General features: G+C 60.5%; 49 protein-coding genes and 2 tRNA genes (1 of these 51 only partly in view). 22 read left to right on the top strand and 29 right to left on the bottom strand.

Features of this window, described 5'->3' with window-relative positions:
* Window positions 1-451 carry the 5' portion of an SDR family oxidoreductase gene (locus JKL48_RS00250; RefSeq protein ID WP_201977214.1) on the bottom strand. The gene continues 617 nt to the left of window position 1, outside the view, so only the first 451 of its 1068 coding nucleotides appear in the window; the start codon lies at window positions 449-451; the stop codon falls past the left edge of the window.
* A 278-nt stretch (window positions 452-729) separates the two neighbouring features.
* Here JKL48_RS00250 and moaC point away from each other — a divergent pair, with 278 nt between their 5' ends.
* The 3 genes from moaC to JKL48_RS00235 all read left to right on the top strand — a co-directional run bounded on the left by moaC (window position 730) and on the right by JKL48_RS00235 (window position 3349).
* Entirely contained in the window at window positions 730-1221 is a 492-nt protein-coding gene (gene moaC, locus JKL48_RS00245) for a cyclic pyranopterin monophosphate synthase MoaC (RefSeq protein WP_201977213.1), read from the top strand.
* A gap of 8 nt (window positions 1222-1229) precedes the next feature.
* Window positions 1230-2426 carry an NTP transferase domain-containing protein gene (locus JKL48_RS00240; protein WP_201977204.1) on the top strand — a complete coding sequence of 399 codons (1197 nt, stop codon included), beginning with the start codon at window positions 1230-1232 and terminating at the stop codon, window positions 2424-2426.
* 230 nt (window positions 2427-2656) lie between these two features.
* Window positions 2657-3349: a porin family protein gene (locus tag JKL48_RS00235; protein ID WP_201977202.1), complete on the top strand. Its 693-nt coding sequence runs from the start codon at window positions 2657-2659 to the stop codon at window positions 3347-3349.
* Between the two features lie 73 nt (window positions 3350-3422).
* Here JKL48_RS00235 and JKL48_RS00230 read toward each other — a convergent pair whose 3' ends face one another.
* From JKL48_RS00230 to JKL48_RS00220, 3 genes are all read right to left on the bottom strand, one after another.
* A complete protein-coding gene (locus tag JKL48_RS00230) occupies window positions 3423-3986 on the bottom strand; it encodes a hypothetical protein (protein WP_201977200.1) in 564 nt (187 codons plus the stop codon).
* A gap of 77 nt (window positions 3987-4063) precedes the next feature.
* Window positions 4064-4486 carry a molybdenum cofactor biosynthesis protein MoaE gene (locus tag JKL48_RS00225; RefSeq protein ID WP_201977198.1) on the bottom strand — a complete coding sequence of 141 codons (423 nt, stop codon included), beginning with the start codon at window positions 4484-4486 and terminating at the stop codon, window positions 4064-4066.
* A 114-nt stretch (window positions 4487-4600) separates the two neighbouring features.
* Window positions 4601-4843, bottom strand: coding sequence for a MoaD/ThiS family protein (locus tag JKL48_RS00220; RefSeq protein WP_201977196.1), 243 nt, complete (start codon window positions 4841-4843; stop codon window positions 4601-4603).
* A 147-nt stretch (window positions 4844-4990) separates the two neighbouring features.
* Here JKL48_RS00220 and moaA point away from each other — a divergent pair, with 147 nt between their 5' ends.
* The 5 genes from moaA (at window position 4991) to JKL48_RS00195 (ending at window position 11539) form a co-directional block, all read left to right on the top strand.
* A complete protein-coding gene (gene moaA / locus JKL48_RS00215; RefSeq protein WP_201977194.1) occupies window positions 4991-6028 on the top strand; it encodes a GTP 3',8-cyclase MoaA in 1038 nt (345 codons plus the stop codon).
* A 252-nt stretch (window positions 6029-6280) separates the two neighbouring features.
* Window positions 6281-8803, top strand: coding sequence for a response regulator (locus tag JKL48_RS00210; RefSeq protein WP_201977192.1), 2523 nt, complete (start codon window positions 6281-6283; stop codon window positions 8801-8803).
* Between the two features lie 193 nt (window positions 8804-8996).
* Window positions 8997-10157, top strand: a complete 1161-nt coding sequence (locus JKL48_RS00205; protein ID WP_201977190.1) for an MFS transporter — start codon at window positions 8997-8999, stop codon at window positions 10155-10157.
* Window positions 10158-10362: 205 nt separating this feature from the next.
* Complete coding sequence (locus tag JKL48_RS00200; RefSeq protein WP_201977188.1) at window positions 10363-10743, top strand: cupin domain-containing protein; 381 nt, start codon at window positions 10363-10365, stop codon at window positions 10741-10743.
* A 4-nt stretch (window positions 10744-10747) separates the two neighbouring features.
* Window positions 10748-11539, top strand: a complete 792-nt coding sequence (locus JKL48_RS00195; RefSeq protein ID WP_201977186.1) for an SDR family oxidoreductase — start codon at window positions 10748-10750, stop codon at window positions 11537-11539.
* A 15-nt stretch (window positions 11540-11554) separates the two neighbouring features.
* On the opposite strand, the gene JKL48_RS00190 is transcribed toward JKL48_RS00195, so the two are convergent.
* Window positions 11555-12754 (bottom strand): putative sulfate/molybdate transporter, encoded by a 1200-nt coding sequence (locus tag JKL48_RS00190; protein WP_201977184.1) that lies wholly within the window; start codon window positions 12752-12754, stop codon window positions 11555-11557.
* A 129-nt stretch (window positions 12755-12883) separates the two neighbouring features.
* Window positions 12884-13339, bottom strand: a complete 456-nt coding sequence (locus tag JKL48_RS00185; protein WP_201977183.1) for an META domain-containing protein — start codon at window positions 13337-13339, stop codon at window positions 12884-12886.
* Window positions 13340-13593: 254 nt separating this feature from the next.
* Between JKL48_RS00185 and JKL48_RS00180 the strand changes: the two genes are divergently transcribed.
* Window positions 13594-14040: a DUF2141 domain-containing protein gene (locus JKL48_RS00180; RefSeq protein WP_201977182.1), complete on the top strand. Its 447-nt coding sequence runs from the start codon at window positions 13594-13596 to the stop codon at window positions 14038-14040.
* 98 nt (window positions 14041-14138) lie between these two features.
* On the opposite strand, the gene JKL48_RS00175 is transcribed toward JKL48_RS00180, so the two are convergent.
* The 4 genes from JKL48_RS00175 to JKL48_RS00160 form a co-directional block, all read right to left on the bottom strand.
* Complete coding sequence (locus tag JKL48_RS00175) at window positions 14139-14621, bottom strand: YdeI/OmpD-associated family protein (protein ID WP_201977181.1); 483 nt, start codon at window positions 14619-14621, stop codon at window positions 14139-14141.
* A 143-nt stretch (window positions 14622-14764) separates the two neighbouring features.
* A complete protein-coding gene (locus JKL48_RS00170) occupies window positions 14765-16012 on the bottom strand; it encodes a glutamate-5-semialdehyde dehydrogenase (protein WP_201977180.1) in 1248 nt (415 codons plus the stop codon).
* A 2-nt stretch (window positions 16013-16014) separates the two neighbouring features.
* On the bottom strand, window positions 16015-17106 hold the full coding sequence (gene proB, locus JKL48_RS00165; protein WP_201977179.1) for a glutamate 5-kinase: 1092 nt from the start codon (window positions 17104-17106) through the stop codon (window positions 16015-16017).
* 175 nt (window positions 17107-17281) lie between these two features.
* Window positions 17282-18274, bottom strand: a complete 993-nt coding sequence (locus JKL48_RS00160; RefSeq protein ID WP_201977178.1) for an aldo/keto reductase — start codon at window positions 18272-18274, stop codon at window positions 17282-17284.
* A gap of 335 nt (window positions 18275-18609) precedes the next feature.
* Between JKL48_RS00160 and JKL48_RS00155 the strand changes: the two genes are divergently transcribed.
* The gene (locus JKL48_RS00155; RefSeq protein WP_201977177.1) at window positions 18610-19311 is read left to right on the top strand and encodes a DsbA family oxidoreductase; all 702 of its coding nucleotides are present in this window, start codon (window positions 18610-18612) and stop codon (window positions 19309-19311) included.
* A 144-nt stretch (window positions 19312-19455) separates the two neighbouring features.
* On the opposite strand, the gene JKL48_RS00150 is transcribed toward JKL48_RS00155, so the two are convergent.
* The 3 genes from JKL48_RS00150 to mfd all read right to left on the bottom strand — a co-directional run bounded on the left by JKL48_RS00150 (window position 19456) and on the right by mfd (window position 24184).
* Window positions 19456-19905, bottom strand: coding sequence for a GNAT family N-acetyltransferase (locus JKL48_RS00150; protein WP_201977175.1), 450 nt, complete (start codon window positions 19903-19905; stop codon window positions 19456-19458).
* A gap of 5 nt (window positions 19906-19910) precedes the next feature.
* Entirely contained in the window at window positions 19911-20597 is a 687-nt protein-coding gene (locus JKL48_RS00145; protein WP_201977174.1) for a DUF6624 domain-containing protein, read from the bottom strand.
* A gap of 167 nt (window positions 20598-20764) precedes the next feature.
* On the bottom strand, window positions 20765-24184 hold the full coding sequence (gene mfd / locus JKL48_RS00140; RefSeq protein WP_201977173.1) for a transcription-repair coupling factor: 3420 nt from the start codon (window positions 24182-24184) through the stop codon (window positions 20765-20767).
* A 253-nt stretch (window positions 24185-24437) separates the two neighbouring features.
* Here mfd and JKL48_RS00135 point away from each other — a divergent pair, with 253 nt between their 5' ends.
* Complete coding sequence (locus JKL48_RS00135) at window positions 24438-25178, top strand: metal-dependent hydrolase (RefSeq protein WP_201977172.1); 741 nt, start codon at window positions 24438-24440, stop codon at window positions 25176-25178.
* Between the two features lie 526 nt (window positions 25179-25704).
* Window positions 25705-26703, top strand: coding sequence for an NYN domain-containing protein (locus JKL48_RS00130; RefSeq protein WP_317191860.1), 999 nt, complete (start codon window positions 25705-25707; stop codon window positions 26701-26703).
* A gap of 79 nt (window positions 26704-26782) precedes the next feature.
* On the opposite strand, the gene JKL48_RS00125 is transcribed toward JKL48_RS00130, so the two are convergent.
* Both JKL48_RS00125 and JKL48_RS00120 read right to left on the bottom strand, forming a co-directional pair.
* Complete coding sequence (locus JKL48_RS00125; RefSeq protein WP_201977170.1) at window positions 26783-27274, bottom strand: PaaI family thioesterase; 492 nt, start codon at window positions 27272-27274, stop codon at window positions 26783-26785.
* Window positions 27275-27318: 44 nt separating this feature from the next.
* Window positions 27319-27777: a GNAT family N-acetyltransferase gene (locus JKL48_RS00120; RefSeq protein WP_201977169.1), complete on the bottom strand. Its 459-nt coding sequence runs from the start codon at window positions 27775-27777 to the stop codon at window positions 27319-27321.
* A 110-nt stretch (window positions 27778-27887) separates the two neighbouring features.
* Between JKL48_RS00120 and JKL48_RS00115 the strand changes: the two genes are divergently transcribed.
* Window positions 27888-28379: a YajQ family cyclic di-GMP-binding protein gene (locus JKL48_RS00115; RefSeq protein WP_201977168.1), complete on the top strand. Its 492-nt coding sequence runs from the start codon at window positions 27888-27890 to the stop codon at window positions 28377-28379.
* 114 nt (window positions 28380-28493) lie between these two features.
* Window positions 28494-29264, top strand: coding sequence for a TerC family protein (locus JKL48_RS00110; RefSeq protein ID WP_317191859.1), 771 nt, complete (start codon window positions 28494-28496; stop codon window positions 29262-29264).
* A gap of 74 nt (window positions 29265-29338) precedes the next feature.
* On the opposite strand, the gene JKL48_RS00105 is transcribed toward JKL48_RS00110, so the two are convergent.
* The 3 genes from JKL48_RS00105 to JKL48_RS00095 form a co-directional block, all read right to left on the bottom strand.
* Entirely contained in the window at window positions 29339-29749 is a 411-nt protein-coding gene (locus JKL48_RS00105; protein ID WP_201977166.1) for a hypothetical protein, read from the bottom strand.
* 120 nt (window positions 29750-29869) lie between these two features.
* A complete protein-coding gene (locus tag JKL48_RS00100; protein ID WP_201977165.1) occupies window positions 29870-32713 on the bottom strand; it encodes a M36 family metallopeptidase in 2844 nt (947 codons plus the stop codon).
* Between the two features lie 263 nt (window positions 32714-32976).
* Window positions 32977-33510, bottom strand: coding sequence for an RNA methyltransferase (locus JKL48_RS00095; protein ID WP_201977164.1), 534 nt, complete (start codon window positions 33508-33510; stop codon window positions 32977-32979).
* A gap of 227 nt (window positions 33511-33737) precedes the next feature.
* On the opposite strand from JKL48_RS00095, the gene mutS reads away from it, so the two are divergent.
* From mutS to JKL48_RS00070, 5 genes are all read left to right on the top strand, one after another.
* On the top strand, window positions 33738-36431 hold the full coding sequence (gene mutS / locus JKL48_RS00090) for a DNA mismatch repair protein MutS (protein ID WP_201977572.1): 2694 nt from the start codon (window positions 33738-33740) through the stop codon (window positions 36429-36431).
* 137 nt (window positions 36432-36568) lie between these two features.
* Window positions 36569-36644, top strand: a tRNA-Gly gene (locus JKL48_RS00085).
* 87 nt (window positions 36645-36731) lie between these two features.
* Window positions 36732-36817 (top strand) — tRNA-Leu (locus JKL48_RS00080).
* A gap of 216 nt (window positions 36818-37033) precedes the next feature.
* Window positions 37034-37435 carry a hypothetical protein gene (locus JKL48_RS00075; protein ID WP_201977163.1) on the top strand — a complete coding sequence of 134 codons (402 nt, stop codon included), beginning with the start codon at window positions 37034-37036 and terminating at the stop codon, window positions 37433-37435.
* 172 nt (window positions 37436-37607) lie between these two features.
* On the top strand, window positions 37608-37874 hold the full coding sequence (locus JKL48_RS00070; RefSeq protein ID WP_201977162.1) for a hypothetical protein: 267 nt from the start codon (window positions 37608-37610) through the stop codon (window positions 37872-37874).
* Between the two features lie 229 nt (window positions 37875-38103).
* Here the strand turns inward: JKL48_RS00070 and galB are convergent, their stop codons facing one another.
* The 3 genes from galB to JKL48_RS00055 form a co-directional block, all read right to left on the bottom strand.
* Window positions 38104-40512, bottom strand: coding sequence for a beta-galactosidase GalB (gene galB, locus JKL48_RS00065; RefSeq protein ID WP_236668524.1), 2409 nt, complete (start codon window positions 40510-40512; stop codon window positions 38104-38106).
* A 359-nt stretch (window positions 40513-40871) separates the two neighbouring features.
* Window positions 40872-42617: a glycosyl hydrolase 53 family protein gene (locus JKL48_RS00060; protein ID WP_201977159.1), complete on the bottom strand. Its 1746-nt coding sequence runs from the start codon at window positions 42615-42617 to the stop codon at window positions 40872-40874.
* Between the two features lie 18 nt (window positions 42618-42635).
* The gene (locus JKL48_RS00055; protein WP_201977157.1) at window positions 42636-43745 is read right to left on the bottom strand and encodes a glycoside hydrolase family 53 protein; all 1110 of its coding nucleotides are present in this window, start codon (window positions 43743-43745) and stop codon (window positions 42636-42638) included.
* 403 nt (window positions 43746-44148) lie between these two features.
* Here JKL48_RS00055 and JKL48_RS00050 point away from each other — a divergent pair, with 403 nt between their 5' ends.
* Both JKL48_RS00050 and JKL48_RS00045 read left to right on the top strand, forming a co-directional pair.
* Window positions 44149-44331: a response regulator gene (locus JKL48_RS00050; RefSeq protein WP_201977155.1), complete on the top strand. Its 183-nt coding sequence runs from the start codon at window positions 44149-44151 to the stop codon at window positions 44329-44331.
* Between the two features lie 2 nt (window positions 44332-44333).
* Complete coding sequence (locus tag JKL48_RS00045; protein ID WP_201977153.1) at window positions 44334-44657, top strand: hypothetical protein; 324 nt, start codon at window positions 44334-44336, stop codon at window positions 44655-44657.
* Here the strand turns inward: JKL48_RS00045 and JKL48_RS00040 are convergent.
* From JKL48_RS00040 to JKL48_RS23685, 8 genes are all read right to left on the bottom strand, one after another.
* Window positions 44636-46030, bottom strand: a complete 1395-nt coding sequence (locus JKL48_RS00040) for an alpha-amylase family glycosyl hydrolase (RefSeq protein ID WP_236668523.1) — start codon at window positions 46028-46030, stop codon at window positions 44636-44638. The genes JKL48_RS00045 and JKL48_RS00040 overlap by 22 nt on opposite strands.
* Before the next feature lie 90 nt (window positions 46031-46120).
* Window positions 46121-48241: a glycoside hydrolase family 97 protein gene (locus JKL48_RS00035; protein ID WP_201977149.1), complete on the bottom strand. Its 2121-nt coding sequence runs from the start codon at window positions 48239-48241 to the stop codon at window positions 46121-46123.
* 9 nt (window positions 48242-48250) lie between these two features.
* Window positions 48251-49672, bottom strand: coding sequence for an alpha-amylase family glycosyl hydrolase (locus tag JKL48_RS00030; RefSeq protein ID WP_236668522.1), 1422 nt, complete (start codon window positions 49670-49672; stop codon window positions 48251-48253).
* 223 nt (window positions 49673-49895) lie between these two features.
* A complete protein-coding gene (locus tag JKL48_RS00025) occupies window positions 49896-52118 on the bottom strand; it encodes a T9SS type A sorting domain-containing protein (RefSeq protein ID WP_201977145.1) in 2223 nt (740 codons plus the stop codon).
* A gap of 500 nt (window positions 52119-52618) precedes the next feature.
* Window positions 52619-54166, bottom strand: coding sequence for a DUF6377 domain-containing protein (locus JKL48_RS00020; RefSeq protein ID WP_201977143.1), 1548 nt, complete (start codon window positions 54164-54166; stop codon window positions 52619-52621).
* Window positions 54167-54435: 269 nt separating this feature from the next.
* Complete coding sequence (locus JKL48_RS00015) at window positions 54436-54930, bottom strand: XrtX-associated membrane protein (RefSeq protein ID WP_201977141.1); 495 nt, start codon at window positions 54928-54930, stop codon at window positions 54436-54438.
* Window positions 54923-55501 (bottom strand): exosortase X, encoded by a 579-nt coding sequence (gene xrtX, locus JKL48_RS00010; protein WP_201977139.1) that lies wholly within the window; start codon window positions 55499-55501, stop codon window positions 54923-54925. The genes JKL48_RS00015 and xrtX overlap by 8 nt, the downstream gene beginning before the upstream one ends.
* Before the next feature lie 81 nt (window positions 55502-55582).
* Complete coding sequence (locus tag JKL48_RS23685) at window positions 55583-55780, bottom strand: PID-CTERM protein-sorting domain-containing protein (RefSeq protein ID WP_394368839.1); 198 nt, start codon at window positions 55778-55780, stop codon at window positions 55583-55585.
* 284 nt (window positions 55781-56064) lie between these two features.
* Between JKL48_RS23685 and JKL48_RS00005 the strand changes: the two genes are divergently transcribed.
* A complete protein-coding gene (locus tag JKL48_RS00005) occupies window positions 56065-57063 on the top strand; it encodes an AAA family ATPase (protein WP_201977137.1) in 999 nt (332 codons plus the stop codon).
* The last annotated feature ends 126 nt before the right edge of the window (window positions 57064-57189 follow it).

Genomic DNA, 57189 nt, shown 5'->3' with positions numbered 1-57189 from the left:
CTTCCTGGGCGTAGTAAAAGTTGTCGAGCGCCAGCCGGGGCTGCGACTCGCGCAAGGGCGTGGGCGGGGCCACACCGCCGCTCACGTAGGCTTCAAATGGCCCTAGGTAATGCTTCAGGCCGGTTACCAACGCCACGTGCTGCACCGAATGCTTCGGGCCGAGGACGGCCAACAGGTTGCGCACCATGGCGCTGTTCACGCGGATGTTCTCGGCTTCGGTGTCGTTGCGCATCCAGCTGGTAATGAACACATGCGTGGGCCGAAGGTCGGCCAAGGCGGTTTCGAGGCTGGCTACGTCGAGCAAATCGGCGGCTACGGGCTGCAGACCGGGAATGTCGGCGCCGGGGCGGCGGGCCAGGCCGTAAGTAGTCCAGTTATTAGCCAGCAGCTCCTGGGCCAGGTTGCTGCCGATGATGCCGCTGGCACCCACAACTAAAGCGGTATTGGTCATGATAAAAATCGAGGTGGATAAGGAGGCCCGAAGGGGCCGGCGCGGCGGGTTTCGCCGGGGCTGCCGGGCTGCTTTGGCCCGGTGCTGACTAGAAAACGGCTACCTGGCCCAATAGTTTACGACAAAACAATTCGCCGTCGAGTTGGCTAAATGAACTGTAGCGCGGACTTTGCAGTCCGCGGCCCCACGCCGCCCGGTTGTCGTTGAGCGTCGCGGACTGAAAAGTCCGCGCTACAATCCACCCAACGATTCGGCGCATTTACACGTCTCTACGCCCTATGCTCACCAAGAATTTTACCCACGTCAACGCCGCCAACCAGCCCACCATGGTCGATGTGGGGGCCAAGCCACCCACCCGCCGCGTGGCTCGCGCCCACTGCCGCGTGGTGCTGGGCCCGGAGCTGCTGAGCCGCGTGCAAGCCGGCGAAATGCCCTCGCACAAGGGGCCGGTCATCCACACGGCCATCCTGGCGGGCATCATGGGCGCCAAGCGGACCTCGGAACTCATCCCGCTCTGCCACCCGCTGGGGCTCGATGATTGCAGCGTGACCATTGAGCCCGACGGCCCCGATGCCCTGCGCGTGGTGTGCACGGCCGTGGTCACGGGCCGCACCGGCGTCGAGATGGAAGCCCTGACCGGCGCTACCGTGGCCGCCCTCACCATCTACGACATGTGCAAGGCGTTTTCGCACGACATCAGCATCGAAGGTGTGCAGTTGATTGAGAAAACCGGCGGCAAGCGTGATTTTCACCGCGCCAAAAATTCGTAAATTCCGGCATGGATAGTCTACCCAACTCAACCGTAAAACGCACCAAACACGCCGCCCTGGCCCGGCCTGATGTGGGCGAATTTGGCCGCCACGAATTGGCCATTCTGGGCGCGCCCTGCGGCGATATCCAGGCCCTGGTGGCGCGGCTGCTGCCCCATCTGGCCCCAGCGCTGCGCGTGGCCTACGTCGATGCCGACCACGCGGCCGGCGACGCGGCTGCCGCTGAAGATTCTTCGGATTCCTTGGCTCGCCCGTTGCCCTACGTTGCCGAAAATGCCCTTTCGGCCGAGCTGGTAGATAAAATCACCTACCGCCAGCTCAACCTGACGCGCGCCCTGGACAAGTTCTCGCAGCCCGAGCTGCTGGCCCACGAAAGCGTGGTGCTGGTGAACGGCAACCACTTCCGGGCCCGCCAGCAGGTCGTCATCGTCGACCCGCGCAAGCCCTTGGATAAGAAGCTCGACCGCCTCACCGATGTTCGCCTGATTCTGCTGGCCGAAGGCCAAACGGAGTTGCCGCCCGTGCTCACTGAGTACCTCAGTGCCGCGCCGCTGCCGCCCGTGCTGCGCTTGGCCGAAACGGAAAAAATAGCTGCCTTCATCCGGCAGTGGTATGCCCAGGCGGTGCCGGTGCTGCGCGGCCTAGTGCTGGCCGGCGGCCGCAGCGAGCGAATGCAAACCGACAAAGGCAAGTTGCACTACCACGCCCTCGACCAGCGCCAGCACACGGCCGCCCTGCTCAGCGAGTTTTGCCCCGACGTGCGCGTATCTGTGCGCCCCGACCAAGCCGCGGAATTGCCCGCCGGCCTCACCGCGCTGCCCGACACCTTTCTGGGCCTGGGCCCGCTGGGCGGCGTGCTTTCCGCCTTGCAGGCCGACCCCAACGCCGCCTGGCTGGTGCTGGCCTGCGACCTGCCCTTCCTCACCCGCGAAACGCTGGAATACTTGGTGAGCAACCGGCATCCTGCCCGCATGGCCACCACGTTTAAAAGCCCTTGGGACGCGTTTCCGGAGCCGCTGGTCACCATCTGGGAGCCGCGCAGCTACGGGCAGCTGCTGCGGTTTCTGAGCCTGGGCTATTCCTGTCCGCGCAAGGCGCTTATCAACTCCGATACCGAGCTGCTGGCCGCGCCCGTGCCCGAAGAACTGCGCAATGTGAATACTCCGCAGGAGCGGGTCCAGGCCGAGCGGGAATTGCTGCGCTAAGGCGTTTGCCGAATTGGGCCAATGAGCGGCCGGGACCACAAGAAGTCCGGCCGCGGGTGAAAAATGATGACAGGTTAACGACTTGAAAGCCTGGCTGCCTCATGGGTAGTCGGGCTTTTTTGCGTCGGGACCTTACACTTTTTGCTTGCAAAATGGCGTTGGGAGTGCCGGCTGGCACACTTTTCGAATAAGGCCGGCCAGAGAATTATTTTTCACTCTATCTAATCATTATGAAAAAGACAGCAATTCTAGCCGCCTCGCTTCTGGCCACGGCTGCTATTTCTTCGGTTCAGGCCCAGGATATTCGTCTCGGTCTGCGGGCGGGCGCCAACTACTCCAACCTGGCCGGCAACATTCAGAACCAAGCTACTTACAACAACAAAGTTGGCTTCCTTGGCGGCGTGATGCTCAACGTGCCCCTGCTTGCGGACAATTTCCTGTCGCTCCAGCCGGAAGTGCTGTATTCGCAAAAAGGCTTCGAAAACAAGCCCACCGAGTACACCGGCCTGCTGGGCAGCAAGCAAAAGCGCGAAGGTAGCGTCAACTACAACTACCTCGACGTGCCTGTGCTGCTGAAAGTGAACGCCGGGGGCCTGATTCTGGAAGCCGGCCCGCAGTACTCCTACCTGCTGAGTGCCAACAACCAAACCAAAACCACCACCACGCCCGCCCTGGGCGGCGAGCCCACCGTGGCCGAAGCCCAGAACAAAACCGACGTGAGCGCCCTCAACCGCAACGAGCTGGGCTACCTGGCCGGCGTCGGCTACCAGGCCGACAACGGCCTGAGCCTGAGCCTGCGTTACACCGGCGCCTTCAGCGACTTCGTGAAATCCGACAACAGCACCTACTTCAACGGCGACCTGAAAAACGCCCGGCACTCGGCCTTCCAGCTCTCGCTGGGGTATTTGATTGCGGGCAAGTAGCAATCAAGCGGTATCGCTGAAAAGGCCCGGCAGCACTGCCGGGCCTTTTTATTTTGCGCGTGTCAAGTGTTGTTTAAAAGCGCTGAAACTTCCAGCCTTCCGGCACGGGGTGCTTGCCCTGGGCATCGTATGACCAACTGGTTTTGACCTCCTTGCCATGCTTTAAAAACCAGTGGTGCACCACCAGGGTATCCGCCGGCTGGCCAATTACAAAGTAAACCAGACGGGTTTCCCGCACCGATTCACCGTTTAGCATGGCGGGAACCGTGTAGGATAGAACATCAAGGCTGCCATCGGGATGGTAAATTCGCTCTATGGTTTCGCGGGCCACGCCGGTATAGGTCCATTCGGCCACCAATTCTCCCGTGTTGCGCACCTGCTTCCAGTCTCCGAAAGGCTCAAAGACGGGCTTGCCGTTTTTGCCGGGCTTGATGCGCAAAGGACCTTGGTTGTAAGACTTGTTGTGCCCAATGAGGACGGGCGACCCTTTTTGAATTTTTGTCACCGTTTGCCCACTAGCTACGGCCACTTTCTCCGCGCGGGTCATTTCCTGTCGAAACTCCCGGTCTGGCGCAACCACATACAGGAAAAACCCATACATCGCGCCCAGACCTCCGATAAGTATAGCCCAATTCATTTTTTCAATACTGGAAAACAGTTAAGCAGTTATCCCAAGTATACAAAAAGGAATTGGCACAAGCCTGATATGGAAAGCTACGGGTGCGCCGCCACCCACTCCGTACCGTCCTCATACTCTTCGCGCTTCCAGATGGTCACCACCTGCTTGAGCGTGTCGATGATGAACTGGCAGGCGGCGAAGCTTTCGGCGCGATGCGGCGTGGCCACGGCCACTACCACCGCCACGTCGCCGAGCTCCAAGGTGCCTTTGCGGTGTACCACGGCCACTTCCTGCAGCATGGGCCACTTCTCGTAAGCCTGATTCACGACGTGGCCCAATTGCGTGAGGGCCATGCTGTCATAGGATTCGTAGTGCAGGCGGCGCACCGGCCGGCCACCCGACTGGTTGCGGACCGTACCGATAAAGGAATTGACGGCCCCGGCGGCATCGGTTTGCACGGCCGCGAGAGCGGCGGCAATGTCAATGGGCTGGTCGGTGATGGAAAGGGTAGGGGTCATGCAGAGAATGGGCAACCGGGCAGTAGCGCGAACTTTGTAGTTCGCGTCGCCGCGCTGTAAAAATCGTTCGGGTATCGTTCCGGTACGCGAACTACAAAATTCGCGCTACGAAAATCACCCGCCCGCCACGGGCGGAATGAGGGCGATTTCGTCCACCGTGTGCAGCGGGTGGTCGTTGCGGGCGTATTCGTTATTCACGGCGACGGCGCAGCTGCGGAGCTCGCCCAGGGCGGGGTACTGCTTGCGCAGTTCGTCCAGCAGCGCCCCCACGGTGGCGGGGGCCGGCGCGGGCAGCTCAATCACGGACGTGCCCACAATCTCGCGGGTGATGCCGAACAAGGCGATTTTTAAAGACATATCTTCGGCGTACATTTTGGGTGAAAACCAGCGCGGCGCGGCCGTTGAGGCTCAGGCTACGCCCGATGCCCTGAACACCTTCCGGGCGTTGGGGGTTTACCGCAGGCCGGCAGTCTTACGTACAGCCCAACAAAATTGGTGATAAACGTGCTTCCATCCCCACTATCTCCGGCCACGCCGGCCGTCGCGCCCCTCTACGACCAGCACGGCCGCCCGCTCGAATACCTGCGCCTGGCCGTGACGGACCGCTGCAACCTGCGCTGCTTCTACTGCATGCCCGAAGAAGGCATCAAGTACATGCCCAAGCAGGAGCTGCTGACCTACGAGGAAATGCTGCGCCTCACGGGCCTGCTGGCCCGCCTGGGCGTGCGCAAAGTACGCCTGACCGGCGGCGAACCCTTCGTGCGGCGCGACCTGGTGCCCTTTATGGAGCGCCTGGCCCAGCTGCCCGGTATTGATGACATCAGCCTGACCACCAACGGCGTCCTGACCGCGCCGCACGTGCCCGCCCTGGCCCGCCTGGGCGTCCGTGCCGTCAACCTCAGCCTCGATACGTTGAACCGGGAGCGGTTCTTCCAAATCACGCGGCGCGACGAGCTGCCGCGCGTGATGGAAACGTTTCATGCGCTGCTGGAGGCCGGCATTCAGGTGAAAATCAACGCCGTGGTGATGGACGGCCAGAACATCGACGACCTGATTCCACTGGCCGACCTCAGCCGCAACCTGCCCGTCGACGTGCGCTTCATCGAGGAAATGCCTTTCAACGGCGGCAGCCACGCGGCCGGCCCCGCCTCGCTGCCCTGGAACCATATCCGCATCCGCCAGCACTTGGAGGCGCATTTTGGCGCGTTTACGCCCGTGGCCACGGCGGCCGGGGCCACGGCGTCGGAGTACACCCTTGCCGGGCACAAGGGCACGGTGGGCATCATTGCGGCCTACTCGCGCACCTTCTGCGGCACCTGCAACCGCCTGCGCCTCACGGCCGAAGGCGGCATCAAAACCTGCCTCTACGACCAGGGCGTGCTCGATACCCGCGCCCTGCTGCGCGGCGGCGCTTCGGATGCCGACATCACGGCCGCCCTCGCCCACGCCTTTCGCTACCGGGCGGCCAACGGCTTCGAGGCGGAGCGGCAGCGGCCCTTGCACCAGCTCAGCTTCGAGAGCATGGCCACCATTGGGGGGTAGCGCCGGATTGATGGCCCGGGTTTAGGCTTTACCTTACCGGCGGGCAGCTATTCTGGCCCTCTGTTAAGCAAAGGTTGATGCGTCGTTGCAAGCTTGAGCTTAAGGGGCTTCCTGCTTCAGCCAGCAATAATAAGTTCTAATCTTTATCGAATAAGTCATGCTATAAATGCTTTAATGGCAAGATACTTAATGTATTAAGACAAGTTGCTAGTGTATATTTGTTACTTATACCTAAGCGTGAGGATGCATTATATGGCTGATTTATACGGTTTTATTTCTTCGGTAGAATCTTCGGACGTGCCGTCAACGTCTTCTGACGATTCTCGTGGCCCGGAAGAAGAATTGGCGGAGCTGCGGCGGGCGCTGGCCGAAACCCGGGCGGCCCTGCACCAAGCCGAACACCGCCTGACCGAGCAGCAGGAATTTTATCAAGCTGTGCTCGACCATTTGAAGGTAGATGTGGCTGTGTTTGACGCGGAGCACCGCTTTAAGGCCGTGAACGCGAAAGCATTCAGCAACCCCGAGCTGCGGCAGTGGGTTATCGGCAAAACCAACGCGGAGTACTGTGCCCACCGACAGCTGCCGGCCGAACTAGCTGCCAACCGCGAGCGACGGCTGGCAAACGCCATCGAGACGCGCACCGAAACCACCTGGGAAGAAACCCTGAACCACGCCGACGGGCCGCGGCACCTGCGCCGGTATTACGTGCCGGTATTTGCGGCCGATGGCACGCTGTGCATGGTGGTGGGCACCGGCACCGATGTGACCGAGCGCCAGTTGGCTGAGCAGAAGCTGGTGGAGCAGCGTGAATTTTACGACTTCACCCTCAATCATATTCCCTGCGATATTGCCGTGTTCGATGCGCAGCATCGGTACCTGTTTGTGAATGCCAGCGGCATCACCAATCCGGATGCCCGCGAGTGGGTGATTGGGAAAACAAACTTCGACTACTGCACCCAGTACGGCCACCCGCTGTCGCTGGCCCAGGAGCGCGAAGCACGCCTGAACCAAGCCGTGCGCGAGCGGCGGTTGGTGACGTTTGAAGAAAGCTTCCTGCGGCCCGAGGGTACGCGCCACCAGTTCCGCTGCCTGCAACCGGTGTTCAACGCCGACGGCTCGCTGCACATCATTGTGGCTTACAGCCTCGACATCACCGAGCGGGTGGTGACCGAGCAGGCCCTACGCCACGCCAAGTTGGCGGCCGAGTCGGCGATGCGGGCCCGCGAGATTTTCCTGGCCAACATGAGCCACGAAATCCGGACGCCGATGAACGCCATTCTGGGCATGAGCCAGCTGCTGGCCAAGACAGCCCTGGCGCCCGACCAGGACAGCTACCGGCAGGCCATCACCACGTCGGCCGAACATTTGCTGGTCATCATCAACGACATTCTGGATTTATCGAAGCTGGAAGCCGGCAAGATGTCGCTGGAGCACCTGGGGTTTGTGCCGGTGCATCTGCTGGCCGAAATCGAGCAGACCCTGCACTACAAAGCCGTGGAAAAAGGCCTGAGCCTGGTGACGCGGGTGGCCCCGGACGTGCCCCGCGTGCTCATCGGCGACCCCTACCGCATCCGGCAGGTGCTGCTGAACCTGGCCGGCAACGCCATCAAGTTCACCGAAACCGGCAGTGTGGCCATTACCTGCGATTTTGTGGCCGACGAGGCCGGGAGCGGCGAAATCGTGTTCCGGGTGGTCGATACCGGGGTGGGCATTGAGCCAGAATTCGTGAAGAACATCTTCAACGAGTTCAGCCAGGAAGATTCGTCGGTGACGCGCAAGTTTGGCGGTACGGGCCTGGGCCTGAGCATCAGCCGCAACCTGCTGAAGCTGATGGGCAGCGACGTGCAGCTGGAAAGCGAGAAAAACAAGGGCACCACCATGCAATTTGCCCTGCGCCTGCCGGTGGGCACCGCCCTCGACCTGGCGCCCAAGGAAGTGCTGCCGCCCGATAGCCCCGTGCGCGACAACCTTCGCAACAAGCAGGTGCTGCTGGTCGAAGACAACCGCTTCAACCGCCAGATTGCCAAAACCTTTCTCAGCCAGGCCCAGGTGCAGGTGACCGAAGCCGAGCACGGCGCCGAAGCCGTGGAACTGGCCCAGCACCAGCGCTTCGACCTGATTTTGATGGACATTCAGATGCCGGTGATGGACGGGTATGCGGCCACGGCCCTGCTGCGCCAGCAATTGGGCCTGACCACGCCCATTGTGGCCCTCACGGCCAACGCCATCAACGGAGAGCGGGAAAAATGCCTGGCCGCTGGCATGAACGGCTACCTCACCAAGCCCTTCAAGGAAGACCAGCTTCTGAAAACCGTGGGCGAGTGGGCGCTGGCGGAGTACCCAGCCGAGGCAGAACAAGCGGCCCCGGTTGCCGCCGAAGCACTGGCCGGGGCCGAATTCCTACTGGCACCCGCCGCGCCCCTAGCCGACGCCGTAGACCGGCTCTATGCAGTGGATGAGCTTCTGAAAGTGGGCCAGGGCGACGCCGATTTTGTGGCCTTTATGCTGGCCACCTTTGTGGAAAGCTGCGACGAGGCCATCCAGGGCCTGAACCTGGGCATGCAAACCGGCGACATCGCCTTGCTCAAAACCGCCGCGCACACCCTGCGGCCCAACCTCACGCACCTGCGGGCCCACCAGCTCCTGCCCCCCGTAGAGGCCTTGGATGAATGGCAGGGCGCATTCCAGCCCAAAACCCTGCAACCGCTGGTCGATTCCATCGTGCTGCTGCTGCGCGAAGTCGTGACCCAGATTAGGCTCGATACGGCGGTCTAGGCCATTCGTAGGTAGTCTTATTAGATAGATGATAAGTAATTGATTTTAACTATTTAATAGTTATAGTTTTTTCTATTCGCCGCTCGGAAACGTTTGCTGGAAATGAACAAGTTAATTGCGTTCAAAGGCAACTTCTGGCGGCGGGCGGGCGTTGCTAGAGCTTACTTTTGGCTCAGCCCAGCGCAGTTACCGCATGATTTCATTGGCTTCTTCTCCCGACTATATTTCCCGCAAAACCCACCGTGTCGCGGTGGGGGCGTTGTTCTTTTTGTTAGGCCTGTGCTTTGCCTCCTGGGCCTCGCGGATTCCGAGCGTGCAACAGCGCATGGGCATTTCGGAGGCCGGGCTGGGCGGCGTACTGCTCACCATTCCGCTGGGGCAACTGCTCTCGCTGCCGCTGGCCGGCTGGCTGGTGGCCAAGGAGGGCAGCCGCAAAGTGGTGCTGTGGAGCGTGGTGCTCTACGCCACGGCGTTGCTGGGCCTGGGCTGGGCCAGCAACCTCTACCAGCTGCTGCCCTGCCTGGTGCTGTTTGGCGTGGGCGGCAACCTGACCAATATTTCGGTGAATACCCAGGCCGTAGGTGTGGAGCGGCTGTATAAACACAAGCCCATTATGGCTTCGTTTCACGGGCTGTGGAGTTTGGCGGGCTTTGTGGCGGCGGCTGTGGGCTCGTTCATGATTGGACATGCCATTGCGCCGGGCGTGCATTTCGTGTTCATTGCGGCCTTCATTCTGGCCGGGCTGGCGGTGAGCGCCGGCTACACCGTGCGCGAAGACAGCGGCGTCGACCCCGACCAGCCCATTTTTGTGAAACCCGATAAGGAGCTGCTAGGCTTGGGTGCCATTGCCTTCTGCGCGCTCATTTGCGAAGGCGCCATGTTCGACTGGAGCGGCGTGTATTTCAAGAAAGTTATTCAGGCCGATAAGGACTGGGTGGGGGCGGGCTACACGGCCTTTATGAGCACCATGGCGCTGGGCCGCTTCGGGGCCGATTGGCTGGCCGAACGTCTGGGGCCCAGGCGCGTGATTCAGCTTTGTGGGCTGCTCACGGCCACGGGGCTGAGCATTGCGGTGCTGCTGCCCACGCTGCCCACAGCGCTGCTGGGCTTTTTGTTGGTGGGCTTCGGCACGTCGGCGGTGGTACCGCTGGTGTACAGCGCGGCCGGCAAATCCACGCACATGTCGGCGGGCATGGCGCTGGCGTCGGTGTCCACCATCGGCTTCTTCGGATTCCTGCTGGGGCCGCCCATCATCGGCATGGTGGCCGGCGCTACCAGCCTGCGCGTGTCGTTTGCCCTCATTGCATTTATGGGGCTGTGCGTGTCGGCGGTGGCGAGCCGGGTGCGGGTGTAGGGCGTTAGGGAAAGAGGGAAGAAGGAAAGTTGGAAGCAATTAAAACGTCATGCTGAGCTTGTCGAAGCATCTCTACCGCAGCAGTAATTCCAACATTTAGGTTAGTTACGCGGTAGAGAGGCTTCGACTGCGGCTGCGCCTCCGCTCAGCATGACGTTCTTTTTGCTTCAATTCCGTCTTCCTTTCTTTTCCATTCCCAAACCATATGCCCGACAACCCTCAAACCGCCACCAAATACACCTGGGACGCCATGCCCAAAGAGCAGGTGACTGACCAACTCTCGCGCCGCCTCATCACCGGCGACAAAATGATGCTGGCCCACGTCTACCTTAAAAAAGGCTGCATCGTGCCCCTGCACCAGCACGAAAACGAGCAGATTACCTACATCTTGGAAGGGGCCCTGCGCTTCTGGATTGGCTCCGAAGATGCCGAGCCCATTGTGGTAGGCGTGGGCGAGGTGCTGCACATTCCGGGCAACGTACCGCACAAGGCCGAAGCCATTGAGGACACGCTCGACGTGGACATTTTCAGCCCGCCGCGTCAGGACTGGCTCGATAAATCCGACGACTATCTGCGTCAGAAATAACGCTATGGACCTCGGACTGAAAGGAAAAATAGCACTGATAGCTGCCGCCAGCAAGGGCCTGGGCCGCGCCGTGGCCGAAGAGCTGGCCGCTGAAGGCGCGTCACTCATCATCTGCTCCCGTGGCGATGAAGCCCTGCAAGAAGCCCGCGCCGCCCTCGAAACCGCCCACGGCGTGCCCGTGCTCGCGTTGGCGGCCGACGTGGCCAACCCCGCCGACGTGGCCCGCGTGGTGCAAGCCGCAATGGCGCGCTTCGGGCGCATCGATATCTTGGTAACCAACGCCGGCGGCCCGCCCGCCGGCACCTTCGACACGCTGAGCGCCGAGCAGTGGCAAGCCGCCACGCAGCTGCTCCTGACCAGCGTGGTGGAATTGACGCGCGCCGTGCTACCGGGCATGAAAGCGCGCGGCTGGGGCCGTATTTTGAATATCACGTCCATCTCGGTCAAACAGCCGGTAGAAAACCTGATGCTCTCCAACAGCCTGCGCGCTGCCGTAACGGGCATGGCCCGCACGCTGGCCACGGAAGTGGCCGCCCAGGGCATCACTGTGAATAACATTCTGCCCGGCTACACCCGCACCGAACGGGTGGTGGGCCTGGCCGATGCCACGGCCGCCAAAGAAGGCATCTCGGCCGCCGACGCCACCGCCCGCTGGGAAAGCCAGATTCCGATGCGCCGGCTGGGCGAACCCCGGGAGTTTGCGGCGCTGGCGGCGTTTCTGTGCTCGGAGCGGGCCAGCTACATCACCGGCACGTCCATTCCGGTCGATGGGGGCTGGATTCGGGGACTGTTTTAAAACACGTCTCCCAGCTTAGATGTGCGTTTGCTTGCCCAGCCCCACCCAGCCGCGCTGCATGGCGTAGTAAATGGCCGTGCCCACGATTAAGCCCACCAGGTAGCCGTAGGGCAGCCCCGCGCAAAGCAGCCCCACCAGCAGCGCCACCAGCAAATCGGCGCGGCTGCCGCTTACGTCGCGCAGCAGTGTGGCCAGGGACAAGGCTTCAAACAGCAGCAACACACCCAGCACCGGCAGCGGGAAAATCTGTACCACATCGGCAAAGCCCTGACTGAAAAACAGGCCCATGACTAGGAACAGGCCACCGTAGATGACCACCGAGCCGCCCGTGCGTGCCCCAAACGCATGGTGCCCCACCATGCCGCCCGAGCCGTGGCACACCGGAAAGCCCCCGAAAAAGGGATTTGCCAGGTTCATCAGCGCATACGTGAAGCTGATTTTGCGGATGGTGAGCGGCTCCCGCTCGGGAAATAAATCCTGCGCTACCTGCTTGGTAGCCAGAATGGAGTTGCCCAGCGACAGCGGAATCTGGGGCAGCGCCAGCAGCACGGCCCCGGTGAGAATGTCGGCCGACTGCGGCAGGTGCCAAGAGGGCAAGCGCAGGCCCGCGGCCTTTTGGGCGGTAGCCAAATCGAGCTTGAACACCAGCGCATAAGCCACGCCCAGGGCAATGACGATGAGCGCCGCCGGCCAGCGCCGGTTGCCAAACAGCACGACCGTCACGGTGAAGGCCGCTGCGGCCAGCGCATAGCCCGCCGCCCCGTCGGCCCCCACGTACTTGGTGAGGGCCAGGGTGGCCAGCTGCAGGGCCAGCCCAAACTGAATGCCGCGCACCACGGCCTTGGGTACCAGCCGCGCCAGCGCATCAATCAGCCCGGTTACCGACAGAAAAAACATGCTGACGCCAATGGCCAGCCCACCCCCAAAAATGACGCGCCCGGGAATCTTCTGGGCAATAACCAGCGCCGCGAAGGCCTTGAGCGGCTGCACGGGCATGGGCATGCGGTACCACAGCCCGGTGAATACCTGCATCAGTCCAAACAGAATCAGTACGGAAGCACTATCGATGCCCGAGGCCGCCATGACGCCAATCAGGAGCGGCAAGTCAGTGCCCAGGTCGCCAAAGGCGCCGGCGAGTTCGTTGCGGTCGAACCGAATGGGCGGGCGAACCGGGGCCGGGTGGGGTTTGGTTTGGAAAAGTGTAGAAGGCTGCATCAAGAACAAAGGAAACGCGTTTGGCAGAGCCACTGCTTCGCCAAATCCTGGCCAATGCCGAATTGTTTGGCGGGTGCTGGTGCGGCGATGTGCCGGTTCCGGCCCGTTCTGGGTGCGGCTTGCGCGGGGCTACTGCGCTGCCGCCCGCCGGAAAACTAGGCGCGGGGCGGCCGTGGTGGCATCGTACAGTCGCAGCTCGTCGCCTTCGAGGGCGTAGCGTTGGGTAAGAGCCAGGTTGGCGAGGTACTGGTTTTCGAGGGGCTGCACGGGGCAGGTGGCACGGGTCGGAATCTGCGGTGAGATGCTTAGCTGCTGGTTGTTGCTGCTGCCGAGACTGAAGCGGCCACTGAAATTATTGCACGGCCCCAGGCCCACGGTGCACTGGCCAAGGTCCACAAATTCGAGGTAGGACCTGCGGGTTTCGGAGTAGCTGGAGGCCTCCACCGGAAAGTTGTCGATGCGGGCCAGCATCCAGCGGGTTTCGAGCAGGGTGGCGGCGGCCGGGGCGGCCGTGTCCTCTTTCTCACAGCCGGCCAGCAGCAGCGTAGCCAGCACGGCCAGGGACAGGATACGGAAGGGCATCATCGGGAAGTGATTTGAAGGAGAGCGATGCAATGATAACGAGAAAAACGGCCGCTCCGTATGGGCCGCGGCGGCGCCGGTTGGCCGCTGCAGCAGCCGGAGCCGGTAGCTTTGCATTGCCCGAGCTCCGGCCCCGCGAAAGCAAGGCTCCAAAGGCATAATTACTGTCAAAACCAGTTGTTTTCGAACTCTTTGCGTAAAGGTGGGCGTTGGTGGCCTACCTTCCAATATTCACTGTGTCCTTATCAACTTTGCTTATGACCTTGTTGTCGTTTTGCGCGCTGCTGTTTGCCGGTACTGTGCTGAAAGCCGCTACGCCGGCCGCGCCGCCCGTCGAAACCTCCTCCGTTACCGTGGTGGTTTCGTCGTTGGTATCCACTACTGCCGCCGTGCGGCTGTATTTCTACAACACCCGCGAGGGCTTTTTGAAAAGCGGCAAATGGGCTTTTTCCAAAGCAGTGAAGCCGGCCGGTAAGAGCGAGTTTACACTGCCCGTGGATTTGCCGAAGGGCGAGTGGGCCGTGGCCATCACGCAGGACCTGAACAACAACGACAAAATCGACAAGAACTTCCTCGGCATCCCCACCGAGCCCTATGCCTTTTCCAACAACGTGCGCCCCACCGTGGCCGCGCCTGGTTTCGACGAATGCAAATTCATGGTCGACGGCCCGGGCAAAGTTGTCAGCATTGTGCTGAAGGATTAGCGTAATACAGTCCTGGTTCAACCAGCACGCCGTGTCGAGCGCAACCGAGACATGACGTGCTGGTTTGGTTTTTGCCGACTAATTTCGGTCACTACTGTTCAGTCGCCCCGAAACGGGTGCAGGCCCCGCGCCAGTCGTTCCGTGAGAGTCACGGCGCGGCGGGCGCGGGTTTCTGTTTGTTTGGCCTCGGCCACCAGCCGGGCCATGGCGCGGCGGTGCGAGCCGCTGTAGCGGTTGAATGCCGCTTCGGCTTCGGGCCAGGCGGCTAAGGCTTCGGCCAGCTCGGTGGGGAGGTCCACGTGGTCGGGGTTGGGGTCGGGCGCAATGGCCACGTCCAGCCACTGGCCCAGTTCAATGCCCACGGCCCGGCACACGTCCTTGTTCACCATGAGGTAGCGCCCGCCGCCTTCCAGCGGCAACAGGCCCAGCCGCAGTTCCTGCCCGTGAATGGTGACAATAACCCGCTTGGTCTTGCTACCCAGCGCGGCCAGCACTTCGGCCGGCACCACAATTATTTGCGTGGGCATGAAGCTGGGGCCGCCCGGCTCCAGCTGCGCGCGGAAATGGATGGGAGATGTCATTGGAACTCAAAAGAACGTCCTGCTGAGGGCCGCCAAAGCATCTCGCGGGCCATTACTAAATCAATCGTTAAACAAACGAATTTCTATTCTAAGCAAGATGCTTCGGCGGCCCTCAGAAGGACGTTCATTATAAAGTTCTCCTGTCAATTACGCACCTGCCCTGCGCCGCGCACCAGCCACTTGTAGCTGGTCAGTTCTTCCAGGCCCATTGGCCCGCGGGCGTGCAGCTTCTGGGTGCTGATGCCAATTTCGGCTCCCAGCCCAAACTGCCCGCCATCGGTGAAAGCCGTGGAGGCGTTGGCATACACCGCGGCAGCGTCCACGGCATTGAGGAAAGTTTCGAGGTGCTGAGCGTCTTCTGAAATGATGGCTTCGCTGTGTTTGGAGCCGTATTGGGCAATGTGGTCCAGCGCCTCTGGCAAGGAGCCAACCGTTTTCACGGCCATGGCCAGCGAAAGAAATTCGGTGCCAAAATGTGCCTCGGTGGCAGGGGCCAGCAAGGCCGCCGGATAGTGGCCGGCCAGTGCCGCTAGCGCCAGCTCATCGGCGAAAAGCTGCACGCCGGCCGCCGCCAGCGGGGCCAATAGTGCGGGCAAGTCGGCCGACCGGCTTTCGTGAATGAGCAGGCAGTCGAGGGCGTTGCACACGCTTACGCGGCGAGTCTTGGCATTGGCAATAATGGCCGCGCCGGTGTTTAAATCACCGGTTTCATCAAAAAATGTATGCACCACGCCCGCTCCGGTTTCGATAACGGGCACGCGGGCATTTTCGCGCACGTAGTTGATGAGCGACTGGCTACCGCGCGGAATCACCACATCCACGTAGCCCACGGCTGTCAGCAGGGCTTCGGTGGCGGCGCGCTCGGGTGGCAGCAGCGTGGCCACGGCGGGGGGCAGGCCGTGACGGGCAAGCACCGGTCCGGCCACCGTCAGCAGTGCCGCATTGGAAAAAGCGGCATCGGAGCCACCTTTCAATAGGCAGGCATTGCCGGTTTTCAGGCACAGCGCGAGGCTGTCGAAGGTCACGTTGGGCCGCGCCTCGTAGATGATGCCGATGACGCCCAGCGGCACGCGCACTTTCGTCAGGTGCAGGCCGTTCGGCATCGTTTTCCGGGTCAGGGTTTCGCCCACCGGTGAGGGCAGGCCGGCCACGGTGCGCAGGTCGGCCGCGATGCCGGCCAGGCGTTCGGGCGTGAGGCGCAGGCGGTCGTGGCGCGGGTCGGTTTCGGGCATGCGGGCCAGGTCGCGGGCATTTTCGGCTAGTAGAAACGGCGTTGCGGCCACGGTGGCATCGGCCAGGTCGCGCAACAGGGCATCGGTAGCGGGGGGCGGAAAGGCGGCCAGGTCGCGACTGGCTTGCCGAGCGGCTTCGAAAAGCAGGCGCAGGTTCATGGCTAAGCGAGTTCGGGGTTGAGGAATAGATAGTCGTAGTGCACCAACGGGCGCTGGTGTTGCTGGCCCAGCCGTTCCAAGGCCTTCTCGGCGCCGTATTCGGCAATGCCGAGGCCCAGGGGCTGGCCCGCCTCGTCGGCTATCTGCACAATGTCGCCTTTCTGAAACGAGCCGTCGATGGCCAGCACACCCACTGGCAGCAAACTCACGGCCCGGCCCGGCGCACTCAGTGCGGCCCGGGCGCCCGCGTTCACCCGCACGGTGGCTTTCACGGCGCCTTGGGCGTGGGCCAGCCACTTCTTTTTACTCGAGGCGGTTTTGCTGGGCCGAAACCAGGTATTCAGCGCCGCGTCGGCCAGCACTTGGGGCAGGATGTCGGTGGTCTTGCCGTTGGCAATGTGCACGCTGATGCCCAGCTTAGCCACTTTGTGCGCCATGTGGCACTTGGTGAGCATGCCGCCGCGCCCAAACTGCGAGCGTTGCGCGGTGATGAAATTATCAAACCCGGTGTCGGTGGGTGCAATTTCGCGAATCAGCTCCGATTCCGGCAGGCGCGGGTCGCCGGTGAAAATGCCGTCGACGTTGGTCAGGATGATGAGGGCATCGGCGTCGAGCTGCGCGGCAATGAGGCTGGCCAGTTCGTCGTTATCGGTGAACATCAGTTCCGTTACGGAAATGACATCGTTCTCATTCACAATGGGAATGACTTGCTGCTGAAGCAATTCCTGAAAGCAGTTTTTCATGTTCAGGTAGTGCTGGCGGTCGCGGAAATCCTCTTTTGTTACCAGTACCTGGGCGCAGAGCAGGCCGTGGCGGCCCAGCAGCTCGGCGTAGGTGCTCAGCAGCTTCACCTGGCCCACGGCAGCCAGCAGCTGGCGGCTGCGCACGGCATCGGCGGGGGAGGGCAGGGTGATGAGGCTGCGCCCGGCCGCCACGGCGCCCGAGGACACCACAATGACTTCCAGCCCCTGGGCTTTCAATTTCACAATCTGGGCCACGAGGTGTTCCATGCGGGCCAAATCGGGCAGGCCATTGTCCTGGGTGAGTACGTTGGAGCCGATTTTGACAACAATCCGGCGATAGGGGAGGGGCATGGCGGGGCGGGCGCAAAAAAGGCGCGGCCAAAGCTAGCCGCGCCCGTTGGAACTTCAGTAACCGGCTGTCATCCTGAGGGCAGCGAAGGACATTATTACCGAAGAACAGCTTGCAGTAATTCAATCAGCCCAGCCGTGATAAGGTCCTTCGCAAGCTCAGGATGACAGATGGTCTCTACACCGGGGCTAGCTCCCGCAATTGCTTGTTGATGAAATCTATTTCCTCAAACGTGAGCTGAAAATCCATGGCGCGGGCATTTTGCACGGCCTGCTCGGGGTTGCGGGCCCCCACCAGTGCCACCGAGATGCCGGGCTGCGCCAGGGTCCAGCGCAGCACGAGCTGGCCGAGGGAAGCGTTTTTGGTTTCGGCCAGCGGACGAATTTTGTTCAGCACATCGTTCACGCGCTTCACGTTTTCGGGGGTGAAGAGGCGGTGGCCGCGGCGCAGGTCGCCTTCGGCAAACTCCTGCCCGGGCTTCACCTTGCCGGTGAGCAAGCCCAGTTGCAGCGGGCTGTACACCAGAATAGCCTTGTGGTTTTCGATGCAATACGGCACTACGTCCTTTTCAATGTCGCGGCGCACCATGCTGTAAGGCACTTGGTTCGAGGCCAGCTTCACGGTCTTTTCGGCTTCCTGCATCTGGGCCACCGAGTAGTTGCTCACGCCGGCGGCGCGCACTTTGCCCTGCTCAATGAGGCGGGCCACGGCTTCCATCGTCTCGTCGATGGGCGTGGTCACATCGGGCCAGTGCTGCTGGTAGAGGTCGATGTAGTCGGTGCCGAGGCGGCGCAGGCTGTTTTCGCACTCCTTGATGATGCTGTCGCGGCCGGCGTACTTGTACACGTCGAGGTCGTGGCCGTCGTTGTCCTTGGTTTTCATGGCGAAATCGCCCTTGGCCAGGTCCCAACGCATGCCGAATTTGGTCAGAATCTGCACCTTGTCGCGCGGCAAGCCTTTGATGGCTTCGCCTACGATTTCCTCACTGAAGCCCATGCCGTACACCGGTGCGGTGTCGATACTGGTCACGCCCAAATCGTAGCTGGCGCGGATGGCGCCCACGGCGTCGTTCTGTTCGGTGCCGCCCCACATCCAGCCGCCGGCCGCCCAGCTGCCGAAGGTGATGCGCGAAACGCTGACGCCGGAGTTGTCTAATTCTTGAAATTCCATTTGAGGAGTAGTAGTCAGTTGATGGGATAGGCCCACGTTGGAGCCGGGCTTGTTAACCGAGGTTTGAGAATTAAGGTTGTGGCAGGCCAAGCGTTTGAGGAAAAACGTTGGCTGTCCGGCTGAGCGGTAGACCGTCATGCTGAGGCAATAGCCCGTCATGCTGAGCGCAGCCGAAGCATCTCTCCCGCGCAACGCAAATCAGCCGAATGAATTTACTACTGCAGTAGAGATGCTTCGGCTGCGCTCAGCATGACGTTCTATTTATTTGCCTCCGAAACTTTTCGCCCCATCAGGCTCTTGTAGCTCCTTCCATTGCTCTCAAAATTCCCAACGATATGAAAGTTGAAATCTGGTCCGACGTTGTTTGTCCATTTTGCTACATCGGCAAGCGCAAATTCGAGAATGCCCTGAAAGACTTTGCGCACCGCGACGAAGTGGAAGTGGTGTGGCACAGCTTTGAGCTAACGCCCGACTTCCAGCCCATTCCCGGCGAGAATATTCACGAGTCGTTGGCCAAGAAAAAAGGCGTTTCGGCTGCTGAAGGCCGCCGCATGAACGACTACATGGCCAACGCTGCCCAAGAAGTGGGCCTCAATTATCAGTTCGATAAAGCCATTCCGGCCAACACCTTCCTGGCCCACCAGCTCATCCACCTCGGTGCCCACCACGGCAAGCAGGATGCCACCAAGGAGCGCCTGTTTGCCGCTTATTATACCGAAGGCCAGAACATCGGCGACCTCGACACCTTGGTGAAGCTGGGCACCGAAGTAGGCCTCGACGCCACAGAAACCCGCGAAGCCCTCACGGCCGGCACCTATGCCGAAGCCGTGCGCCTCGATGAGTACCACGCCCAGCAAATCAACGTGCGCGGCGTGCCCTTCTTCGTATTCGAAGACAAGTACGCCGTGTCCGGCGCCCAGCCCAGCGAGCTGTTTGCCGAAGTGCTGGAGAAGGTGTACGAGGAATTTAAGCCCGCCACGCCCGCGCTGGTTTCACTAGCCGATGGCCCCGCCTGCGGTCCGGAAGGCTGCGATTAAGCTAGCGTTTCTGCCAACCATTTGAACGTCCTGCTGAGCGCAGTCGAAGCGTCTCTACCGCAAGAGTAAATAATTACTTATTGCGGTAGAGATGCTTCGACTGCGCTCAGCAGGACGTTCTTTTTGTGCGCTTTGCAAAGCTGTTCAGGCCCTCCGCATGGGGATGTGCGGGATGCCATCTTCCAAGTACATGGGGCCGCATTGCTCGTAGCCGAAGCTGTTGTAAAATGCTTCTAAATGCTGCTGAGCGCCGATTTTGTTGGGTTGTGGGCCAAACAAAGCATCGGAATGCAGCAACGCCTGGCGCATCAGCTCCCGGCCCAGGCCGAAGCTGCGGTAAGGGCGCGCCACAATGACGCGGCCAATGCTGGCTTCCTCGTAGCTCTTGCCCGCATCAAACAGCCGGGCATAGGCGGCCAGCTCGCCGGCCTCGTTGTAGCCCAGCAGGTGGTAGGCGTCGAGGTCCTGGCGGTCGATGTCCTGGAAAACGCAGTTTTGCTCTACCACAAACACCTCGGAACGGAGGCGCAACACGTCGTAGAGGATGAGGGGCGGAAACGATTCAAAGGCGATGCAGTGCCAGCGGATGGTCATGGGGGTTAGTCTTTGGGCATTTTAGCAACTTCGGGCAGCGTCACCACGCGGTATGGAATGCCCAGAGCGGCGGCATTCTGTTCCACGGTGGTGGTGAAACCGGCCTGGCGCCGGCGCTCGTTCACGCCCGCCGGGTCTTTGATGGGCCAAATGAACGGCGGCTGGCCTTCGCGGCGGCCGGTGGCGCGGTTGGTGCTGCTGTAGCTCATGCCCTGTGTGCCGTAGAGCTGCGGCTTGCCGTCGCGCATGAGCTGGCGGTCCAGCATCTGGGCATAAAGCCGAAAGGGCAATTCGCCGCGGCTGGCGGCTTTTTTGATGATGGGCAGGTACTGCTTAATGGCGTCGGAGTGTTGGATAACGTTCCACACGGCCTCGTTCGTGGGCTCGCCCACCAAGGTTTTGCCAGGGTAGCCGTACTGCTTCACAATGGCCCGCACACGCACCAAATTGGCCGAATCGGTTTTCATCATTTGGCCAATGACGTAGGACTGGAGCTTGTCTTTGGGCACGCCCAGTGCCGTGGCCAGCGAGTCGGCCCGGCGGCTGATGCGGCGGTCAAACAGCATGCTGCGCCAGCGCTGGTCCACGGCGTAAAGGCTGTCCAGCTCGTGCTTGAGGCGCGGGTTGAGCGTGGTTTGAGCAGCGGCCAGCTGCGGCAATAACGCGAGGAGCAGAAGAAGCAGAAGTTTCATAGCAAAGGCAGTCAGGTAGTATCGAACGTTATGCAGAGCGCAGCGAAGCATCTTTACCGCTCAATGCAATTATTTACGACTGCGGTAAAGATGCTTCGCTGCGCTCTGCATGACGTTCAAACACGACGGTTAGCCATTCTCCAACGACGAGCCGCAAATATGCGCTGCTACGCCGTCACGGCTTCTTCGCTGCCCAGCTCGCTCAGCACGCGCTTGGCTTGCTGAATAGACCGTACTTCCTCAAACGTCACAATCAGCTGCGCCTTGTGCTCCTTCAGCTTGGCCGTGCGCGGGTGCGTCTGCACGTAGTTGAGGATGGTGCCGAACTGCTCGCCCTGGAAGTAAGCCTTGTGGTCGTCGTCGGCGGGCAGGTAGCCTTTCAGCGTGTCGCGCTTGAGCGTGATTTTGTGGAAGCCCACCTTGCAGGCCTGCCAGCGCAGCCGCACGATGTCGGCCAGCTGCTCCACCTCCGGCGGCATGGGCCCAAATCGGTCGACCATGCTGGCCAGCAGCTTGCGCAGTTCTTCCGGCTTCTGGGCCCGGTCGAGCTTGGCGTAGAGCTGCAGGCGCTCCGACACGTTGCTCACGTACTTTTCGGGAATGAGCACCTGCTGGTCCGTCTCCACGTTGCACTCCTGCACGCGGCCGGCGCCGGCTGCCGCTTGCAGGCGTTGCTGCGAGTTGGCATCGCCCAGAAACAGGTCGCGGAATTCGGTTTCCTTCAATTCCTGCACCGCCTCGTCCAGAATCTGGTGGTAGGTTTCGTAGCCCAAATCATTGATAAATCCCGACTGTTCGCCACCGAGCAAGTTGCCCGCGCCGCGAATATCCAGGTCGCGCATGGCCACGTTGAAGCCCGCCCCAAGGTCCGAAAACTCTTCCAGCGTGCTCAGGCGCTTGCGCGCATCGGCTGGCAGTTGGGCTACCGGCGGCGTGAGCAAGTAGCAGTAGGCCTTGCGGTTGGAGCGGCCCACGCGGCCGCGCATCTGGTGCAGGTCGGAGAGGCCGGCCAGGTGGGCGCGATTGATGATGATGGTGTTGGCATTGGGAATGTCGAGGCCGCTTTCGATGATGTTGGTGCTCACCAACACATCGTATTCGCCCTCCACGAATTTCATCATGCGCTTTTCCAGCATCTCGCCGTCCATCTGCCCGTGGGCGAAGGTGATTTTGGCATCCGGTACCAGCCGCAAAATGGTGGCCGCCATTTCTTCAATGTCCTTCACGCGGTTGTGCACGAAAAACACCTGCCCGCCGCGCTTCAGCTCGCGCGATACGGCGTCGCGAATCAGCAACTCGTCATACACGTGCAGCTCGGTGGTCACGGGCTGGCGGTTGGGCGGCGGCGTGGCAATCACGCTCAAATCGCGGGCGCCCATTAGCGAGAAGTGCAGCGTGCGCGGAATCGGCGTGGCCGAGAGCGTGAGCGTGTCCACGTTCACCTTCAACTCCTTAAGCTTGTCCTTGGTCTTGACGCCGAATTTCTGCTCCTCGTCAATAATCAGGATGCCCAGGTCCTTAAATTTAATGTCCTTATTGGTAAGGCGATGCGTGCCAATCAGGATATCGGTTTTGCCTTCCGCCACGCGCTGCAGCGTCTCCTTAATCTGCTTGGTCGACTTAAAGCGGTTGATGTATTCCACCGTCACGGGCAGCGTGGCCAGCCGGTCGCGGAAGGTTTTGTAGTGCTGCATCGCCAGGATGGTGGTGGGCACCAGCACCGCGGCCTGCTTGCCATCGGCCACCGCCTTGAAGGCGGCCCGAATGGCCACTTCCGTTTTGCCAAAACCCACGTCGCCGCACACCAGCCGGTCCATGGGGTGGGGCTGTTGCATATCGTTTTTCACGTCCTCGGTGGCCTTGGCCTGGTCAGGCGTGTCCTCGTAAATGAAGCTTGATTCCAGCTCGGCCTGCATGAAGCCGTCGGGCGAGAAGGCGAAGCCGGGCGCAGTCTTGCGCTTGGCATACAAGCGAATCAGGTCGGCCGCAATGTCCTTTACCTTCTTCTTCACCGACTTCTTCTTGTTCTCCCATTCCGGCGAGCCCAACTTGCTCATCGTGGGCGGCGAGCCCTCGGCGCCGCTGTACTTGGCAATCTTGTGCAGCGAGTGAATGCTTACCGTCAGCAAATCATCGTCGCGATAAACGAGCCGAATGGCTTCCTGAATTTGCCCGTTGATTTCCACCTGCGTCAGCCCCGCAAAACGGGCAATGCCGTAATCCTGGTGCGTCACGTAATCGCCGGGCTGCAGCGTTTTCAATTCGCGCAAAGTCAGCGCTTTTTTCTTTGAAAATTTGCGCGTTTCCTGGGCCCGGTAATAGCGTTCAAATAATTGGTGGTCGGTGTAAACCGCTAGCTCAAGTTGTTCATCCACATAGCCTTCGCGTAGCGCCATCAGCAAGTGCTGGAATTGCACGTTGTTGTCTAATTCGTCGAATATGGTCCGCAGGCGGTCGGCCTGGCGCACGGTATCGGCGGTAATAATGGTGGTGAAATTGCGCTGCTGATTTTCCTTGATATTTTTCACCATCCGCTCGAATTCCTTGTTAAAACTCGGCTGCGGCTTGGCGGTAAACTGGAACGTGTCGGCGTTTTTGAAATGAAACCGCTTGCCGAATTCTACCACGGCAAATTCATCGAGCAGTTTCTTGAAATTCTTGCCCGATTCAAATAAATCGGCGGGCTTGCTCACTATTTGCATGCCGCCGGCTTCGCTCAGCATCTGCTGAAAATTCGCCTCGGCTTTCTCAAATAACTCGCTCACCACGTCCAGCGTCTGGCGCACGTCTTTCACCCAAATACAGGCCGTGCGGGGCAAAAAATCGAAGAAAGCCTCCCGCGTTTCGGTCAGCATCTTGGTCTGCACGTTCGGGATAATGCTGATGCTCGTGCGCGCCTCCACCGACAATTGCGTCTCCGGATTAAACGTGCGAATACTTTCAATTTCATCGCCGAATAATTCGAGGCGAAACGGCAATTCATTCGCATAGCTGAATACGTCGACAATGCCGCCGCGCACCGCGTATTGGCCCGCTTCGTACACAAAATCGGTTTTCTCAAAATCGTATTCGCCCAGCATTTCCCCCAGGAAATTCACGTCCAGCTTGTCGCCCACCTTCGCGTTGAAGGTGTTTTTTACCAAGCTCTGCCGGTTAATGACCTTCTCCGTTAGCGCCTCCGGGTACGTCACAATAAACACGCTGTTGCCGGTGCTGGCCGCCCGCGTGGTGTTGATGCGGTTCAGGGCCTCGGCGCGCATCAGCACGTTGGCGTTTTCTGTTTCATCGAACTGGTACGGCCGCTTGTAGGAGCTGGGAAACAGCAGCGGCTCGGGGCCCTCGGGCAGCAAATGCTGCAGGTCGGCCAGGAAATAGGCCGCCTCGTCCTTGTCGTGCATGATGAACACATGCGGGTGTTGGCCGTGGGCCACGGCGGCGGCCACCACGGCATCCTGGCTGCCCACAAGGCCGCGCAGGTGCAGCCGCACGCTGCTGGGGTCGGGCTTGGCGGCGCCGCGCAGGCGGGCGGCCAGCACTTGCAGCTCGGGCGATAGACGATAGAGGCGAAGAAAGTCAGCTACTTGCACAAGGAATCAGGCTAGAGGGGGCAAATGAACTAGCCCGGCCAGATGAAAATCCGGTCGGGCAGCGGGGTAAATACACTGGAGCGGGGGCTAAGGTTTCTTTTGTTGCCGGTGAGCCACTAGGTCGTAAGAACGCGCCATGGCGCGTTCAATCGTTGAATTACGCCAAGCGGCGCCAACTTGCAGCCGATTCTGTCACTGCACTTCCCGCTGAACGCGCTGTGGCGCGTTCCTACGTATCCATTTCGGTTCTTCTATGCGCGGCTCTTCTCATTTGGCCATCGGCCTCATCACCGGCGTAGCCATTGCCGGGCTGGTGCCGGGCCTGCCGTTTTCGGTGCCCGGCATTGCCCTGGCCGGCTTCTCCAGCCTCGCCCCCGACCTCGACCACCCCGAAAGCCGCCTGAGCAAGCGCCTCGGCTTTACGCAGAACTACGTGCGCTGGGCCTTTGCCGCCGGTGCGCTGGCCATTGCGGCCTATGCCTACCTGCAATTGGGGCCGGGCTCCGAGCAGCGGCTCTACTACACGGTGGCGCTGGCGTTTGGGCTCATTGGGGTGGGCATGCAGGGCGGCTCGGCCCGGCGGCTGGCGCTGCTGTTCACGGGCTTGGGCACGGTGGTGGCCGGCCTCTACACCGAACAATTGTGGCTGAGTTTGCTGGGAACGTTTGTGGCGCTGGCGCCCTTCACCGCGCACCGTTCCTGGACGCACACCATCTGGGCTACTGCGCTCTGGACTTACATTGGCCACTTGGCCGACCAGCACCTCGGCTGGCACGGCGTGGCGCTGTTTGCGGGCGGGGGCTACGCCTCTCATCTCGTGGCCGATACCCTCACCAAAGCGGGCGTACGGTGGTTTTTGCCCGTTTCGGACTACTCCTTTAAAATCCCGCTCATCAGCACTGGCTCGGCCTCCGGCAACATGCTAGAGGTCGGGATTTGCATTGGCTACGCGCTGCTGGTGCTGGGTTTGGTAGTAGGCCGAATGGGATTTTAGAGAGGTGCCGGGGTTGGTGTACCGTAGCGCGAACTTTGTCGTTCGCGTCCCCGCGCCGCCAGCTCGTTCTGGCACGCGAACGACAACGTTCGCGCTACTGACCGCACGTACACTGACTTCGAAACGGCTGTAACCGGCTTGGCATCTCCATATAGAGGGGGCATTGTGGCGGCTAGGCACTGCAACAGCCAACTAGCCTGCAGCGTCTTAGTTGCATAAGTCGAAACAGAACATTAGCTTCGCAGCAGATATGCCGGTGATTAGGGCCGTACTGTATTGATTCGTGTTATTATTCTGCGTTTTCAATTTTTCTTGCCGCCCGGCAATCCATTAGCCAATTAATTTAGATTCTACGCGGAACCGGTCCTCAATTAGCTAGGGGATACCGCTCACCATAGCTTTGTCCAGACTGCCATTCCTTCGCCCAGGCGCATTGTGCCTTCGGCTTTTGGCATTTCTACCCATCCGTACTCTTCATCCCACCTAAACCTTTTTTAACTTACTTAACACCATTACCATGAACCAGATGAACAGCCCTTTAATTCGGGTTGGTGTCTTTTATGACGGCAACTATTTTTTAAAAATCAGTGACTATTATTATTTCCAACACGAGCGCAAGGCCCGGATTAGTCTGGAAGGATTACACGAATATATTCGCCACCAAGTAGCCGAAGAAGAGGATGTTGACGTGCGGCTGGCACAGATTACGGATGCCCACTTTTTCCGCGGCCGTCTTTCGGCTACCGAAGCCCGCGACAAAGACCGGTTGTTCCACGACCGCCTGCTCGACGATATTTTGATGAACCTGGGCGTGCAAACGCACTACATGGCCCTCAAAACCCGCGATGGCCGCCTGCAGGAAAAAGGCATCGACGTGTGGCTGAGCCTGGAAGCCCTGGAACTGGCCCTGCACAAAACCCTCGACGTGGTCGTGCTCATCGCCGGCGACAGCGACTACGTGCCGCTCATCCGCAAGCTCAACACCGTGGGCACCCGCGTGATGCTGCTGAACTGGGATTTCAAGTACGAGGATTTCAAAGGTGAAACCCGCGTCACACGGGCCTCGCAGCAACTGCTGGAGCAGGTAACCTACCCAGTAGCCATGCACGAGGTAATTGACCGGGGCCTGCAGCAGCAGGACGAAGTGGTCGAAGCCATGTTCGTGAACCAGTCGGAGCCGGCTGCTTTCGCGCCCAGCACCGCTGCCGCGCCCAAACTGGCCCGGCCCACCGGCCCCACCGCCGCCGGCCCCGTGGGCACGCTCGGCATGAGCACCATCAAAAACCTGAAAAACGGCTTTGGCTTCGTGGTCATGCCCCCGAACAATCTGTTCTTCAGCTACGCCGACCTGACCGAGGGCGACTTCAACGACCTGCGCGAAGGCGACTGGGTAGAATTTACCGTGGGCCGCAACCACCGCGACGAGGACTGTGCCCGCAACGTGCGCAAAGTGCCCGCCCCACAACTCACCGACGGTGAGGATGAGTACGAGCCCGTGAACGTGCACGTCACCGCCGAGCTGTAGATTAGTTAGCCGGTAAGATGAAGCGTAAAAAGGCCCGTCTGGTAATCCAGACGGGCCTTTTTACGCTTCATCTTACCGGCTAACTCTTTTCTTGCAGCACCAGCTTCGCAAAGTCGCGCTTGGAAGCGGGGTAGCGGTTGAAGGTGCCCAGGCCACGGGCCACAGCCACATCGGCCTTGCCCTCGGCCACCCGGTAGATGACGCAGCTGCTCACCACCAGGGAGTTGCCGGCGTGGTCCACGGTGCCTTTGGCTACCAGTGCGTCGTGTAGGTGCACGGCGTGCAGGTAGTTCATCTTGAACTCAACGGTTGAGACAAATTCCTGGGTGGTGAATGCCAGCGAAAGGGCTGCGGCGCCGAGGGCGGCGTCCATCAGGCCCGCCAGCACTCCGCCGTGGCAGGTGTTGGGGGAGGAGAGGTGTTCGTCGCGCACGGCCATGCGGTATTCCGCCTGTCCGGGCGTGGGCACGCTAAGGGCCATGCCGTTGGCTCGGCCGTAGTGGTTCATCTGGTTGTAAGCGGCCACCATGGCGGCTAAGTGGGCAGGACCTTGGGTGGGATGGTCGGGCATGGGCACGAAATGGAAAGGATGGAAAAAGCGCGCTGGGGCAACGATTAATTGAGTTGCTTGCGCATGAGAAAATGCGGAATCACGCCGAATAGTGTGTGCGAGGGAGCCACCACCGCGTAGCCCAGCCGCTGGTAGAAGCCGACGGCCGTTTCCCGCGAATGCAGCACCATTTCGGTGAGGCCAGCCGCCAGCGCCTGGGCCTCCAAATACGCCATAAGCTGGCGGCCCAGCCCGGTGCCCGTCGCCGTTGGGGCCACGGCCATGAAGCGCACCTGGCCCTGGTGCGCTCCGGTGGGCTGCAACATGCCCACGGCCAGGGCCACCGGGTTCTCTCCCTCCCTGGTGGCCAGGACCAGGGCGTGAATGGTGGTTGCCTCGTCGTCAGCAGGCACGCGCTCCGAACCGGGGGGCTGCTGCCAGGGCCGGCGCAACACGTCGTAGCGCAATTGATAGTAGGCGGCCCACTCGGCCGGGGTGTGGGGCGGACGAATGGCAACGGGCATGGGCATAAGCAAGGGGGTGTGCGCAAGGGCGCAACTCTGGCCGGTTCGGGTTGTTACCTTTACGGCCCGGCTGCGGCCAGATTCTCTTCAAAATTACAACCCACCCTGTTATGGCATCCTTCGACATTGTGAGCAAAGTTGACCCGCAAACCCTGGAAAATGCGGTGAACACGGCCCAAAAAGAACTTCAGACCCGCTACGACCTGCGCGACACCAAGGGCGGCATCGAACTCAATAAAAAAGAAAACACCATCCTGCTGTCCTCCGAAAATTCCATGCGCATCAAGGCGTTAGAAGACATTCTGCTGGGCCGGGTGGTGAAGCAGGGCATCGACGGTACCAGCCTCGACTTCACCGCCGATGAGCAGCCCAGCGGCCAGCTCATCAAGAAAACCATCAAGGTGCGCGCCGGGGTAGACAAAGAGTTTGGGCGCAAAATCATCAAGGCCATCAAGGATTCCAAAGTGAAGGTAGAAGCCCAGATGCAGGACGACCAGGTGCGCGTTACGTCCAAGAAAATTGACGACCTGCAGGCCGCCATTGCCGTGCTGCGTAAGGCCGATATCGGCCTGCCGCTGCAATTTGTGAACATGAAAAGCTAACGCCTGCAGCTCAATGAGGAATGAAGAATGAGGAGTGAGTAATGAAAAGTTGCCGCGCCCGATTCATCAGCTACAATTCCTCATTCCTCATTCCTCATTCTTCATTAAAGACTAGTGTACGATTTTTCGGCCTTTGCCCATGCGGCTACCTGGATAAGCCTACTGACCCTCACGTTCATGGAAATCGTGCTGGGGATTGACAACATCATCTTCATCTCCATTGTCGTCAACCGTCTGGCCAAGGAATCGCAGGCCCGCGGGCGCACCATTGGGCTGCTGCTGGCGCTGGTATTTCGGATTGGGCTGCTGCTGAGCATTTCCTGGATTGTCAGCCTGCGCGCTCCGCTGTTTAACCTGCCCGATTTTCCGTGGCTGGACCAGCCTTTTGGCGTAACCGGCCGCGACCTCATCCTGCTGGCCGGCGGCTTGTTTCTGATGTACAAGAGCACCACCGAAATTCACACCAAGCTCCAGGGCGAGGAAGAAGAGGAAGGCATTGGGAAAGGCAATGCGTCCATGATGAGCGTGATTCTGCAGATTGTGGTCATCGACATCGTCTTTAGCTTCGACTCCATTCTGACGGCCGTGGGGCTGGTGGATAATGTGCTGGTGATGATTGCCGCCGTGATTTGTGCCATGGGCATCATGCTCACTTTCAGCGGGGCGGTGGCCAACTTTGTCAACAACAACCCCACCATCAAGATGCTGGCGTTGTCGTTTCTCATCATGATAGGCTTCATGCTGGTGATGGAAGCCGCGCACAAGGAAGTAGAAAAAGGCTACCTCTACTTTGCCATGGCCTTCTCCCTGATAGTAGAGCTGCTGAATCTGCGCCTGCGCAAAAAAAACAAGCCCGTGCACCTGCGCGATTCGCAGTACGACTAGCCATCCCTTCCCTCGCGGCATCCACAAAAAAGGCTCCTGGCATTGCCAGGAGCCTTTTTTGTGGGCTAAAACGCTTAAGCCGCTGCCACAATGGCCGCAGCTTGGTCCAGGATGCGGCGTTGTGCCAGCTCCCACAAGCGGCGGTTCAGCTCGGAGCGGTGTTGCTGGTAGAAGGCATATTCGGCCAAGGTGAAGACTCCGGTGATTAAGCCGATTAGGGTGTAGCGCAGCTTGGTATTGCGGGCGAGCAGTTCCGTCAGGAGTCGCGTTTGGTCGGCCGGGGCAGCTTTAGCCAGAGGAATGTGGTGGTCCAGCACAAAGTCGCGCACCACGGCTAGCAACAGGTCGTTTTGCAGTTTGAGGGCCGGGCGCAGGGTGGTGTGCAGAAACCCTGCCACGGTGGCCGGCTCAGCGGGTTCTGCGGCTACGCTGGGGCGCAGGGCCAGTAAGTCAGTATCGGGGCGGATGAAGGGCGAAGAAGGCATAGGGATTGAGAAACCAAAGAGTACAGACACCGCGAACCGGCGCTCGTAGCCACAACAAAAAAGGGGGCCCGACGATTGTCGGGCCCCCTTTGGGCGCTGGCAGCCGAAGCTGATTCGCCATTAGTGCTTCACTTGCACCTTGGTGGTGTAGGTGCCTTCGCTGGTGCTCACACGCACGATGTACAGGCCCGATGCCAGGTCGGCGGTGTTGAGCGTGATGCCACGCTGCACTTCCCCCGCCGAAGAAGTAGTGGTAGCCACTACCTGCCCCACGATGTTGACGAGGCTCACCTGCACGGCGGTTTTGCTGGCCAGCTGCGACTGAATGGTGAGCTGGTTCTGAGCCGGGTTGGGGTAAGCATCGACCAAACTGCCCTTGATAACGTTGGCACTCTGCGAGCTCAGCGGCGTCACGGCTGGGTTGAGCAATACCACAGGGCGCGTGCCGCCCGGCATGTCGTAGGCCGCCACAATGCCACTCAGGCCGGGCAAGGTGATGCCGGGGTAAACCGTAGACGTGACGCGGGGGCCCTGGTTGGCGCTATAGCCCATGCCACGGCGGGCAAATACCGTCCAGATAAGCGCCGAATTGGCCCCGCCGTTGAGCAGCGAGTCGGCGCGCAGAATGGCGTTGCGGCCGTCAAGGAAGCCGGGGTTGCAAACCTGCAGCTTGCAGCCTTGCAAGACCAATTTCAGGAACTGGTTGTTGCCGCCGGTCTGGGCGAGGAAGTCAGGGTTGTAGCCGTAGCGGTAGATGAACTGCCAATTCAAATCCCACAGCACCGTGGTCCATACTTCACCGATGGCGTGGGTTTCGCGGTAGTTACCGGTACCGATGACGGCATACGTGTAGTTGTTGATGGTCATGTCGTCGCTATACATCTTGTAGCGAATGCCGGCGCCGGTGCTCGGCTCGCCAATTACATAAGAGCCAACGCCACGGGGCGTGCGGCCCACATCGCCGGTACGGGTCGTCATCCACAGGCCAAAGAAGTCGCTCCAACCCTCACCCATGCACTGATAAGTGTTGGTTCCGTCCGATTGGATAACGCAGTTCGAGTTGGCCGGGCCGCCGGTGAGGCGATTGCTGATGCCGTGGCCGAATTCGTGCGAAACAATGGTGTTATCCATGGCCCCATCATAATCCTGGGCGGCAGCGGTGCAGCCCGTTACGGTGGTGCCTGCCAGCAGGGCCTGCCGGATGCGGGCGCCGTCTACGCCGGTCATGAAGATGGAGGGAATGCGGATACCAACCGTGTCAGCGCCGCCTGTCATGTTCGACAGTACGTTGTTCGTAGCCACCGAGTCAATGATGATGGCCATAATGGCGCCATTCTGCTGGGCGCGCAGCACCTTGCCGGCGAAGGAGCTGGTGGTGCGAACACCGCTGGGCAACTGGGCGCAGCCGCCGCGCATAATCAGCGCGATGTTGCCGTTCACGGCCCGGGCGTTGATGTAGGGCGACACGCAACCGTGCAGGCCGCCGTCGCTCGACACGCCGTCGTTCACCAGCACCACGTTGCCGCAGATGCCCTGTGGATATGCAGCCAGCTGGTGGCCAAACACGGCCGTGCCAACCGAGATAGCGCCGGCCAAAGCCGATGGCGCCGAAATAGTGAAAGTAGGACGTACGGGGTTGTCCCACAAGTACATCTGCATGCGGCCTGATGTGCCATCCGCAGGCGTCGAGAAGTTGGCATTGTTGCGGCCGCTCCCATCTTGTGCTTCCGCACGAACGTAGTCGCCGCCCGCGCCCTGGGTGGTTGCGTTTTTGTACTGGAAGTTGCCGGAAGCCTCGTCAAAACCCTTGCTCGCCATCACATCGTGGAGCATGTTGTTCCAGTAGTACAAGTTAGTGATGGCGGCAGGCTCGCTTACTTTCGGTCCGCTGAGCTGGTTGAAAGGGAAATCGAAGTCAAGCGTGGCAGTACCGTCGGGCGAGTTGGTATTCGACAGGATATTGCCATTGCCGCTCGTGGTGCTCTGGCTGTCGTCGTAAGCAGCCACGTTGTTACCACGGGTGAGATACACGCCAGCTCCAAGCCGAGTGTAGGAACTGGAAAAAATGCTGGTACCGCTAACGGTCGCCCGCGGGTCCGAAACGTGCCAGCCGTAGGGCGAATACGTCGCGTTGGCCCGGCTGAATGGTACCGACACCCGGTTGCCAAAAGTAGGGGCTTCAATGGGCACGGGCAAGACCGTCATGCTGTTGGCAGCGCCCAGGGTGCCGCGGTTGGCAGTCTGGGGCGCAGAGGTGCCCGTTGTAGCCACGTTCGTGCCCAGCGCCTTGGCGGTCAGCTGCTGAAAGGAGATTTCCTCGCTAACTACGTAGTCAAGCTTGCTGACCAACTGCCCGTTATTGGCATCAACGAGTGCCTGCCAATGGTGCTGCTGGTCGAGCTGGGCAATGGTTACTTCCCATACCAGCTTCAATTGGCCCTGCACGGGCACGTACATCAGACGCACCGGGATGTCGTACTCCGAAATACCACCGTTGTTGAAGAGCAAGCCATCGGCTGGGCGGGCTTCGCGCACCAAGGTCAGGCCCACGGGGTGGGGCAGCTTGAGGCCCACGGCCGCCGCGCTCACGGCTTGTGCAGCGGTGAGCGAGGGCGTAGCAGAAGGCGCCCCTTTCGCTGCATCAACCATAAAGTTCTGGTGCATCAGCACCGGCTTGCCCGACAGGTCGGTGTGCAGGTCGGCCACGGCGCCAAACACGTCGAGTCCGTTTACCCGTTGCCGGAGGTAGGAGTGCGTCAGGTTGCTGCTCGCATCAAAATAGGAGCTCGTGATGGACGGACTGGTCACGTCGCCATCGTGCAGGCCCTGCTGCAGGGCCTGGGTCTTAAAATAATCAAGCGCCTGCGCCGAGGGGGCCACCGACTGGGCCATCGCCATGCCAGGTGCCGCGAAAGCCAGGGCTAAAAGCAACCCGCCACGGGTTTTAGTAAAGGGAAATGCCATAAAAAAAGAAAAAGTGAGGAGAGAGATGAGGGAGGGGTGAAGGAAAAACGTTGAGGGTTATACAATTGGAATAAACTAGTCGTTCCGTCAAATTTACTATATTCTTTCCGTTTCTACCCACGGTTTAGGCGTAATCGTCGGCCGTTTTTCCAAAAACCAAGACCAATGACCTCTTTTGCTGTACAGATGAGGTTATAAGCCCGATAACACGTACTTACTAAAGGAAATGATTTATTAACAGTTTATGGCTGATTTATAGCATGTTAAACGATGTTTAGCTTCGTCAGCGCATCCCAGAGTACCACGCCGGCCGCCACCCCCACATTCAAGGAGTGCTTGGTGCCGAACTGCGGAATTTCGACGGCAACATCGCACAGCGCCAGCACGGCGTCTTCCACCCCAAACACTTCGTTGCCCAGCACTAAGGCCAGCGGCCGCCCGGTTTCTGGTTGGAACTGCGGCAACGGGACACTGCCAGTGGTTTGCTCGACGGCGGCCACCTGGTAGCCGGCGGCTTTGAGGGCGGCCACGGCCGTCACGGTTTCGGCGGCGTATTCCCAAGCCATGGATTCTTCGCTGCCCAGCGCTGTTTTGGTGATTTCGCGGTGCGGCGGGCGCGGCGTGTAGCCGCAGAGGTAGATTTTTCCCAAGGCAAACGCGTCCGCCGTGCGGAAAATGGCGCCCACGTTGTGCATGCTGCGCACGTTGTCGAGCACCAAAACCACGGGGCTTTTGGGCGTACTTTTGAAGTCATCGACCGAGGCCCGGTTCAGCTCGGCCATTGTGAGTTTTCGCATCGGGCAAAGATATTCCCGTAGGAACGCGCCACGGCGCGTTCGGCGTTTACACGATGCCATCGCCAGCCAGTAAAATCCGGTTGTTCTGATTATTCCAACGATTGAACGCGCCGTGGCGCGTTCCTACCCTTTTTGCCTTGCCTGCACCCAAAAAAGAATTCGTCATCAAATCCGTCGGCCCCGACCACTTCACCGTGCCCATCCCGGCCGTGAGTGAAACGCCGCTGATGAAGCAGTATTACCAGCTCAAGCAGCAGCATCCGGGCGCGGTGCTCCTGTTCCGGGTCGGCGATTTTTATGAGACGTTTGGCGAAGATGCCGTCACGGCCGCCCGCATTCTCGACATCACGCTCACCAAGCGCGGCGCCGGCAGCAGCAGCGAAGTGGCCCTGGCCGGCTTCCCGCACCACTCGCTCGACAACTACCTGCCCAAGCTGGTGCGCGCCGGCCAGCGCGTGGCCATCTGCGACCAGCTCGAAAACCCCAAGGAAGCCAAGGGCCTGGTGAAGCGCGGCATCACCGAGCTGGTGACGCCCGGCGTGAGCATGCACGACAACGTGCTCGAACGCCGCTCGAATAACTACCTCTGCGCCATTCATTTCGGCAAATCCGAAGCCGGTATTTCCTTTCTTGATATCAGCACCGGCGAGTTTCTTGCCGCGCAGGGCACGCTCGATTACCTAGGCAAGCTGATGCAGAATTTCAGCCCCGCCGAGGTGCTGTTCTGCAAGAAAAGCCGCTCTGAGTTTGAGCAAAACTTTGGCCCCGACTATTGCACTTACGCACTCGATGACTGGGTTTTCGGGGCCGACTACGCCCATGACACCCTCACGCGCCACTTCCGCACCACCTCGCTCAAAGGATTTGGCGTCGATAACCTGAAAGAAGGAGTTATCGCAGCCGGCTGCATCCTGCACTACCTCGCCGAAACCAAGCACACCGACATCCAGCACATCGCCAGCCTCGGCCGCCTGGAGGAAGACAAGTACGTGTGGCTCGACCGTTTCACGGTGCGCAACCTGGAGCTGGTGCAGGCCCAGCACCCGGGCGGCGTGCCCCTCATCGACGTGCTCGACCAGACCCTAACCCCCATGGGCGCCCGCCTGCTGCGCAAGTGGATAGTGCTGCCCCTGAAAGAAGTAAGCCAGATTCAGCGCCGCCTCGACACCGTGGCCGCGCTGGTGGCCGACGAGGAGTTGCTCGGCGACCTCACCCAGCACCTGCGCCAAATCAACGACTTGGAGCGCTTGATTTCCAAAGTCGCCGTGCGCCGCGTGAACCCGCGCGAGCTACTCCAGCTGGCCCGCGCCCTCGAAGCCGTGGCCCCCATGCGCGAGCGACTGGCCGCTTCCGGCGTGCGCGCTCTGGTAAAACTGGCTGAACAACTGAATCCCTGCGCTACTCTACGCCAGGAAATCTTCGCTAAAATCAAGCCCGACGCGCCCATCCTCACCAACCAGGGCGGCGTGCTGAATAGCGGCGTCGATGCCGAACTGGACGAGCTGCGCGCCCTGGCCTTTTCGGGCAAGGATTTCCTGTTGCAGCTCCAGATGCGGGAGCAGCGCAATACCGGCATCTCGTCGCTGAAAGTGGCCTACAACAAGGTGTTTGGCTACTACCTCGAAGTTACCAATGCCCACAAGGACAAGGTGCCCGCCGAGTGGATTCGCAAGCAGACGCTGGTGAATGCCGAGCGCTACGTGACCGAGGAGCTGAAAACCTACGAGGAAAAAATCCTCAACGCTGAGGAAAAGCTCTTCGTGATTGAGCAGCGCATCTACAACGACCTGGTGCTGGCCGCGCTCGATTTTGTGCCCCAGATTCAGCAAAACGCCCGTGCTATTGGCGTGATGGACTGCCTGGCCAGCTTCGCCCTCACGGCGCGGCAACAGCGCTACGTGCAGCCCGTGGTGAACGATGGCACCCTACTCGACATTAAAGCCGGCCGCCACCCCGTCATCGAACGCCAGCTGCCGCCCGGCGAAAGCTACATCCCGAACGACATCTGCCTCGACCAGGACGAGCAGCAGATTGTGGTGATAACCGGCCCCAACATGGCTGGTAAATCGGCCCTGCTGCGCCAGACGGCCCTCATCGTGCTGCTGGCCCAAATCGGTTCCTTCGTGCCCGCTAATGCGGCCACCGTGGGCATCATCGACAAAATTTTCACCCGCGTGGGTGCTTCCGACAACCTGAGCAAGGGCGAAAGCACCTTCATGGTGGAAATGACCGAAACCGCTTCTATTCTGAATAACCTTTCGGACAGAAGCCTGGTGTTGATGGACGAAATCGGGCGCGGCACCAGCACCTACGACGGCATCAGCATTGCCTGGGCCATTGTGGAGCACCTGCACAACAACCCCCGCGCCAAGGCCAAAACCCTCTTCGCCACCCACTACCACGAGCTCAACCAACTGGCCGACGACTGCGCCCGGGTGCGCAACTACAACGTGGCCGTGAAGGAAGCCGACGGGCGCATCCTATTCCTGCGCAAGCTCCAGCCCGGCGGGTCCGAGCATAGCTTTGGTATCCACGTGGCGCGGCTGGCGGGCATGCCCGCCAGCGTAGTGCTGCGTGCCAACGAAATCATGCACCACCTCGAAGTGGAGCGCACCAGTGCCGGGGCCGAGGACGGTGTGCCAACGGAGTTCGATGATGTGCTGGCCGGCATTGAGCCCAACGGTGGCGGCAGTCGTGCAGGCATGGCCGTGCCGCCGCCCCGGGAGCCGGCCCAGCCCAGGCCCCGCGCTACCACGGCCGTGGCTACTGCGCCGCGTGCTCAGCTTAGCATCTTCGAGCCGTCCGACCCGGCCCTGGAGCGCATCCGCGAGCTGCTCCAGCACCTCGATGTGAACACGCTCACGCCCATCGAAGCGCTGATGAAGCTGAACGAGTTGAAGCTGACGTTAGGGAAAGGATAATTTTTTCAGCCTGAAAATGAAGCAAAAAGGCATCGGTAGGAAGAAATTCCACTTTTGCCCCTTGCGTCGCTAAAAAAAGGCCTTACCTTTGTCGAACCATTCAGCGCTACGGAATTCGCCGCAGTACTGAACCTCCTGCGAGAGTAGCTCAGTTGGTAGAGCGCGACCTTGCCAAGGTCGAGGTCGCGAGTTCGAACCTCGTCTCCCGCTCCAAGAATTAAAACGCTGTCTTCGGGCAGCGTTTTTTGTTTGAAAGCAAACCCGGAAAAATTTTGGTTAATTTTGGCCGATGCCAGCCGCGCCGGAGTGGTGGAATGGTATACACGAGGGACTTAAAATCCCTTGCCTTCACGGGCTTACGGGTTCGAGTCCCGTCTCCGGTACCAAAAACCCCCTTTACGATATGGTAGAGGGGGTTTTATTGATTTCGGGGGCACAATAGGGCGCAAGTGATTGTCTTTGCTGTCCCATCAATTTGAATGATTGTACTGGTCTTGGCTTAACTTTAGACCATGAGAGTATTGTCGATGGTGTTTACTGCGCTCCTATTTTCGACTGCTTGCAGCAAAAAGCAGGAACCCCAGCCAAGTGCTCCCAGTGCAGTGGTGACCTTTTCCGATTCCAAAGGCATTCCACAGGAGGTGACGGGTTTTAAGTCCCTATTCGTGGGGCTGTATTTATCGCCTACTCCCACCACGAGCATCACCACCAAAGCCACATTTATAGGCGTATACCTTTCCAACGGCCGGAAACTGGAAATCAACTACCCTTTTGCAGGCAACGACTTTCCGGCTGTTGGGCCGGTTACATTGGCCCCCTTCATTACAGTTTCCTACGTCGACACACAATACGGGGTTAGCTACGTGAATCACGCCGATGTGGCAACGGGCACGTTGCAAGTGGAAAGCGCCACGCCACGGCTGGTGAGCGGCACTTACACTGGGCCCGTTGAACTTGGGGGCCCTACGGTGAAAGTTGCTTTCAAGAATGTGCCGGTTGACTAGAGGCTGTTAATGGCGAAATGAACAAATGGATGGATGAAAATTCCCGCCTTGCCTGTCCGCATGATGTGAACGGCGTAGAATAAGCGTTTGCCGTGCCTTATTTAACGCAGATTATTACTGGAACCATAGCCGCTATGCCTATGTATAGGGGCCAATCATCCCGCTTATCAACATGGAAGTAGCCAATCACACGCTGGCCGAAGCCACTACCACCGCTCCCTTTATTGACTACGCTGTTTGTGTAGACGACAGCAACCGTCCGCCCAAGCACGTCGGCGACTGGCCCGTGAAGGGCCAGGTGTATCCGGTGCGGGTGACGGAAGGAAAGGCCGAAGGTTCCGACCTGGTGCACGTGCTTGGCTTCTTGGGAGAGGCGCCGTATTTCAACGCTTTTGCTCCGCACCGCTTTCAAATCTTCGAGCGGGTATGGCTGAATTAGCAGCCCGTTTCCGCTTGCTTTTAAACCCCGATGGTATTCATGTGGTGGGGCTTATTTTCTCCCACATCGCATTGCACTAGGCAACAATATTGGGTTAATGACGACTGCCTCGGCGCTTGATACTTCTTGGTTTGTTCCGCTTCGTTATCCAAAAAGGCCCTTCACCGTGATGTGAAGGGCCTTTTTCATGTTGTCCATTACGCTGGCACGTCTATTATATGAATTAGCGCTATGGATTTACCTGTGTTGACAGGTGTAGGAAAGCACTTTGTAGTCCTTCGCCGCTGACTTCCAGGGTAATGTCGCCGGGTTTGTTGGCGGCTTGGACGATGGCGACGAGCTGACCGGAGAAGGCATGCATTTGGGGCTGGTGAAAGGGTTCGAGGCAGGTGGGGTCGCCGTTGCCCACGGCGCGGAAGCGGCCGGCGCCGCTCACCTTCATGCGCAGCTGGGTGGTGGCCTCGGGGCAGCGGGTGCCTTGCGCGTCCACCACGCTGGCGGTTACGTAGGCCAGGTCCTGGCCGTCGGCAGCCAGCGTGGGGCGGTTGGGCACGAGCGTGATGTGGTGCGGCGCGCCAGCGGTGCGGACGGTTTCTTCGGCTACGGCCTTGCCCTGGGCATCGTAGGCCACTACTTTGAGGGTGCCGGGCGCGTATTTCACGTCGTTCCACATCAGGCGGTAGCGGGTCTGGGGCTTGTCTGATGGGCCTTTGGTTTGGCGGCCCTGGCTTTGGCCGTTCACAAACAGCTCGGCCGAGGGGTAGCTGGTGTAGCAAAACACCGGCGTGGTCTGGCCTTCGCGGCCGGGCCAGGTCCAGTGGGGCAGCAGGTGCAGGGTGGGCTGGGCGGTGTTCCAGCGGGCACGGTAGAGGTAGTACCGGTCTTTGGGCATGCCCGCCAGGTCCAGCATGCCAAACATGGAGCTGTGCGAGGGCCACTTTTCATCGTAGGGCGTGGGCTCGCCCAGGTAGTCGAAACCGGTCCACACAAACTCGCCCAGCACGTTGGGCATATCGTCCTGCTGCACAAACTCCTCATCGGGCGTTTGCGACCAGCTGCAGAATTCCAAATCGTAGGAGGACGACTGGTTGTCGGCGTACTTCTTCTCCTTGGCCATCACTACCGGAAACTTGTACACGCCCCGGCTGCTGACGGTGGACGCCGTTTCGGAGCCCAGCAGGAAGCCCTGGGGCAGCTTGTTCAGGGCCTCGGCGTAGCGGTGGGGCTTGTAGTTGAAGCCGGGAACATCGAGCACGGCCGCCATGCCGTACTTGAAATCGTCGTCGAAGCGGTCCATGCCCGCGGCTACCGGGCGGGTGGGGTCTTCGCGGTGCACAATGTCCTGGAGGCGCTTGGCCAGTACGGGGCCGTTGGGGTTGCTTTGGTCGGGCACCTCGTTGCCGATGCTCCACATAATGACACTGGGATGGTTGCGGTCGCGGTGCACCATGTTCACCAGGTCCTTTTCGGCCCACGCGTCGAAGTACTGGCTGTAGCCGTTCTTGACTTTGGGCGACTTCCACTCGTCGAAGGCTTCCACCATGAGCATCAAGCCCATTTCGTCGCAGAGCTGGACCAGCTCGGGCGCGGGCATGTTGTGCGACGTGCGAATGGCGTCGCAGCCCATGTCCTTGAGCAAAGTTAGCTGGCGGCGCAGGGCAGCCGTGTTCACGGCCGTGCCCAGGGGCCCGAGGTCGTGGTGGTTGCACACGCCCTTGAACTTGCGCGGCTGGCCGTTCAGCAAAAAGCCCTTGTCCTTGGCAAACGTGAAAGACCGGATGCCAAACGAAGTGCGGTACTCGTCCTTCAGCACCTGCCCCGCATAGAGCTTGGAGGCCGCCGTGTAGAGCACCGGCGTTTCCGGCGACCACAGCTTGGGCTGCGGCACCGCCAGGGTTTGGTCAAAAGTCGGCTGGTCAGTAGGGGCCAGCGTGCTGGTGCTGGTGGCCAGCACCTTGCCTGCCGCGTCCTTGATTTCGGTGACGAGGCGCAGCGCCTGGCGGCTACCAGCTGGCGCTTCCACCTGGGTGCGCAGCCGCACCCGGGCCGCTTGCGCCGTGATTTCGGGCGTGGTGAGGGTGGTGCCCCACACCGGAATATGCACGTCGTTGGTCACAATCAGGTGCACATTGCGGTAGAGGCCGGCGCCGGGGTACCAGCGCGCCGATTCGGGCTGGTTGCGCAGGCGGATGGCCAGCGTGTTGGGGCCCTTGGCTTGCAGGGCGCTGGTGATGTCGAAGGAAAACGAGTTGTAGCCGTAGGGCCAGGCGCCCACTTCCCGGCCGTTGACGAAAACGTGGGCGTCGCTCATGGCGCCGTCGAACAGCAGCACGGCCCGCTGCCCCGGCCCGAAGCCCGGCACCAGTAGCTGCCGCCGGTACCAGCCCGTGCCCACAAACGGCAGCCCGCCCGTGCGGCCGGCTTTGAGGGTGGCCTGCTGCTCGTTGTTCTGCTCAATGCGGACTTTCTGGAGGTCGTTGTTGCCGTCGAAGGGGCCGTAGATGGCCCAGTCGTGCGGCACGCTCACCGCCTGCCACTTCGTGTCGTTGAAATCGGGCTTGGCCGCATCGGCTACGTCGCCCTTGCTGAATTTCCAGTCGCTGGTCAGCTGGTATTCGCGGCGGGTTTGGGCGGCCAAAGGTGAAACAATAGAAGCGGCCAGGCACAGCAGTATACTTCGGCGCGCAAATGAAAAGGGGGAAAAAGACATCCGTTTGTTTAACTAATTTTTTACTCAACTACGATTTTGCGATTGGTCAGCTGGCCGCTAATCTGCCGCTTCACCAGGTAAGCGCAGGCGGCCCAATGGCCCAAAGTAACTTGCCGATTACCGGCTTGCACTTCATTGGCTGCCGAGCGCGCCAAACGGCCTGCGCTCGGCATGACCGGCTAGAGCGACCAACTGCCTGGCGCTGGGGCTGTAGCGCGGGCTTGAACAATACCCGAACACTACGGGGACGGGAACTACAAAGTCCGCGCTACTTCCAGGGCGGAATGTCAATAGGTGAGCAGCCTCCGTATATCGCGCTGCCCGCCGTGGCTGATGTACAATAAGTAGACCCCCGGCGCCAAGGCGTTGCCAAGCTCAAGCACCATCGTGTGCGGGCCGACGGCCTGTGGCTGTGCGGGCAGGGCCAGTACTTGCTGGCCCGTCAGGCTGTGTAGGGAAAGCTGCACCGTTTCGGGCTTGGTCAGCGTGTAGCTGACGGTGCATTGGTGACTGGCAGGGTTGGGGAATAGCTGGGCCTCAAGCGCGCTGGCCGTACCGGCGCGGGTAGCCGTGGCTTGGTTCGACACAAACTCCACGTCGTCGAGGCTGGCAGTTTCGCCGACGTGGGCATCTGAGCGCAGCCCGATTTCGCACTGCCCGTTCGTGACGGTGATGTTGTTGACCACCACCCGCACCCAACTGCCGTTGGTGTTGGTGATGTTGGCATTCAGCTCCGGGCCGCCGAAGCCGTTGGCGTAGAGTTGGCACACGTTCTGGCCGCCCGTGCTCTGGGCCCAGGCGCGCAGGGTGTAAGTGCCGTTCGGTACGTTGCCAAGCAACTGGTAGGTGCGCACCTGGTAGGCCGTGGCTTTCTGGTGCGCGAGCTGGAAGAGGCTGGCCTGACCATAGTACTGGGTGAGGTCGGCATCGGCGTCGCCGGTGCCGGAGGCGGTGCTCCAGCCCAGCGGCGTTTGGGTGGGGGCCGTGTACTCGAAGCCGGGGTTGTACACCAGCCCGTCGGAAGGCGGCGTATTCCGAAAGGCATCCATGGCCACGGTGGGTTGGCCGTTGCTTGCCCAGGCGCCCAGGCCATAGCCCATCCAGTTGTAGGCTTCGGGCTCCCAGTACATCACGCCCAAGCCTTTGTTGCCGGGCACGGCGCGGGTTTTGGCCATGAGGTCGAGTAGCATTTGGCGGGTGGGAATGGGCGCGTTGGCCGGCATGCCGGTTTCTACTACCATCACCTCTTTGCCGGGGTAGCGGCTCACCAGGTCGTTCATGTTGGCCTGGCACTGGGCCGTGAGGGTGGGCCAGTTGGCCGTGGTGGGGTAGAGCGACATGCCGATGACATCGTACCGCGCCCCGTTCACGGCCAGGCCGTCGAATACATTGCGGAAGTAGCTGTTGTTGTACCCGTTGGAAATGTGCACGACGACCTTGCTGCTAGGGTTCACGGCCTTCACGGCCGCGTAGCCCTGGTCAATGAGCTGGGCAAAGTTTTGCGGGTTGGTGCTGCGGCGGCCATCGGGCCAGAGCATGCCGTCGTTGGTTTCGTTGCCTACCTGCACCCATTCCGGCACAATGTTGTTGTCTTTCAGCGAGTCCAGTACGTCGTAGGTGTGGTTGTAGAGCGCTTGCTTCAACTGCGCGAAGGTGAGGCCGGCCCAGGCAGCGGGCTTGTTCTGCTGGGCAGGGTCGGCCCAGCTGTCGCTGTAGTGAAAGTCAATCAGCAGCCGAAAGCCCCGGTTTCGCGCCCGAATGGCTTTGGCGATGACGTCGTTTTTGCCGTTCCAGCCGCCGGTCGGGTTCACCCACACCCGCAGCCGGACGGTGTTCATGTCGTAGTCGTGCAGGATTTGCAGCAAGTCCTGCTGCACCCCGGCCGCGTTGTAGAACACCCGGCCCGAGGCTTCCATCTGCGTCAGCCAACTGATGTCGGCGCCTTTGGCAAACGTGCCGGGCTGCGCCAGCACACGGCTACTAAAAGCTGCCAGAGCGGCCACCAGTAACAAAAGTAGAAGTTTGTTTTTCATAGCTTTAACGGCAACTAGTTACTTGGCCTTGTTCCTGGGTTTAGAAGTAGGTTTGGGTGCTCGTTTAGGCGCAGCCTTTGGCGCGGGCTCGTCCAGAAAGGCATTCAGGGCGGCCGTGGGCTTGCCGTCGGCACCCCAAGCGCTTAGGGCGTAGTGGCTCCAGCTTTTCGCACCTTCGGGCTCCCAATAGAATACGCCCAGCCCCTTGCCGCCGGGCACGGCGCGCACGGCCTGCTGCACGGCCACCAGCATGGCGTAGGTGTCCTGCACGGCGGTGTCCTCGCCGCCCACTTCGGCCACTATCACCTCTTTGCCATAGCGGGTCGCCATGCCCTTGAGGTTGGCCCGGAGGCTGTCAATGGATTCTTTGTAATTCTGTTTCAGCCAGTACGGGTAATACGACATGCCAATCACATCGAACCGGCCGCCGTTCTGGGTGAGGTTGTCGAAAAACCACCGGTACAGTCCGCCGTTGTTGCCCCGGTCCAGGTGCACCACCACTTTAGAGGAAGGGCTGACGGCCTTGATGGCCTCGTAGCCCTTGTTGATGAGCTGGGTAAGCTGCGGAAAATTCTTGGTGCTGCCGTCGGGCCAGAGCATGCCGCCGGGAATTTCGTTGCCCACCTGCACCCATTCGGGCGTCACGCCGGCCGCCTTCAGCAGGGTCATCGTGCCGAAGGTGTGGTCGTACACATCGGTCAGCAGCTGCGGAAACGGGTGGCTGGCCCAGGCGGCGGGCTTGGCTTGTTTGCCGGGGTCGGCCCAGGTGTCGCTGTAGTGAAAGTCAATCATCACCCGAAAGCCCAGGGCGGTGGCCCGCTTGGCCATGGCCGTCACTTCGGCGGGGCTGCAATGGCCGCTGGCCTTGTCGTCGGAAGGATTGACGAACACGCGCAGGCGGATGGAGTTGATACCCTTGGCTTTGAGAATCTGGAAACAATCCTGGGCCACGCCCTGGTCGTTGTAGAAAACGTAGCCGGTGGCCTCCATCTGCTGGAGCCAGCCCACATCGGCCCCTTTGGCAAAGGCCTGCGCCGTGGCGGCCAACGGGGAAACCAAGGCCAGGCAAAAGGCGACGCCGAAAAAGAGCGCCGCCCGAACAGCGGCCAGAGAGAAGGGTTTCTTCATTGTTGGGTGGGATGAGATGAGAAACGAGTAGGCAAGAAACCCGGTAGATGCCCGGCAGCAGCCAGCCGATAGCCAGCCATTTTCTCGGCAGACAAGAGCACAAAACTATCACATGGGCCAGCCAAAGAGCGGGGAAATAGATATAAAAGCAGGAGGTAATCGGTAAAAATGCCTTTGCGGCTGGCTTTGGGGTGAAATCAAATTTTGCCGGATGGTTCGGTAGGATGGTCGAAATCGCTGCCCTCATCGCCACCTGCCAACTGTTCCCGGCCCTGCCAAAGCAGCAGCTCTGTGAACTCGCCGGAATTAAGAGGACCGATTTTGAGGATGGCTGAAAAATGTGGCTACTTACTCAGCGGAACGCATGAGGCGGTTGTTTGGATTCATCTTTCTGCTCGCGGAGGTGGCAGGCCTCTGCGCTGGGGCACAGAATGTGCTCAACGAACTGACCGTGAACGATGGCCTGCATCCCAGCAACGCCGAAGTCGTGACCCAAGACCAAGCCGCTCCGCACGAAGTAAAAGGCCTTCAAACCGGCGCCGACGACTACGTCAATAAGCCCTTCATCCCCAAATACTCCGGGTAAAGGTGATAGCCATTCTGCGCAACCGGGGCAAGCTGCGCGAGTTTTACCTGCGCCACCTGTTGCGCGAGCCCACCGAAGTCATTATTCCGGAGGCCGACAAGCTCATTCTGGAAAGAGCCAGACGCTTCTCTGCCGGCGCATCAAAAGCACTACCGGGCAGTTGGCCGGCGGGTGTCGGACATGGCCTGCCAGATGGGCATGCAGGACCCGAAGCACTTCCGCACCGTGTTCCAAGCCCTGTACAAAAGAATGCTCTCCGAATACGGCAGGCAGCACCGCTGTGCAGAGGCAACCCGACGGGCCGTTACTTTTTCAGCACCAGGTAGCCGTAGGCCGGCAGCGAAACGGAGGCGCTGAGTACCACCGTGCCGCCTTGCAGCGCATCGGTCCAAGTGGTGCCGACGAGGGCAGCCGGCACGGAATAGGTGGTGGCAGTATTGCGCACATTGACCATGACAAAAGCCTGGTCCGTCCCGGACGTTTTGGTGAAGGCGCACACGTTGGTCGAGCTGTAGGGCGTGGGCGTGCCCGAGCGCAGGGCCGGGCTGGCGGCCCGCACGGCCAGCAGCTGCTTGTAGGCGCGCGTCACGTCGGGGTGGGCGCCCCACTGCACTTTCACGGAGGTGAACGGGAACGGGATGGCAGTTGTCATGCCCGCTTCCTGGCCGTTGTACACGAAGGGAACCCCTTTATAGCAGGAGGCAATGACGAAGGCCGACATGGCGCCGGCGTTGCCGTAGAACAGCGAAAAGGGCGTGCCATCGGAGCCGTTTACGTCGTGGTTGGTGGTGTAGCGCACCACTTGCTGCGTGCCCGTAGCGCCGGTGTACTCGCTGGTGTTCAGGGCATCGAAGGTGACGGCCGAATACCCGCTGCGGTACACGTTCTTGAGGCCGCCGTAGAAGCTGAAGCCAAAGTTGTAGTCGAAGCCCGAGGTGAAATTGGCGCTGCGGTTGCCTTCGGCCAGCAGCAGCAGCTTGTGCGTCTTCACGGTGCGCAGGGTATCGGTGACTTGCTTCCAAAAGTCATTCGGCTGGTAGTCGGCGTAGTCGCAACGGAAGCCGTCGACGTTGGCCGTGAATACCCACGACTTTATCGCCGAAATCATTTCGGCCCGCATATAAGCGTTGTTGAAATCGAGCTGGGCCACGTCGTTGTAGGTGGTGCCGTTGTTCGAAACCGGCGTAATCGCCCCGGCCGTGTTGTGCACGTACCAGTCCGGATGGGTCGTAATCCAGCCATTGTCCCAGCTGGTGTGGTTGGCCACCCAGTCCAGCATCACGGCCAGCCCGCGGGCGTGGGCGGCGTCTACCAGGGTGCGCAGGTCGGTCAGGGTCCCAAACTCGGAGCCCACGGCGCGGTAGTCCTTCACGGCATAGGGCGAATTCACCGATTTGCTGTCGGTGCCCACCGGGTAAATAGGCATGAGGTACAGCACATTCGCCCCAATGGCCTTGATGGAATCGAGCCGGGCCGTGACGCCCGCGAAGTTGCCGGCCTGGCTGAAAGCCCGCATGTTCACCTGGTAAATCACCGCGTCTTCCCGGTTGGGCACTCCGGTAAAAGGCGTGCCGTATTGCGGGGGGGTAGCAGTGGAAGGAATAACGGGAGGAACATACGGAGCCGGCGCGTCGGACGAGCTGTCTTTGCAGCCCGCCAGCAGGCCAAGCGACAACACCACAACCAGGATATTCTTCAAGGTAATTCTGCTAGACAGCATGGGGTAAAGGGTATAATGCAAGTGAAAACCGGAATTAAAATGCAAAGTAAGGGTTGGCCCTGGCAGGGGTTATTTAATAACCGGTTTGAAGCTCACGGCTGCTCCGCCGCCAGGGGCCAGCTGCAGGGTGAGGGAAGAGCGGCTGTCAACCACCTGCCTGGTTATGCGGTAGGCCATCGGGTTTTTCAGCCAGTCGGCGCCTTTGCCGTCGGCGTAAATGGTGGCCTCGTAACGCTGGCCCGGCGTTAAAAAATTCAAGCTAACAGGTTGTTGGCGGGAATTTTCGTCGGTGATGCTGCCAAGGTACCACTCGTCTTTGCCTTTGGCTTTGCGCACGGTGGTGAGGTAGTCGCCAGGCTCGGCCGCCAGAATGCGCGTGTCGTCCCAGTCCACGGGCACATCCTCAATGAACTGGAAAGCATCAAGGTGCTGGTTGTAGGCCTCGGGCAGGTCGGCGGCCATTTGCAGGGGCGAGTACATGGTCACGTACAGCGCCAGTTGCTTGGCCAGGGTGGTGTGCACCTGCTTGCCCTGGTTGCGGGCCGGGTTCCAGTCGTCGAGCTTGATTTGGAAGATGCCGGGCGTGTAGTCCATGGGGCCGCCCATGAGGCGGGTGAAGGGCAGAATGGTTTCGTGCTCGGGCGGGTTGCCACTGCTCCAGGCGTTGAACTCGTTGCCGCGGGCGGCTTCGTTGGCCAGCCAGTTGGGGTAGGTGCGGTGCAGGCCGGTGGGGCGCACGGCCTCGTGCATGTCGACCATGATGTGGCTGGCGGCCGTGAGCTGGGCCGTGTGCACGTAGTGGTTCACCATCCACTGGCCGTCGTGGTGCTCGCCGCGCGGAATGATGCGGCCCACGTAGCCGGTTTTCACCGCGTCGTAGCCGTGGTCGCGCATGAAGCGGTAGGCGGCATCCTGGCGCCGCTCGTAGTTGGTGACGGAGGCGCTGGTTTCGTGGTGCATGATGACTTTCACGCCCTTGCCGGCGGCGTAGCGCTGCAGCTCGTCCACGTCAAAATCGGGATAGGGCGTCACGAAGTCGAAGACTTCTTCCTTCCAGTTATTGGCCCAGTCTTCCCAGCCCACGTTCCAGCCCTCCACCAACACGCCGGGGATGTGGTGCGCAGCGGCAAAGTCGATGTAGCGTTTTACGTTGGCGGTGTTGGCGCCGTGGTGGCCGTTGTTTTTCAAGGCGTTCCAGTTGGTGCCGGCCAGCTTGAGGTTGCTGGTGTCGGCGTAGTTCCAGCTGGCGCGGTTGACGTGCATCTCCCACCATACGCCCACAAATTTCTGCGGATGAATCCAGCCGGTGTCGGGCAGCTTGCTGGGCTCGTTCAAGTTCAGGATAAGCTTGCTGGCCAGCACGGCCGGGGCGTTGTCGGCCACCACGATAGTACGCCAGGGCGTGTGCTCCGGCGCCTGCAAATACGCCTTGGCCCCCGTGCCGGTGGCGTCGGGCACGAGTTGGCTGGTGAGGCAGAAGGTATGCGTATTCACGTTCAGGAACATGGCGGGGTAGTTCACCAGCGCCGCTTCGTGAAGGTTGATGTACAGCCCGTCGTCCGACTTCAGCATCAGCGGCGTCTGCACCCGAGTGGCGGGCGCTTTCTGCTGAATGGCCGCAATGGGCGTGGTGTTCACCTCGCTCACGCGGCTGGTGGTGTAGGCGTATTCGTTGGAGTCGTAGTCGCCCGGAATCCAGAAGGCTTTGTGGTTGGCGGGCAGGTTGAACTCGGTGTGCTCGTCCTGCACCGTGAAGTAGGCCAGGCCGGGCTGCGCCGGCACTTCGTAGCGAAAGCCCACGCCGTCGGCGAATACGCGAAACACCACGTCCAGCCGCCGGCCGTTGGCCGCTGGCTGGCGCAGGTGCACCGTGAGCTGCTGGTAGTGGTTGCGAATGGTTTTGACCTCGCCCCACACCGGCTGCCAGCTCTCGTCCACGTCTTGGGTTTCGCTGCCCACCAGCACCAACGGTCCGTCAAAGCCCCGGCCATCGGCAAAAGCCAAACCCAGCCGGGACGGCTCGACGACCGTTTTGGCGCCGTAGGCCACGGCGTAGGTCGGGTGGCCATCGGGGCCAAGGGCAAAGGTTAGGTCGACTTTATCGAGGCGGGCGTGGACGGGCGCGGTGGTTTGGGCCGAGGCGCCAAATTCGCCCATCACTAGCGCTGCTGCCAACAGGATAGTTCTCATGGTCAATTTTCAGTTCCGGGAGCTGCGCTGCCCTACGCGCCGCTGGTGGTCCGGCAGTTGCTTGGTTAAAATCAGGTACTCAAAGGGCCGAAGGCTCAGCGGGCTGCTCAGGGAAGTTGGCGAGCCACCAAAGGCGTTGCGCCAGCCCGTGGGGGCCAGGGTGCCGGGTAGTTGGTACTGCACCGCTGCATTGCGCAGGTTGGCCAGCACCAGCACGGTTTCCGCACCGGCGGTTTTGGTGAAAGCGCACACGTCATCGCTGCTGTACGAGGCCAGCGCGCCGTTGCGCACGGCGTTGCTGCCGTTGCGAAACCGGATGAGTTGCTTGTACTCGGCCGTCAGGGCCGGGTTGGGCGTCCACACAATGGGTTTGCGCGGCCCCATAAAGGGCACCCGCTCGGCGTGGCCCACCTCCTGGCCGTTGTAAATCATGGGCACCGCTTTCATGTAAGCCGCCACCACAAAGGCGGCCATCGCGCCCCGCAGGCCGCCAAACAGCTGCTGGGGTGTGCCGTCCCAGGCATTGATGTCGTGGTTGGAAGTGTAGCGCACCATCCGGGCGTTGGCCGGGGCGTTGCGGTAGTTGGCGGCGTTGACGGAATCGATGAGCTTGACGCTTTTGCCTTTTGCAAAAATGTCGCCCTTCATCACGTTCATAAAGCCAAAGTCATAGCACAGGTCGAAACCGCTTTGGAGGTAATATTTCTTCTTGTCGCCCTCGGCCAGCATCAGCAGCTTGTGGCCGGGAATGGCGCGCAGGTTGGCCAGGGCTTTGACGAAAAATTCCTGGCTGGGGCCGTCGGCGTAGTCGAAGCGGTAGCCATCAATGTTGGCCGCCAACACCCAGTAGCGCAGGGCCTGCATCATGGCTGCGTGCACTTCCGGCTTGGCCCAGTTGAGCTGGGCAATGTCTTTCCAGTCGGGTATTGGGTTCACAATGGCGCCGGTAGCGTCGTGCACATACCAGTCGGGGTGCTCCGTTATCCAGGGGTGGTCGAAGCTGGTGTGGTTGCCCACCCAGTCGAGTATCACGGCCAGGCCGCGGGCGTGGGCGGCGTCAATCAGCGCCCGCAGGTCGGCCAGGGTGCCGAATTCCGGATTCACCGCCGTGTAATTCTGCACGGCAAAAGGCGAATCGACAGCCCGCACCTTGCCAATGGGGTAAATGGGCATCAGGTACACCACATTCACCCCCAGCGCTTTGATGGAATCGAGCCGGGCCACTACCGCTTTGAAGGTGCCTTCTTTGCTGAAGCCCCGCATGTTGACCTGGTAAATGGTCGCATTTCGGCCATCGGGTACGCCCGCAAAGGGCTTGCCATACGGCGCGGGGTCTGTGCTGGCTTTGCTGGTTGGTTGGGCTATGGCAGAACCCGCACAAGCCCAACCGGCCAACAGAGCCAAGAACAAGGAAAAGGTCGTTTTCTTCATTAAATATAGAACGAAGTGGAGACGCATTGTTTTGCGTCTCCACGTGGGCTTCGCTGGGCCTGGTTGGCCGGTGTTGGTTAATTGGCGCAGTTCCGGCCGTTCAACGACGAGCCGTCGAACGCGGTGCCTCTCCTTCGGCTGGCTCCTTCAGGCAGAGGGGTATTTGAGTAAAAGCAAAGCAGCCCGCGGCCCCGGACAAGCCCATGCCGTGGGCTGCCCGCTGCTACCGCCGCACCTCTACGCGGCGGCTGGTTACGCCGGCGGCCGTTTGCAGGCGCAGCAGGTACACGCCGTTGGCCACGTCGGCCAGCCCGAAGGTGAAGGTGGTGCCCGTGCCTTGCTGCTCGGCCACCACCTGGCCCAGCAGGTTGAGCAGCGTGGCCCGCACGGGGCCCACCGGCCCGGTCAGCCCGCCAAGCTGCACGGTGAGTTGGTCCGCCGCGGGGCTGGGATATACTGCTACTTCAGGGGCCGCTGCTGCCTTCGCGGTGGCCAGGGCCGTGGCCAGCGGCGCAAAGGCCACGCCCCGGAACGAGGTGTTGGCCGCCAGCGGCACGAAGGGCGCGGGCAGGGCCGTGGTGCTGGGTGCCACGTTGTAGCCGGCCTGGTCGGTGACGGTGTACAGGCCGCCGCCGCCGCTGGCAATCAGCTGCACGGCCGTGCCGGTGCGCTGGCCCGTGAGGCCGCGCAGCAACGCCGTGGTCGAGCCGCCGATGGTGCCGTTGAGCGTCCAGGTGCCGCCCACCAGGCTCCACTTCTGAATACCACCGGTGGCGTTGTCGTCGGTCACGTACACCACGTCCAGGCCGGGCACCGCAGTGCTCAAATCGGCGAAGTAGAAGCCGTAGGGGCTGGGGCCGGTGGCCGTGGGAAAGCCCGGCAGCAGCGTCACGGCCGCGCCGGCCGCCGTGGGCAGCCCGGTGCCAATCTGGTTCAGGCCGAAGTTGGAATTGGCGGCCGAGGTGGCGAAGAGGTTGCCGCCGGCGATGCCCAGGATGCGGAAGTTCACCACCGTGCCGCCGCTCAGGGCCGAGGTCGCGCCCGTGTTGCCAAAGGGCACGTAGCGGATGCCGCTATTGCCGCCCGACACGTAAAAGGCGCTGCCGTCGGTGCTGACGGCCGTGCGGATGTTGGAGCCGGAAAAGGCGTCGTTGATGCGCGTGTTCGTGTCCACGCTGCCGTCGGCGCCGATGCGGGCCACTAAGCGGTTGTTGGTCGTGCCGCTGTTGGTGGTGGTCACGACGCCGGCCGTGCCGGGCACGGCGTTGTAGCCGGTCAGCAGCAGGTAGCGGCCGTCCGCTGTGCGGGTGATGTTGTCGGAAGTGGCCGTGCCGCTGTTGGTGAAGGCGCGCACGGTGCCGTTGTCGGCCGTGGGCATGGCAATGCTGCGCACCAGCGTGCCGGTCAACGTGTACTCATCCACGAATTCGGGCGTGGCAGCGGTGGTCAGCGTGGCCGTGCCGTCGCCTACCCGCACCACGGCCACGTTGCCGGGCGTGAAAGCGGTAGCGTTGGTGGGCGACGATACCTGCTGATAAGCTATTTGCTCTAAAGCCACGGCTTGGGCGGGCGTCATGCCGAGGTCGGCGGCAGCCTGCTCGTTGGCGCCAAGGGTGCGTGGGTCCACGTTGGTAAGCTGATAAAACAGCACCAATGCGCTGAGGTAAGCGCCCGTGGTGCTGGGGTGCACGTAGTCCACGTTCCAGAGGTTGACTTTGGTGGGGTCGGGCGTGTAGGGGTTGCGGGTGGCTACCCCGGCCGTGATGGCGCGCAACCAGGCATCGCCCACCGAGGCCACGGCGGCGAAGCGGCCGTTCGCGGCGAATTCCCGGTAGTAGCCTTTGTGCAGGTCGGCCGTCATCGTGTCGATGGGGAAGCCCGTGTAGGGCTGGCCGCTCGGGTAAGTGAAATCGGGGCGGCCCCAGGTTTCGTAGAGGTACACCTGCGCGGCGGGGCTGGCCGTGTGAATGGCTTGCTCGAGCAGGTTGGCGTAGTTGTAAAACAGGGCCCGGCTGCCACCGCGGGCATCGGGCACCGGCCGGGTGCTTTGCTCCTGCAGCACCACCTTGTCCCAGCCCGGCTGTGCAATGGCCGACAACGCGCTGGTGTAATGAAACTGCAAGGATTTCCCGCTCACGGCCTCCGTCCGCACGTCGTAGTTCAACCCGGCCTGCACCGTGAACTTTTTGAAAATGCCGGGCACGCCGCCAAAAGCTGCCGTCATGCCCGCGTCGTGAGCGCGCGGGTCACCGGCGGGCAAGTTGTAGTTCAGGTCCGTGACGGCCCCGGAGTTGTAGTACAGCACCGGCGTGTACTGGCCATGCGTAAAGCTGTTGCCTACGAAGAGCACGCGGGTTTGGGCCTGCGCCGTGGCACTCAGGCCGAGCGCCGCAGCAGCCAGCCCAAATAGACGCCAAGCAGCCCGTGGAGTAAAGGAAGCGAGCATAAAGAAAAGGAAAAAGTGGGAACTCTAAAACTGGGGAATCAGCAATGCCGCGCCCGGGCATCCGCCAGTTTTTGGGCAGGTAAGCGAACTGGTCCCAACCGGAGTGAGCTGGCTGCGCTGCTTCCAGCAATCGTTTGGGGCGGGGAGGTGAGCAAAACTAGAGTCCTCTCCCGCCAGCTAAAGCTTGTCAAACCAGAGTATGAAAAATATTAATACCTGTTTGGCGTATTTATTTGATTTATAAGAAAATGAATAAAAAAAATCAGGCTGGAATATTAGCCTGATATAGTCCCTCGGCCCAACTTTTCTAACAAAAAATAGGGCCGAAGCCCTTTCGTCACTACCCGTAAACCGAACAATTTTCAACCACTCATCAGCTAAGCAGTGCCTCCGCGTTGCCGGCATAAAACGCAGTAAATGAGTGGACACTTACCCCTTGCATGGCACCGGCAACGATGGCATTTATCGGAGGTGAAAAAGGCCCCCGACCAGCCATAAACTCATACTGCCTGAATGGCCTGAATGCGAGCCTCGAACTCCTCATTCGGCAGCAGCGACCGATTCTTCACCCGCGTCTTGTAGGTGTAGATGGTGTTGATGGAGTAGCCCAACATCCGACTGATTTGCTCGCTATCGTCGATGCCCAACCGAATGAGGGCGAAGATGCGCAGCTCGGTGTTCATCAGCTGGTCCTCGGGCAACTGAATGCGGTCCTCTTCGCGAAAGAGGGCGTTGAACTGCGCAATGAAGTTGGGAAACAGCCGCAAGAACACCGTGTCGAAGCCCTTTAGTAGTTCGTTGCGCTCGGTTTTGATGTTCACACCGTCCACCAGCTTCTGCACGCCGGCGTATTGCTTACTGCCCAACAGGGCATCGACCCGCTTCTTGAGGGATTCGAGCTTATCGATGTACTGGGAGTTGTTGTGGAAGTAGTATCCAATGTATTCTTCCTTAATCTTATTAGCCTCGTTCAGGCCGCTATTCAGCTGGCGTAGCTCGTCGTTGCGCGCCGTCAGCTCCTGATTGGCAGCAAAAATAAGCTCGTCGGCCTTGCGCAGCTTGCGCAGTTGCCGGAAGCTCACGACCGCAAACCCAATAACGACACTGGTCAGCAGCGTCATGACAATAGCGTACGTTTTCAGCGACTTGCGCTGATTTTCAATGATGTTGATTTTCTGTCCCTCGATGATGGAAGAAACGTGGCTGATTTCAATCTGCCGCTGCCGGGCCTTGTAGAAGGCCGCGTCCTCGCGGGCTTCTCTGATGAAGGTGTAGGCGTTTTTGAGGTCGCCCTGCCGGTAGCAATAATCCGAGAGCTTGAAGATGGCCGTGGTTTCCTTCGTTGCCGTCTTCACATCGGCAATGGCCGAAACGAGCAGCAGTTCAAAGGCTTTCCCGGGCTGGCCGGCCAGCTCGTACACGTAAGCCGTGGTGCTGGCACTCACCGCCAGCTGGTGCAGCGTGAGGTGCGGCAAGCGCAGAATCTGACGATACACCGCCGCGCCCGCCGCTAAGTTGTTGGTCTTCTGCGCCCGAAACTCCTGTACCGACAGATAATCGTAGGAGCCGGGCCGGGCGTATAAGAGGGCCGTATCGGCGTAGGCCAGCGCTTTGGCGTAGTAGGCCGGCCGGTAGGTTTCGTCCTGGTTGAAATTGCCCAGGTCGCTGTAGGCGCGAGCCAGCAGAAAGTAAAAATTCTGCTTATCGGCGGTGGTCAGCTGGCTGGGGTCGATGCTGCCAAGCGTGTCAAATGTCTCCTTGAACAAGCCCGACGAGAGCAGTACGAAAGCCAGCCTGAGCTTGGCTACTTCAATTTTTTCGGGGCTGCGCAGTTGGGTGGCCAGTTGCGTGATGCGCTGGCAGTAAGCAAAGGCCGAATCGTATTTAAAGGCCTTGTACTCTTCATAAATGCGTAGGCCCAGGTCGAATTTCGTGTTATCGTTCACCTCAGAAGAGGCGAAATCGGCCGTGAGTACGGCAATGCGGTTCAAACGCTGCCCATCATACTCTTTTTTATGGGCCAGTGCTTTGTTCAGTTCCGTCAGCAAGCTGTCGGTCGGGCTTGTGCCAGCTATAGCGTAAATTGGCCAGGCGCTGAATAGGAAAGCACAAAGGGCACGTAAGAACTTCACCGGACAGAACGGGTAACCTTATGAGGCAGGCAGGTGCCAAAAGTAGTAGGTGAAGCGGTTTTGTGCGTCCAGCAGGCCCGTCATGCCGAACGCAGCGGCGCATCTATAGCGCTTCGTTGATACGTGCTGCAAGCCAAGTGCTTCCATGCGCTCAGCGTGACGCTCAGGGGCTTTTCCAGCACATGCTAATCGGATGCGGGGAGCCCATACCCAGTCCGGAAAAGAACATAAAGACCGGCGACGGGCAGGGGACTCACGACAAAATCCAGAAAATCGCGGCTGATGCCGTACGCCCACGCCGCCCCCGTGAGCTTGCTTAGTACCACCATGGCTACGAAAAGCACCAGCGCCCCGAGGTACAAGCGGAGCGCCAAGTGCCATTGTGCCAGCGTGGGCAGCAGCAGCCGGAGCAGCAGCAGGCAGAGGCCCACGTAAAGCCCCGAATAGGTGGCCGCCGCTGGCAGAAACCGCGCCGATAAGTTGTTGCCCAGCCCGTGCTGCAGGGCTTCGGTCTGCTGGCGCAGGCCGGCCGCGGCCAGCCCCTGACGCCATAGCGCGGTGAAAAAAAGTATCAGGGTATCATTGTAAACGCCAACCAGCAGCAGGGCCAGCAGCAGCAAGGCAACCAACGTCCACCGGGCAATCGGCGGCAGGTGGCGGGTAGGCGCTTGGTCAGGCACGGATGGTCAGGCTGGGCTCGGCATTGCCCGGCTGCCCCGGAACTGCCAGGCGGCGTGCCCACAACATCCACAGGCCGAAAATGCAGGCGTACACCACAAAAGTGAAGGTGTAATGGTGGTTGAAGTCGACGGACCCATAAGCGTAGGTGTGGTTGATGGCCAAAGCGGCTATTCGCAGCACATTAAGCCCCCAAATGAGGGCAATGCCCAAGGGAATAAACCACAGCTTGCGCAGCCAGGGCCCCGGAAAAGCCAGCACAAAGCCCATAAACAACACGTAGAGCACCAGTCCATTGCACGGGCCAAACATGATGACGGACGGCTGCCCGTTCATCAGTACCAGGTTGGCTTTTGTGCTGTCTACGGCCGCGTGAAAGCCCATCGCCCGCAACACCGCCACACTGGCACTGGTAATCTGGTTGCAGAGCGCCGCATCGAGGCGCCCATCCACGGCCAGCCAGTGCTCATAGCCAAAAAACCAAACCAGATACATGGCCACCCCCACCAGCACAAAGCGGAGCAGCAGCCGTTGACCAGCTACAGATTGGCTGAATGGAAGAGAAGGGGGCATGAATCAGGAGAGTGAGGAGCGGCGGCGATAGCACTTATTCAGCAAGAGGAAGCTGCTGCCGCGGTACGCCTTGTGCGCTGCTTATGCTTTTTTGCGGCGGCCGCGCAGGTGCCTGATGCCATACGCAACGCCGCCGGCCAGAAGTAAAGAAACCCCCCCGTCGAGGGGAGTCGCTGTCGGGCTGGGGGCGGGCCCACCGGTTTGAGCGAGTACTACTTCGCCAAAAGCCACTACAAGCAGCAACGCGGGCAATAAACGGTTTAGAAAAAGTAATTTCATGTGCGAAAGCCGGAAACGTGGATGAAAAGCCGCAGAATGTCAAGAATAGCAAATGTATAAGAATGTTCCAGATTATATCCCGATAGGTGAAGGAATTTATTGCCACCCTCCCAAAGAGCACTGCATGACTTGCGGCTGGCACGCATACGAAGAAAAGGGTGCACGGTTTTTAGCGAGGAGCTTAGCCAAAGAGGTAGTGTTGGGAAGCCATCGAGTCCCTCCCTGGTGCGCTACGTGCCCCCTTGTGCCTACCTTGCGGCTGTTGTTTTCGTTTGTTGTTGCTTATGCTGCCTGCTTCCACTGCGCCCTTAGGGCCCGATTCTCCGCCCGATTATCGTCCCCTCATTCGCCAGGTCTTTGTTGAGATGGGCAAGGTTGTGGTGGGCCAGCAGCCCCTGCTCACCCGCTTGCTCATTGGCTTGTTCACGGGCGGTCATATCCTGCTCGAAGGCGTGCCGGGGCTGGCCAAAACCCTGACCATCTCCACGCTGGCCAAGGTGTTGCACCTGCATTTTCAGCGGGTTCAGTTCACGCCCGACCTGCTGCCGTCCGACTTGGTGGGCACCATGATTTACAACCAGAATCAGTCCATCTTCGAAGTGAAGAAAGGGCCAATATTCGCCAACCTCGTGCTGGCCGATGAGATAAACCGCTCGCCGGCCAAAGTGCAAAGTGCCCTGCTCGAAGCCATGCAGGAGAAGCAGGTCACCATCGGCGATACCACCTACCTGCTCGACTTGCCTTTTCTGGTGCTGGCCACCCAAAACCCGGTGGAACAGGAGGGCACCTACCCCTTGCCCGAGGCCCAGGTCGACCGCTTCATGCTGAAGGTCCACGTCGATTACCTGAAAAAAGCCGATGAGCTGGAAGTCATGCGCCGCATGGCCAACCTCAGTTTTGTGGAAGACGTGCAGCCGGTGCTTACCCAGGCAGATATATTCGGCATCCGCCAGCAAATCAACCAGGTACAGATTTCCGAAACGCTGGAAAAATACTTGATTGAGCTGGTGTTCGCTACCCGTCGGCCAGCTGACTACGACCTGCCCGAATTTGCCCAGGCCGTACAGTTTGGGGCCAGCCCACGCGCCAGCATTGCCCTGCACCGCGCCTCAAAAGCGGTGGCCTACCTCGAAGGCCGCGACTATGTGCTACCCGAAGACATCAAAGAAGTCGCCACCGACGTTCTAAACCACCGCATTCTCCTCACCTACGAGGCCGAGGCTGACGGCATCCGTACGCAGGATTTGATTGAGGCCATCCTGCGCAAAGTGCCCATCAGTTAGACCTGAGAAAAAATCGGACGACGCGCCGGGTAATTAAGCTCAGAGCACAAAAAAAGGGCTGGCCCGGGGTGGGCCAGCCCTTTTTGGGTCGTGGGGCCGGCGGGGCCCTATTCGACGACGAGGCGC

Source organism: Hymenobacter rubidus (assembly GCF_016734815.1).
Taxonomy (GTDB): Bacteria; Bacteroidota; Bacteroidia; order Cytophagales; family Hymenobacteraceae; genus Hymenobacter; species Hymenobacter rubidus.
The sequence above is the reverse complement of the archived record's forward strand: the minus strand, read 5'-3'. Positions and strand labels throughout refer to the sequence as shown.

Excerpts from the sequence above, each read along its gene's own strand:
- JKL48_RS00130 (WP_317191860.1), top strand. The coding sequence starts at position 25,705 with ATGAACAGCCCTTTAATTCGGGTTGGTGTCTTTTATGACGGCAACTAT.
- JKL48_RS00230 (WP_201977200.1), bottom strand. The coding sequence starts at position 3,986 with ATGAATTGGGCTATACTTATCGGAGGTCTGGGCGCGATGTATGGGTTT.
- JKL48_RS00055 (WP_201977157.1), bottom strand. The coding sequence starts at position 43,745 with ATGAAGAAACCCTTCTCTCTGGCCGCTGTTCGGGCGGCGCTCTTTTTC.
- JKL48_RS00170 (WP_201977180.1), bottom strand. The coding sequence starts at position 16,012 with ATGAACCTGCGCCTGCTTTTCGAAGCCGCTCGGCAAGCCAGTCGCGAC.
- JKL48_RS00240 (WP_201977204.1), top strand. The coding sequence starts at position 1,230 with ATGGATAGTCTACCCAACTCAACCGTAAAACGCACCAAACACGCCGCC.
- JKL48_RS00175 (WP_201977181.1), bottom strand. The coding sequence starts at position 14,621 with ATGACATCTCCCATCCATTTCCGCGCGCAGCTGGAGCCGGGCGGCCCC.
- moaC (WP_201977213.1), top strand. The coding sequence starts at position 730 with ATGCTCACCAAGAATTTTACCCACGTCAACGCCGCCAACCAGCCCACC.
- JKL48_RS00185 (WP_201977183.1), bottom strand. The coding sequence starts at position 13,339 with ATGATGCCCTTCCGTATCCTGTCCCTGGCCGTGCTGGCTACGCTGCTG.
- JKL48_RS00120 (WP_201977169.1), bottom strand. The coding sequence starts at position 27,777 with ATGCCCGTTGCCATTCGTCCGCCCCACACCCCGGCCGAGTGGGCCGCC.
- JKL48_RS00180 (WP_201977182.1), top strand. The coding sequence starts at position 13,594 with ATGACCTTGTTGTCGTTTTGCGCGCTGCTGTTTGCCGGTACTGTGCTG.
- mutS (WP_201977572.1), top strand. The coding sequence starts at position 33,738 with ATGAAGCAGTATTACCAGCTCAAGCAGCAGCATCCGGGCGCGGTGCTC.
- JKL48_RS00225 (WP_201977198.1), bottom strand. The coding sequence starts at position 4,486 with ATGACCCCTACCCTTTCCATCACCGACCAGCCCATTGACATTGCCGCC.
- JKL48_RS00160 (WP_201977178.1), bottom strand. The coding sequence starts at position 18,274 with ATGGAATTTCAAGAATTAGACAACTCCGGCGTCAGCGTTTCGCGCATC.
- JKL48_RS23685 (WP_394368839.1), bottom strand. The coding sequence starts at position 55,780 with ATGAAATTACTTTTTCTAAACCGTTTATTGCCCGCGTTGCTGCTTGTA.
- JKL48_RS00150 (WP_201977175.1), bottom strand. The coding sequence starts at position 19,905 with ATGACCATCCGCTGGCACTGCATCGCCTTTGAATCGTTTCCGCCCCTC.
- JKL48_RS00145 (WP_201977174.1), bottom strand. The coding sequence starts at position 20,597 with ATGAAACTTCTGCTTCTTCTGCTCCTCGCGTTATTGCCGCAGCTGGCC.
- JKL48_RS00095 (WP_201977164.1), bottom strand. The coding sequence starts at position 33,510 with ATGCGAAAACTCACAATGGCCGAGCTGAACCGGGCCTCGGTCGATGAC.
- JKL48_RS00100 (WP_201977165.1), bottom strand. The coding sequence starts at position 32,713 with ATGGCATTTCCCTTTACTAAAACCCGTGGCGGGTTGCTTTTAGCCCTG.
- xrtX (WP_201977139.1), bottom strand. The coding sequence starts at position 55,501 with ATGCCCCCTTCTCTTCCATTCAGCCAATCTGTAGCTGGTCAACGGCTG.
- JKL48_RS00035 (WP_201977149.1), bottom strand. The coding sequence starts at position 48,241 with ATGAGAACTATCCTGTTGGCAGCAGCGCTAGTGATGGGCGAATTTGGC.
- proB (WP_201977179.1), bottom strand. The coding sequence starts at position 17,106 with ATGCCCCTCCCCTATCGCCGGATTGTTGTCAAAATCGGCTCCAACGTA.
- JKL48_RS00060 (WP_201977159.1), bottom strand. The coding sequence starts at position 42,617 with ATGAAAAACAAACTTCTACTTTTGTTACTGGTGGCCGCTCTGGCAGCT.
- JKL48_RS00195 (WP_201977186.1), top strand. The coding sequence starts at position 10,748 with ATGGACCTCGGACTGAAAGGAAAAATAGCACTGATAGCTGCCGCCAGC.
- JKL48_RS00135 (WP_201977172.1), top strand. The coding sequence starts at position 24,438 with ATGCGCGGCTCTTCTCATTTGGCCATCGGCCTCATCACCGGCGTAGCC.
- JKL48_RS00220 (WP_201977196.1), bottom strand. The coding sequence starts at position 4,843 with ATGTCTTTAAAAATCGCCTTGTTCGGCATCACCCGCGAGATTGTGGGC.
- JKL48_RS00200 (WP_201977188.1), top strand. The coding sequence starts at position 10,363 with ATGCCCGACAACCCTCAAACCGCCACCAAATACACCTGGGACGCCATG.
- JKL48_RS00025 (WP_201977145.1), bottom strand. The coding sequence starts at position 52,118 with ATGCTCGCTTCCTTTACTCCACGGGCTGCTTGGCGTCTATTTGGGCTG.
- JKL48_RS00235 (WP_201977202.1), top strand. The coding sequence starts at position 2,657 with ATGAAAAAGACAGCAATTCTAGCCGCCTCGCTTCTGGCCACGGCTGCT.
- JKL48_RS00125 (WP_201977170.1), bottom strand. The coding sequence starts at position 27,274 with ATGCCCGACCATCCCACCCAAGGTCCTGCCCACTTAGCCGCCATGGTG.
- JKL48_RS00210 (WP_201977192.1), top strand. The coding sequence starts at position 6,281 with ATGGCTGATTTATACGGTTTTATTTCTTCGGTAGAATCTTCGGACGTG.
- JKL48_RS00190 (WP_201977184.1), bottom strand. The coding sequence starts at position 12,754 with ATGCAGCCTTCTACACTTTTCCAAACCAAACCCCACCCGGCCCCGGTT.
- JKL48_RS00205 (WP_201977190.1), top strand. The coding sequence starts at position 8,997 with ATGATTTCATTGGCTTCTTCTCCCGACTATATTTCCCGCAAAACCCAC.
- JKL48_RS00155 (WP_201977177.1), top strand. The coding sequence starts at position 18,610 with ATGAAAGTTGAAATCTGGTCCGACGTTGTTTGTCCATTTTGCTACATC.
- JKL48_RS00105 (WP_201977166.1), bottom strand. The coding sequence starts at position 29,749 with ATGCCTTCTTCGCCCTTCATCCGCCCCGATACTGACTTACTGGCCCTG.
- JKL48_RS00070 (WP_201977162.1), top strand. The coding sequence starts at position 37,608 with ATGGAAGTAGCCAATCACACGCTGGCCGAAGCCACTACCACCGCTCCC.
- JKL48_RS00030 (WP_236668522.1), bottom strand. The coding sequence starts at position 49,672 with ATGAAGAAAACGACCTTTTCCTTGTTCTTGGCTCTGTTGGCCGGTTGG.
- JKL48_RS00115 (WP_201977168.1), top strand. The coding sequence starts at position 27,888 with ATGGCATCCTTCGACATTGTGAGCAAAGTTGACCCGCAAACCCTGGAA.
- JKL48_RS00005 (WP_201977137.1), top strand. The coding sequence starts at position 56,065 with ATGCTGCCTGCTTCCACTGCGCCCTTAGGGCCCGATTCTCCGCCCGAT.